The organism is Labrys sp. 22185, assembly GCF_052045555.1.
GTDB lineage: Bacteria > Pseudomonadota > Alphaproteobacteria > Rhizobiales > Labraceae > Labrys > Labrys neptuniae.
Genome location: NZ_JBQEPH010000006.1, coordinates 222,230 through 278,468, shown reverse-complemented (window position 1 = coordinate 278,468; position 56,239 = coordinate 222,230). Strand labels below are relative to the sequence as shown.

Below are 56,239 nucleotides of genomic sequence, written 5' to 3'. Positions count from 1 at the left end.
GTTCAAATGGCCCCTGACGCGCGAGCAGGGCTGGTTCCAGGCTTCGCCGCCGACTTTGGCTTCGGGCGGGACATTGGCCAAGGTCGACGGGGCCGCCGACCTGCAGCTCAGCCCGGTGGCGGATCTCAAATTTCCCGTCACGACCGGGCGCAAGCCGGCGACAGGCACCTTTGGGGCGCTGCTGGCCCTGCCGCCGATCGAAAAGGCCGGCCTCTATCAGGTCACGCTCTCGGATGAGGGCTGGATCGATGTCGTCCAGGCCGGTGCAACGGTGAAATATTCGGCGGCGACCGGCCAGAAGGCCTGCGCCGGTTTGCGCAAAAGCGTGCGCTTCAACCTGGCGCCGGGGCCGGTTTCGCTACAGATCAGCGGCGTGAAGGCGCAGTCCATCAAGCTCGCCGTGGCGCCGGCCGAATAGAAGCCGACGCCTGCTGCCCATCCCGTATGGTCGCCCGCTGGACCGGACAGGTCCGGTCGAATGCCGACCGTGCCTCGAGGATGGCGGCGCGGTTGGCGAAGGCCCATTGGCCGAGGGCGTTCACCGGCATGCGCAGCGAATGGCCAAGTTCGGTGAGCTCATAGTCGACGCGCGGCGGAATGCTGGGCGTCACGCTGCGGCTGATGAGGCCGTCGCGTTCCAGTCCTCGCAGCGTGAGCGTCAGCATGCGCTGCGAGATGCCGTCGATCCGGCGCTTGATCTCGCTGAAACGCAAAGGCCCCTGGCTCAGTGCCATCACGATCAGGATGCTCCATTTGTCACCGATACGGGACAGGATCTCGGTGACCGGCCGGCAGCTCTCGGTCAGGTTGTCCTTGTCCTCGTTCAGGCCGGTTACACCCATGTCACCTACGGCCATGAATGTGCCTCCTTGTGCCTCACATGTCTGTACCATATTTAGCCTCAGTTACGTTTTGTAACCAGAAAATTTCAACCTGGAAAACTCCGGGACGCTTCGTTCCCGGTGAGGCGCGACACCTATGGAACTCGGCCTGTACACCTTCGCGGAAACCACCGCGGATCCCGCCACCGGCACCGTCATCAGTGCTCAGGAGCGCATTGCCAATCTGATGGAGGAGGTCGAGCTTGCCGACCAGCTCGGCCTCGACGTCTTCGGCATCGGCGAACATCATCGTCCCGACTTCGCCGCTTCCACCCCCGCCGTACTGCTGGCGGCGGCGGCCATGCGCACCAAGCGCATCCGCCTTACCAGCGCCGTCACCGTGCTCAGCTCGGACGATCCGGTGCGCGTGTTCCAGGAATTCTCGACCGTGGACCTTCTGTCGGGCGGGCGGGCCGAGATCCTGGCGGGGCGGGGCTCCTTCATCGAGTCCTTCCCGCTGTTCGGCTACGACCTCAAGGATTACGACAGCCTGTTCGCCGAGAAGCTGGACCTGCTCTTGAAGATCCGCGAGCAGACCACGCTGAGCTGGCAGGGCGAGCATCGTGCGTCGCTCGACCGCCAGAGCATCTATCCGCGTCCGGTCCAGCAGCCTTTGCCAGTCTGGGTCGGCGTTGGCGGCAATCCCCAATCGGTGATCCGCGCCGGCACGCTCGGTCTGCCGATGGCGCTTGCCATCATCGGCGGGGAGCCGGCGCGATTCAAGCCGCTGGTCGATCTCTATCGCGAGGCGGCGCGCCGGGCCGGGCATGATCCGGCCAGGTTGCCGGTCAGCATCAATTCGCATGGCTATATCGGCGAGGACGGCGACAGGGCGGCGGACGAGATCTTCCCCTATTATGTCGATGTCATGGGCCGCATCGGCCGCGAACGCGGCTGGCCGCCGCTGAGCCGGGCGCAGTTCGAAGCCTCGCGCGCCCCGCAAGGGTCCGATTTCGTCGGCGATCCCAGTGCCGTGATCGACAAGATCCTGGCCGAGCATGAATTGTTCCGGCACCAGCGCTTCCTGATCAAGTTCTCCATGGGCAGTATTCCCCATGCCAAGATGATGAAATCGATCGAGCTCTTCGGCACCGTGGTTGCCCCGGCTGTCCGGAAGGCGCTGGCTCCCGTACCGGCATGAGGCGGTATAAAGCAACACTTTTGCCTGAAAATAGACAAAAGTGTTGCTTTGCTGGCAATGGCGCCTAAGCTGAGCCTGCACAAGTGGGAAAGGCGCAGCCATGACACGTCGCTATCTGATCGGCCTCGACTATGGCACGGAATCGGCGCGTGGCGTGCTCGTCGATGTCGAGAGCGGCAAGCAGGTCGCCAGCCACGCGGTGCCCTATCGCCATGGCGTGATGACCCGCCTGCCCGAGGGACCGGCCTTGCCGCCGCTCTGGGCGCTCCAGAACGCCGACGATTATATCGAGGCGGCTCAGGCCATCCTGTCGGCCCTCGGCCGGGACAGGCAAGTCGAAGGCATCGGCCTCGGCTTCACCGCCAGTTCGCCGCTGCCGGCCACGGCGGAGGGCGTGCCGCTCTCGCGCCTCCACCCGCAGGAGCCGCACGCCTATGTGAAATTGTGGAAGCATGGTGCCGCCCAGGCGCAGGCCGAGGCCATCAATGCGCGGGGCGGGGCCTTCCTCGATAATTTCGGCGGCAAGCTCTCGGCCGAGTGGCTGCTGGCCAAGGCGGCGCAACTGGCGCAGGAGGCACCGCGACTGTGGCAGGAGACGGGGCGTTTCATCGAGGCGGGTGACTGGCTCGTCTGGCAATTGACCGGGCGCGAGACACGCAGCCTCGGCTTTGCCGCCTACAAGGCGCAATATGCCGATGGGGCGGGCTATCCCGATGGCATCGTCGAGGGTCTGGCCGACCGCCTGAGGCCGCCCCGGCGGGCCGGCAGCTCGGCGGGGGGCCTGTCGGCCGCCTGGCGTGAGCGTACCGGCATTCGCGGGCAGGCGGCCGTTGCTGTGGCGGTGATCGATTCCCATGTCGTGCTGCCGGCCGTCGGCGGCGTCAGCGATGGCTGCCTCGTCGGGGCTCTTGGCACCTCCGCCGTCTATCTCATGCTCGGCCGCGAATTCCGGCCCTTGCCCCAGGGCATCGAGGGCGTGGCCTTCGATGGGTCGATGCGTGACCTATGGTGCTATGAATCGGGCCAGGCCGGCTTTGGCGATACGCTCGCCTGGTTCGTCAAGACCTTCCCGCGCGCTGGGGATGCGGCTGAAAATTTCAGGCTCTACAATGAAGAGGCGGCTGGTCTTGCACCGGGCGCCAACCATCTCCTGGCACTCGACTGGTGGAGCGGCAACCGCGTGCCTCTGGCCGATTCCGGCCTGAGCGGCCTGCTCCTCGGCTTGACCACGGGCACGACGGCGGCCGGCATCTACAGGGCTCTGCTGGAGTCGCTCGCCTATGGTGCGCGCAGCATCCAGGATCTCTTCATCGCCGGAGGCTTTCCCATCGACCGCCTGATCCTGTCGAGCGGCCTTGCCCGTAACAATCCCCTGCTGGTGCAGATCATGGCCGATGTCTTCGCGCGCGCGGTCGAGGTGCCCGAAATCGACAATCCCACCGCGGTGGGTGCCGCCATCCATGGCGCCATCGCGGCCGGGGTCGTCGCCGATTATCCCGATGGCGGCGCGAGGTTCGGCGCCCGGGCGTTCAGGACCTATCGGCCGGACGCCCGGGCCGCATCCGTCTATGCCGATCTCTATCGCAGCTACGCCGCCCTGGCAGGTGATGCTTCGCTGCGAACGGCCATGCATGCGCTCAACCGGATCGGTAATATCCAATAGCTCCCTTAGCGGCGGCGCCGTTATGCCTGAAAACAGGCAAAATATATTTGCAATCATTCAGCGATGATGCATTAATCCGCTTCCTGCGATGGAAAGGCCATCGTCGAGAAGAGAGCGCCAAGCTCCATTCAAAAATCTGGGAGGATTTCATGTCAGCGCTCCGCCTGAGCCGCATCTTCACGTCCACTGCCCTCGCCACCACGGCCGCCCTCGGCTTTGCCGTGTTTTCGTCCCTCGCCGTGGCCGACAAGGCCCAGGCGGCAGGCGAAGTGATCGTCGGTCTGGTTACCAAGACCGAGGTCAATCCCTATTTCGTCAAGCTGCGCCAGGCCGCCGAGGCCGAAGCCAAGAAGAAGGGCCTCAAGCTGATCGCCCGCTTCGGCAAGTTCGACGGCGACAATGAAGGCCAGGTCGCGGCGATCGAGGACCTGATCTCTGCCGGCGCCAAGGGCATCCTGGTGACGCCCAACAATTCGACCGGTATGCTCGGCATCATCAAGAAGGCACGCGACTCCGGCATCCTGGTGATCGCGCTCGACACGGCGACCGATCCGGCCGATGCGGTCGACGCTACCTACGCCACCGACAATTTCGAGGCCGGCGTCAAGCAGGGCACCTATGCCAAGAAGGCCATGGGCGACAAGAAGCCGGTGCTCGCCATGCTCGACGGCACGCCGGGTGGCACGGTCGATACCTTCCGCCACAACGGCTACCTGCAGGGCTTCGGCATCAAGGAGGGCGACCCGGTCATCGCCGGCTCCGCCATCACCAATGGCGCGCAGGACAAGGGCCAGACCGGCATGGAGAACCTCCTGTCGAAGAATGGCGACATCAATGTCGTCTACACCATCAACGAGCCGGCCGCGGCCGGCGGCTATGCGGCACTGAAATCCTTCGGCAAGGCCAAGGCGGTGATGCTGACCTCGATCGACGGCAGCTGCCAGGGCGTGAAGGACGTCAAGTCCGGCAAGGTCGCCGCCACCGTGATGCAGTTCCCCTACAAGATGGCGGTTGCCGGCGTCGATGCCGTTGCCGAATACGCCAAGACCGGCAAGAAGCCGAGCGGCTTCATCAACACCGGCTCGGAGCTGATCACCGACAAGCCGATGGCGGGTCTCGATTCCAAGGACACCGCCTGGGGCCTCAAGAATTGCTGGGGCGGCGAATAAGCCTGACCCTACCCAGAACGTGATCGGAAAATCGCAGGAAGCTCGACTTTTTGTCATCACCGGGCTTGTCCCGGTGATCCGGAGAGCCACAATCTCGCTGGGTTGCGGTATCTGGATGCCCGGGACTAGCCCGGGCATGACAAAGGCCGAGCTTTTCTCGATATCGTCGAGGATCGTATGAGCACGACCACGGTTCCCGCACCTGAAGAGAAGCGCAGCCTCCTGGCGCGCATCTTCGCGGTGCCTTCGGCTGGGCCCTTCCTGGTATTGGCGCTGTTCTGCGTCATCTTCGCCAGCATCAACGAGCGTTTCCTTGCCCTGCAGAACATCTCGCTGATCCTGCAGCAGACCGTGGTGGTCGGCACGCTGGCGATCGGCCAGACCCTGATCATCCTGACCGCGGGCATCGACCTCGCCGTCGGGGCGATCTGCGTGCTCGGCACCATCATCGCCGGCAAGATGGCGGCGCTCGGCTATGATCCCGTGCTGTCCATGGGCGTGGCGATCGTGCTCTGCACCCTGTCGGGCACCGTGGCCGGCGGCCTGATCAGCGGGCTGAAGCTGCCGCCCTTCATCGTCACGCTCGGCACGCTCGGCATCATCACGGCTGCCCTGCGCCTGATCTCCGCCGGCGGTGCCTTTCCGGTCGATGACGAATTCCTGAGCTGGACCGGCAATGGCGAACTCATCGGCGGCTTCGTGGTCACCTATGGCGTCCTCGCCATGCTGCTGCTCTATGCCTTGGTCTGGTATCTGCTGAACCAGACCAAATGGGGCCGTCACGTCTATGCCATCGGCAACAATCCCGAGGCGGCGCGGCTGGTCGGCATTCCCGTCAGGCGGCATCTGCTTTCGGTCTACGTGCTCGCCGGCCTGCTCTATGGCATCGCCGCCTGGCTGGCGCTCGGCCGCATTCCCAATGCCGATCCCAATTCGCTGCAGACGGCCAATCTCGACTCGATCACCGCCGTGGTGATCGGCGGTACCTCGCTGTTCGGCGGCCGCGGTGGCCTCGTCGGCACGCTGATCGGCGCGCTGATCGTGGGCGTGCTGCGCAACGGTCTGACGCTCGCCGGCATCGATCCGCTCTGGCAGGACTTGATCACGGGCATATTGGTGATCGTGGCGGTGGCCTTCGACCAGCTTTCGCGCGGGAGGCGCTGATGACGGCATCCGCTTCTTCCGAGGTCATCCTCGAGGCCCGCAACGTCATCAAGCGCTATGGCCATGTCACGGCGTTGGACGGGGTGGATTTCGAGCTGCGCAAAGGTGAGATTCTCGCTGTCGTCGGCGACAACGGCGCTGGCAAGAGCTCCCTGATCAAGGCACTGACCGGAGCCCTCAAGCCGGACAGCGGCGAAATCCTGCTCGATGGCCAGCCCGTGCATTTCAAGGGGCCGCTCGATGCCCGCCATCGCGGCATCGAGACCGTCTACCAGGATCTGGCGGTGGCACCCGCCCTCGACATTTCCTCGAACCTCTTCCTCGGGCGCGAATTGCGCATGCCCGGCGTGCTCGGCAGCGTGTTCCGTCGCCTGGACAAGGCGCGCATGCGCGAGGAAGCGCGCAAGGCCATGGCGGAACTGAAATTCCGGCTGCCGTCGATCCACAACGCGGTGGAGGCTCTCTCGGGCGGCCAGCGCCAGGGCGTGGCGGTGGCGAGAGCGGCCTTGTTCGCCAAGAAGCTGGCGATCATGGACGAGCCGACGGCGGCGCTCGGCGTGCGCGAGACCGGCCAGGTGCTGGAACTGATCCGCACCATCCGTGACCGTGGCCTGCCCGTCGTGCTGATCAGCCACAACATGCCCAATGTGTTCGAGCTCGCCGACCGTATCCACATCATGCGACTGGGCCGCCGGGCCGCCGTGGTAAGTCCCAAGACCCATTCGATGGCCGACGTGGTGGCCATCATGACCGGCGCGGCCAAGGTCGAGGATTTCGAAAAGCGCGGTCAGGGGTGATGCCATCAAAGAGGTGCTTCCGGATCGTACGTCGTGGTCGGAACTTGTCGCCTGTCTTGGCCTGAGACGGGGCGGAGCAAGGAACGATTTGTCTTCTCCACTGCGCGGTTATCCGCTGCACACATCTCAGTATTGCCAGTACAAGGCGCCGGCATCCGTCCCCGAAGTCGGGAACGGATGCCGGCGCCTTTTCTTACCAACGTGGCATGTGTGCCGGCGTGGATGAGACTATTGGATAAGCTGCCCGTCGAGCGTTGCCGCGCCGCCCAGTCAGCGCCGACGTCCCCATACCAAGGTATGGTCTTCACACACCAAGGCACGGTTGACCCCGCTTTGGGGCAATGACAGAAGGGCTCTGTATCCGCGGTGCCCGACACCTTGGATAACACCCGAACAATCAGCTGTGGAAGCACATGGACAACGATCGCAGTAGCCGTCCGGCTTCGGCTCCCAGCCGTCGCCGGAGGGGTGCGCCATCGATCTGGAACGCCGGCGGTCTCGCGCGCCGGGCTATGACCGGCCGGCCTTAAGTCCGCGCCGTCTTGCCTCGCGGGTCTGGCCAAAGGCGGCCCGACGAGGTGAAACATGAACAACGTCATTCCGTTCCGCGGCCGTGTCTCGGCCGTCACGCCGCCTGTTCGCGGCGCCGTCATCCTTGCCTTCCGGGTCAAGGCCCGTACAACTGCGCCCGGCGCATCGCTCACGCCATCGGATGCCTCTTTCCGGTCTGATCGGATGGAACGACAACCCGGCACGATCCGCGGTTGTCTCCGGGCAGCCTGGCACCTGAACCCGGACACGGGTCGGCTCGAATGCCGCTGGCGCCTGTCCGACGCCGGTGAAGAGACGGACGCTTTCTACCCCCCTTGTTCGAAATGCGCCGGAACGGCCGTCGGCTCGCGCTGAGTGTCTCTCGGTGCGGGCCCTGCAAGAGCTCGCCTTTTTCCCAGCATCCTGCCTTTTCCGACCTTGCCCTCCCACGAGGTTCGCCATGGTTTTCCTGCCCCATGACCGTTCCGGTCAGCGCTCCGTCGCGGCTTTCGCCCGCGGGCGCCTCCTGCCCAATCTCTACGATCTGATTGCCTGCGGGCTGGTGATCGCGCTCATTGCCCTGGTGCTGCATGGCGCTGCCGCGATGCGGACACCGCTCGACGCCCTCTCAGGGGCCCCGGTCTCGCTCGATCCGGCGCGCCTGCCGGAATATGCGCTGCGCACCACCTTGCGCATGTTTGCCGCCATCATAGCCTCGCTGGTCTTCACCTTCGTGGTGGCCACGCTCGCGGCCAAGAGCCGGCGGGCCGAGCTGATCATCATCCCGGCCCTCGACATCCTGCAGTCGGTTCCGGTGCTCGGCTTCCTGACCTTCACCGTCACCTTCTTCATGGGCCTGTTTCCCGGCAGCCAGCTCGGAGCGGAATGCGCCTCGATCTTCGCGATCTTCACCAGCCAGGCCTGGAACATGGCCTTTTCCTTCTACCAGTCCCTGCGCACGGTGCCTGGAGACCTGGACGAGGTCAGCCGCGGCTTCAGGCTGTCCGGCTGGCAGCGCTTCTGGCGCCTGGAGGCGCCGTTCGCGGCGCCGGGCCTGATCTGGAACACCATGATGTCCATGTCCGGCGGCTGGTTCTTCGTGGTCGCCTCCGAGGCGATCACGGTGGGCAATACCACCGTGCAGCTTCCCGGCATCGGCTCCTTCCTGGCGCTCGCCATCGACCAGAAGAACTTCGTCGCAGTCGGCTGGGCCGTGGCGGCGATGGGCATCCTGATCGTGCTCTACGATCAGCTCCTGTTCCGGCCGGTGGTCGCCTGGGCCGACAAGTTCCGCGTCGAGCAGACGGCCAGCCAGCAAAGGCCGCGCTCCTGGGTCTACGACCTCATCCGCCATACCAGGCTGATGAAGCGGCTGATCGCGCCGCTGGCCTGGATCTGGCAGCGCCTGATGCTGGTGCGCATCGGACGATCGGGCAAGGCATCCTTTCGGCCCGGACGGGCGACCTCGCCTTTGATCGATCGCCTCTGGCTTGGCCTGGTGCTCGCTGTCACGGCCTGGGGGATCTTCGTGGCGATCGCCTATATGCGCCAGAGCTTGTCCTGGAGCGACGCGTTCGAAGCGCTGGGCGGCGGCCTCGCGACGCTATTGCGCGTCATCGTCCTCATCGCGGTGGCAAGCCTGATCTGGGTGCCGATCGGCGTGCTGATCGGCCTGCGCCCGGCCCTGGCCGAGCGGGTTCAGCCTCTGGCCCAGTTTCTGGCCGCCTTCCCGGCGAACGTGCTGTTTCCCTTTGCCGTCATCGCCATCGTCGCGACGGGGGCAAGTCCCGACATCTGGCTGTCGCCCCTGATGGTGCTGGGGACGCAGTGGTACATCCTGTTCAACGTCATTGCCGGTGCCGGCGCCTTTCCCACCGATCTCAAGGAAGCGGCTTGGATCTACCAGATCCGGTCCTGGACCTGGTGGCGCCGGGTGATCCTGCCGGGGATCTTTCCCTATTACGTGACCGGTGCCCTCACGGCTTCGGGCGGCTCCTGGAACGCCAGCATCGTCGCCGAACTCGTGAGCTGGGGAAATACCAGGCTCGAGGCCTACGGCCTCGGCTCCTACATCGCCAGGGCGACGGAGGCGGGAAACTTTCCGCGTGTCGTGCTCGGCATCGCCGTGATGTCGCTCTTCGTCACCTTGTTCAACCGCCTGCTGTGGCGCCCGCTCTATGTGTTCGCGGAACGCCGCCTGCGCCTCGACTGATCGCCCGGAGATCTCGCCATGAACGCTCCCGTTACCATGAACGCTCCCGTCACCATCAAGGATGCCCCGCTGGTATCCGTCCTCGGCGTGCGCCAGACCTATGACAAGGGCGGGTCGAGCCCGCTCGTCGTGCTCGACAGGGTCGATCTCACGCTGCGGGCCGGCGAAATCGTCGGCCTGCTCGGCCGCTCCGGCTCCGGCAAGTCGACTCTGCTCCGCGCGATCGCCGGCCTGATCCGGCCCAGCGAAGGCAGTGTCTCCTTCCAGGGCGAGCCCGTCAGCGGCACCCGCAGCGGCATTTCGCTGGTGTTCCAGAGCTTTGCCCTGTTTCCTTGGCTTACCGTACAGCAGAATGTCGAGCTCGGGCTCGAGGCGCAGGGTGTCCTGCCGGCAGAACGCCGCAAGCGGGCCCTGGCCGCGATCGATCTCATCGGGCTCGACGGCTATGAGAACGCCTATCCCAAGGAACTGTCGGGCGGCATGCGCCAGCGCGTCGGCCTGGCCCGCGCTCTGGTGGTGCATCCCAAGCTCCTCTTGATGGATGAACCCTTCTCGGCCCTCGACGTGCTCACCGCCGAGACCCTGCGCACGGACCTGCTCGATCTGTGGTGCGAAGGCCGCATGCCGATCGAGGCGATCCTGATGGTCACCCACAATATCGAGGAGGCGGTGCTGATGTGCGACCGCATCCTGATCTTCGGCTCCAATCCGGGCCGGGTGATCGGAGAAGTCCGCGTCGACCTGCCACAGCCGCGCAACCGGCTCGATCCGGCTTTCCGGGCCCTGGTGGAGGACATCTACGCCCGCATGACCGCACGTCCTGGTTCGGTTCCGGCGCGGGACGGCCTCTTCCCCGGCACGGGCATCGCCATGGTGCTGCCCAAGGTTTCCTCCAACGAACTCGCCGGCCTGATCGAGGCGGTGGCGGCGGCTCCCTATCACGGCAAGGCCGACCTGCCGCCCTTGGCTGCCGGCCTGCATCTCGAGATCGACGAACTCTTCCCGGTAGCCGAGACCCTGCAGCTGCTGCGTTTTGCCGAGCTGGAGGGCGGCGACATCCGCCTTACCGCGGCGGGGAAGCGCTTCGCCGAAAGCGAGGTGGACGAGCGCAAACGCCAGTTTGCACAGCAATTGGCGACCTATGTGCCGCTGGCGGCCCATATTCGCCGCATCCTCGACGAAAGGCCGAGCCATCAGGCGCCGGCCCGCCGCTTTCGCGACGAGCTCGAGGACCACATGTCGGAGGACTATGCCGCCGGTACCGTACGGTCCGTGATCAGCCTCGCCCGCTACGCCGAATATTTCGCCTATGACGAAGTGGCGGATCTCTTCACGCTGGAGAACCCGAGCTGAACGCCTCGAGCGCTTGGTGATCGTCGATATCGTGGTCGTGCTCCCGCCACCGGCGCCGGCGGGAGCCTTGCCATCCTTCATGGCGAAGGCAGGTGAAACATGCTCCGGGATAATCAAGAACTCGCGCGGACCATCATCGCGCTGCAGAAGGCGGGCGGCCGGGTCGAAAACAGGGCATCGTTGCTCGCCATCGGCCTCGTCCTGTCGGGCGCCGACGGCCTGTCCTGGCTCACGCGCCGCCTTTTCCTTCGCAGGCAATTGCTGCCGCCGGAGACGCAAGGCTTGCTTCGCATGGCCGCAGGCCTCAACAAGGTGGGCGTGGTGCTGTTGCGCCGACATCTGCGGCGGTATTCCCGCCATCGCGCCTGAGGGACGCGCTCGCAGGCCTGGCGTGGATGGCGGCAAGGATGTGGGACAGCCCTTCCACGACGGGGAACGCAGTTGGTGAAACGCGAACGCCTGGGATCGACCATCGACATGCCGCTGCTGTGGCTCGCCATGGCCGGGCTGGCCTTGCTCATTTTCGTGGCGGACACCGTCACCGATCTGGAAATCGCCGTTGCCGTGCTGCATGTCGTCGTGGTGCTGATCTCGGTGTGGACGGGGCGGCCGCGGACCGTGCTGATCGTCGGATTGGCCTGCAGCCTCCTGACCGTGCTCAGCTTCTTCATGACGGTGAGGGGCGATACCGAGGCGGGTATCGCCAACAGCTCCCTCAGCTTGGTGGCTATCGGCGCGACCACCTATCTTGCCATCCGGATCGAGCTTGCCGATCTCGCCGTGCGCCGTGCCGAGGCCGACCTAGCCCGCATCTCGCGCATCACCATGCTGGGCGAGCTCACCGCCTCCATTGCTCATGAGGTCAGCCAGCCTCTGGCCGCCATCGGTGCCAGCAGCAATGCCGCGCTGCGCTGGCTTTCCGCCTCGCCGCCCAATCAGGACGAGGCTCGGCATGCCCTCAATCGGATCGTGGAAGCCGCCGAACGGGCTGGCGAAGTGGTGGAGCGGGTGCGCCGCCTGGTGCGCCGCGCTCCGCCCTCGCGCGAACCCGTAGACATGGTCGAAGTGATCGACGAGACACTGGCCCTGATGCGGGGCAAGCTGCGTGCGAATGCCATCCTGCTGCGGACCGAATTGCTGCATGGCCTGCTGCCGGTGATGGGCGATCGGGTTCAATTGCAGCAGGTCCTGCTCAACCTCGTCGCCAATGCCGTCGAGGCGGCGGTGGAAACGAAACAGGGAAACCGGGAGATAACGGTCAACACCTCAGCCGACGACAGGGAGGTCACCATTGCCGTCACCGATACCGGCCCTGGCCTGTCGCCACAGGCGATAGAGCATGTCTTCGATTCCTTTTTTACCACCAAGGAGGACGGTATGGGCATTGGATTGGCCATCAGCCGTTCCATCGTCGAGGCGCATGGCGGGAGTATAGAGGCCCGGGCCGCTATGCCGCATGGCAGCATTTTTCGCTTCACGCTGCCGCTGGCGCGAGAGCGCGGACGCAAGGATTAGACCCATGTCGGAAGAAAGCGCGACCGTCTATGTGGTGGATGACGATCCCATGGTCAGGGATGGGCTGGACAGCCTGCTGAGATCGGTCGGCTATCGCGTCCGCTGCTTCGCCTCGCCCCGAGAGTTCATGCAGTATCGGCGCTCGGAGGGAGCGTCCTGCCTGGTACTCGACGTGCGCATGCCCGGACAGAGCGGCCTCGACTTCCAGGCCGAACTGGTCGGGGCAGGGGATGCCATTCCGATCGTCTTCCTGACCGGCCATGGCGACGTGCCGATGTCGGTCCGGGCCATCAAGGCCGGAGCCATGGAATTCCTGCTCAAACCCTTCCGCGAGCAGGATCTTCTCGATGCCGTGGCGGCGTGCCTGGAAAAAAGCCGCGCGGAGAGTGTCGAGACGGCCCTGGGGGAGGATCTGCGCAACCGCTACGCCGCCCTGTCACCGCGCCAGCAGGAGGTGATGGCGCTGGTGGTGCAGGGGCTTCTCAACAAACAGACGGCCGCCGAACTGGAACTGAGCGAGATCACCGTGAAGATCCATCGCGGCCAGGTCATGCGCAAGATGCAGGCCAATACGCTGGCCGATCTCATCCGCATGGCGGACCGCCTCGGGCTGCCCGCCAAGCCGGCAGGGCGGGGATAGCGACGGCGATGTCGCCAAAGCGCTTGACGGGCCTTGCGGCTCAGCCCCATATCCGGGCCGAGATGATTGCTGAAAATCCCGCCCTCACCATTCTGCTCTGCTCGCCCCGCGGTTTCTGCGCCGGGGTCGTCAGGGCGATCGACGCCGTCGAGCAGGCCTTGAAGATCTATGGCCCGCCGGTCTATGTGCGCCATGAGATCGTGCACAACAAATATGTGGTCGAGAATCTCAAGTCGAAGGGCGCGATCTTCGTCGAGGAGCTCGACGAGGTGCCCGAGACGCGTGCGCCGGTGATCTTTTCGGCCCATGGTGTCGCCAAATCGGTGCCGTCAGCCGCCGCAAGCCGCAATCTGTTTGCCATCGACGCAACCTGCCCGCTGGTGACCAAGGTGCATCGCGAGGCCGAGATCCACCACAAGCGCGGGCGCGAGATCGTGCTGGTCGGGCATCGGGGTCATCCCGAGGTCATCGGCACGATGGGGCAGCTGCCGGACGGCGCCGTCAGCCTGATCGAGACGGTTGCCGATGTCGCCGCTTTCACGCCGTCCAATCCGGATGCGCTTGCCTATGTGACGCAAACCACGTTGTCGGTCGACGATACGCGCGACATCGTTGAGGCGCTGAAGGTCCGTTTCCCCTCGATCGTCGGGCCCCACAAGGAAGACATCTGCTACGCCACCACCAATCGCCAGGAAGCGGTCAAGGCGGTGGCGCCGCGGGTGGAGGCCTTCATCGTGGTCGGTGCGCCGAACTCCTCCAATTCGCAGCGCCTGCGCGAAGTGGCCGAGCGCTCGGGCTGCCTCATCTCGGAACTGGTGCAGCGCGCCTCCGATATCGACTGGAACCGGTTCGGTGCATTGAAGTCCCTGGGTGTCGCCGCCGGCGCCTCTGCACCGGAAATCCTGGTCGAGGAAATCCTCGACGCCTTTGCGGAGCGCTATGCCATCACCGTGGAGACGGTCTCGACCGCCGATGAAAGCGTGTTCTTCCCGCTGCCGAAGGATCTGAGGGAGAACGACATGCGCAAAATTGCAGAAGATGTTGCCCGCTGATGGCTGTTTACACCGAAGTCAATGACGAGGATCTCGCCTGTTTCGTCGCCGAATACGATATCGGTGGGGTACTGGCCTGCAAGGGCATCGCCGAGGGCGTCGAGAACACCAATTACATCCTGCGCACCGAAAAGGGCGCCTATATCCTCACCCTCTATGAAAAGCGGGTGAGGCGGGATGACCTGCCCTTCTTCATGGCCCTGATGGAGCATCTTTCCGCAAGCGGCGTGACCTGCCCGACCCCGATCCGGCGGCGGAACGGCAAGGTGCTGGGGGAACTCGCCGGACGGCCTGCCGCCCTGATCAGCTTCCTGGAAGGCGTCTGGATCAAGAAACCGAATGTCGAGCATTGCGGTGCCGTAGGCCGCGCGCTCGCCGCCATGCACAATGCCACGCTGGGCTTTCCGATGGAGCGGCCCAACGCCCTGTCTCTCGCCGGCTGGGAGATGCTCTACGGCCAGGCGGATGGCCGGGCCGACAGCGTGCAGGCCGGCCTCGATGCCGCCATCGCCGAGGAACTCGCCTTTCATCGCGCTCATTGGCCGCAGGGGTTGCCGACGGGCGTCATCCATGCCGACCTCTTCCCCGACAATGTCTTCTTCCTGAAGGGGCGGCTTTCGGGCCTGATCGACTTCTATTTCGCCTGCACCGACATTCTTGCTTATGACGTCGCGATCTGCCTGAACGCCTGGTGCTTCGAGCCCGACCATGCCTACAACGCCACAAAGGGCAGGGCACTCCTGGCAGGCTATCGCGCCGTCAGGCCGCTCTCGGACGCCGAGATGGCAGCCATGCCGGTGCTCGCCCGGGGCTCGGCGCTGCGCTTCATGCTGACGCGCCTGGTCGACTGGCTCAACGTGCCGCCCGGCGCCCTGGTGAAGCCGAAGGATCCGCTGGAATATTGGAAGAAGCTGCGCTTCCACCAGCGCGTCGCCAGCCCGGCCGAATACGGGTTCGACCTATGACGGTCCAAGGGACGGCAAAGCGGGTGACGCTCTATACCGATGGCGCCTGCTCGGGCAATCCTGGCCCCGGCGGCTGGGGTGCTATTCTGATGTTCGGCGAGCACCGCAAGACGATGTGCGGCGGTGCTCTGGAGACCACCAACAACCGCATGGAACTGCAGGCGGCGATCGAGGGGCTGGAAGCTTTGACGCGCGGCTGCGCGGTCGACCTTCATACGGACAGCCAATATGTCAAGAACGGCATCACCGGCTGGATTCATGGCTGGAAGCGCAATGGCTGGCGCACCGCCGACAAGAAGCCGGTGAAGAACGAGGACCTTTGGCGCCGCCTCGACGCGGCGCTGGAGCGCCACGAAGTCGAGTTCCACTGGGTAAAGGGCCATGCCGGCCACCCGCTCAACGAGGAGGCCGACCGGCTAGCACGCGAGGGGATGGCGCCTTATCAGCAGGAAAAGCGGGACAGGGCGGCGGCGCTGTCGTGAGATGCTGGGGACTACGTGCGCGCTCAAGACGCAAGGGTGTACCCGTTTTCCAAGCTCTATGGTCGCAGCCCTTGCCGATTTCCTAGGACATTAACAAGGCACTGACGAAAATCATTCAGTTGAGTTTCATTGGAAAATATTCTTTTTGGAATCACGGTTCTCATATTAGGTGACATGAAGAATACCGTCACTTTCTTGTTATCCATCCATCCGATGTAATCACTCCAGTATGTGATCCATGATCCACGATCGAAAGTTGTTTTAATACCGTCTTCGGACCATGACATCGAACAGGTAGATTTTAAATCCTTTCTATATTTGTATTCTTTATCTATAGCAATTGGTATAAATATTAGGTAGTTTAAAATTGGCCACAAAAAAGCGATTAACGCCAATGTAATGCATAGAACTTGACCGGATGTTAGTCCAAATGACCATTTGACATCGGGAAGTTGGGTGGCAAAAAGGGCGGTGAGCCAAATCGCTAATATTAAGTTAGACTTAAACCAAAATCTTCTAAGGTGATATCTATAAATCAACCTCGCGAAAGATTTAAACTCATCTTTGGTGACGTCTAATTCAACAGATCTCTGGATATCGCTCATTGATAACTCATGCCATGTGGAGCGAATCTAACACTCCTCAGAATGTATGGTAGCAGAGCGTTGATCTGATTCACCTCTCTGAAATTTGTTACCAAACTCCCGGGATAACCCGTTTGGACGCCGACCGTTCTTGCTCATGGCATGATCAAGCCAGGTCATATGAAAGTGGCTGGTCCGAAGACCAGCCCTCCTAATCAGATCGCCTTGAGCAGCGTGTCGGCACCGGAAATGTCGAGCTTGCCGCCATCGTCGAGGTTGAGGACCTTCACCACGCCGTCTTCGACCAGCATGGCGTAGCGCTGCGAGCGCACACCCAGGCCCGCGGCGACGCGATCGAGCTCCATGCCGATCGCCTTGGCGAAATCGCCGCTGCCATCGGCGAGGAATTCGATCTTGCCCAGGCCGCCCGTGGCCTTGGCCCAGGCCTGCATGACGAAGGCGTCGTTGACGGCCGTCACGGCCACCGTGTCCACGCCCTTGGCCTTGAAGGCATCGTAATGTTCCAGATAGCCCGGCAGATGGTTGCGGTGGCAGGTGGGGGTGAAGGCGCCGGGAACGGCGAACAGCACCACCTTCTTGCCGCCGAAGACGTCGGCCGTGCTCTTGGGTTCGGGCATGTCCTGCGTCACCGCGCGGAACGTCACATCGGGGAGTTTGTCGCCGGGCTTGATCGTCACTGATATCTCCATTGGTGACGCCATGGCGAACGTTGCCCTGTCACCCCTTGCGCCTGTGCGCGATCGGGATGGCCGGTCAGTAGCCATGACGAGAGTCTACGGCAACCGATATAGGCTTTCGACGCCGGCCTCGCCAGTCGAGAGCGTGAAGCGCAGTTCGTTTCCGGCGAGGGTCGCGCCTTTGGGCAGTCCCTCGAGCGGCAGCACGAAGCTCTGGGGATTGGCCTTGTCCGCCTTGTCGGCCGGCTCCGGCATCGGCAGGTACCACTTCATCGGTCCTTCGACGAACAGCGCGGAGGCGGAGGGGGCGCTGACATCGATGGTCAGGCGAACCGGATTGGTCGCGGTGTCCAGGCGGATCTGCTTGATGGCGAGGGGAGCCGTGGCGCCGATCTCTTGCGATACCGGTACTTTCTTCAGGGCCTGTGCGATCTCGGCGCTGCCTTCCCCTCCCGTCACCGCGCCCGGGGAGAGGACGACGTCGGCGCTGCCCTTGGCCGGGACGCAGATCGTCTTGCAGGCGGCATAGTCGAGGCCGAGTGCCAGCTTGACGGGCTTGGACGGATCGATCGCGCTGATCTTGAGGGGCAGCACGATCTGATCGTGATAGACGGCCGACGATGCGCCCTCCTGGTCGTAGCGGCTCGGCGCCGGCCAGAGCACCGTCACTTCGCGCAGATTCTCCGACTTGGACCAGTCGAAAGTCGGGGGAATGCCGGCATCGCCCGGATTGCGCCAATAGGTCTTCCAGCCCGGCGCGAGCTGGATCTCCAGGCCTGCCAGGCCTTCCGGATGTGCCTGGCCGGCAAGCAGCTGGATGACGGCGTGCGGGTCCGCCTGATTTGGATCGGATTGGCTGGGGGAGCCGGCCAAGGCCGGCAGGGCACACAAGGTGAGGCACCCGGCGAGTATGGCAAGGACAGGACGGCTGGACATTCGGATAGCTTGCGGCTCCAAACAAGGGTCTCGGCAGACGGATAACTGCGAATGGTCAATAGCGCCATGCACGAAGGCGTGACACTCTTGTGAAGCCTACCGCCGGCGCTTCGCCAAGGTTGGCCAAATTTATGCCTTAACAAAGCCGATACGATGCGGCACGATCATGTCCATGACAGGGTACATTCCATTTGGCAGCGATTCATCCGGCGGTTTCCTGGACGGCAAGATGCTCGTGGCTACGCCGTCCATGCAGGATGAGCGCTTCGCGCGCACGGTGATCTATATCTGTGCGCATTCGTCCGACGGTGCCATGGGCATCGTGGTCAACCAGCCGGCCAAGAATATCCGCTTTCCCGACCTCCTCAAGCAGCTCGGCGTCATTGACGGCGTCTCGGACATGCGTCAACCGAGGGGCGCGCCGATCCGCATCGTCAATGGCGGCCCGGTCGAATCCGGCAGGGGATTCGTGCTCCATACCAACGATGTCTTCATCGACAATTCGACCATGCCGATCGAAGACAATATCTGCCTGACCGCGACGCTCGACATTCTGCGCAGCATCGCCATCGGCGAGGGGCCGGAACAGGCCTTGTTGGCGCTGGGCTATGCCGGCTGGGGCGCCGGGCAGCTCGAGCGCGAGATCCAGGCCAATGGCTGGCTGCATTGCGATGCCGATCCGGGGCTGCTGTTCGACGACCAGGTCGACACCAAATATACGCGGGCGCTGCGCAAGCTCGGCATCGAGCCCGGCCTGTTCTCGCGGGATGCGGGGCATGCGTAGGCGAGGAGCGCGGACATCCTGTCCGCTCTTAAATCCTCAATCGGTTCCAATAAATCTGTGATTGCCGAACGTCTTTGGTCGTGCCTCACAACTCGACTTCATTACTTCCCCTTATGCACGCTGCACTCGAATGAGGCCAGTGCTCGGCCCGGGCACACAAACCGGCGCTTACCGCATTGGTCTCGATGTAGTAAAGCGCGCGTTGAAAGTGGCCCTCATCTCTGATCCGACGATCAAAATATTCAGGAAACCACAGCATTCCCTGCCGCCCTAAGGCGCGATTGATCTGAAGTGCCGTAAAAGATTTCCACGAGTGAATGATGGCCGATAGCGCATGCGGTACAAGCGGTGTGGCGAGTACATGAACGTGGTTGGGCATGATGCTCCAGGCGTGGAGACGATATCGTACCCCATCGAAATGAAGCAGAGCTGCTTGCACGATCGAGCCGGCATCGGGCTGCGCGAGCAAAGCTTCCCCATGGCCCTTGTCAAGCGCTTCCTCATAGCGCCGGCGCTGCTCGGTTGAAACGAGTTCGGGGTCGGACTCCTTCAGATCCCGTGCCCAACGGCTCAGCAGCTCGCTAGGCAGGGAATCCGCGAGACGGAAGGTGATGCTTTGTGGATGCTCGCCAGCTTCCCAATGCGGGAGATATCCTCGGGAATGCCACTCCACTTGTGGCCGCAGCGGGTGTTTCTTCTCCACCATGGCGGTTCCCTCGAAACGTCCTGCAAGGGGCAGGCTTCAAGAGCGGACAGGATGTCCGCGCTCCAGGTCACGCCCTCAGCCGCACCGGGCCGGCGATCAGCCTGCGGGCTTCTTCCGCCGTGACGGGATCGCCGAAGGCCTCGCCCTGGGCGAACTGGCAGCCGAGCTCACCGAGTTCGGCGGCATCGCTATCGGCCTCGGCACCGTCGGCGATGATCTCCATGCCGAGGTCGCCCGCCATGGCGATGATCGAGCGCAGGATCACCGGCCGGCCGCGCTCGCCTTCCTTGACGAAGCTCGGATCGATCTTGAGCATGTCGAAGGGGAAGCGTTGGAGGTAGGACAGGCTGGAATAGCCGGTGCCGAAGCCATCCATGGCCAGGCCCACCCCGAGATCGCTGAGCTGAGCCAGGATCTGCGCGGCATATTCGGGATTTTCCATCACCAGGCTCTCGGAGACCTCGAGCTTGAGCGAACCGCGCTCGATGCCGGCCCGCGCCATCACCGCCTTGATGTCCTGGACGAGGTCCTGGCGCAGCAATTGCCGGCTGGAGATGTTGACCATGCCGAACAAGGGCGGCTCGACCTCGACGAGGCGCTGCCAGATCGACAGCTGGCGGGCGGTGCGGTCGAGCACGAACAGGCCGACATCGACGATCAGCCCCGTCTCCTCGGCCATGGCGTTGAATTCGCCCGGCGGCAAGCGGCCGAGCTTGGGATGCTCCCAGCGCACGATCGCCTCGAAGCCGGCAATAGTGCGATCCTGCAGGCGTACCACCGGCTGGAACAGCACCTTGAGCTCGTCGCGTTCGATCGCCCTTCTGAGGTCGGCCTCCAGGGAGGAGCGGTCCGGCCGCTCGACCCGCATGGCCGACCGGAAGATCTCGATGCGATCGCCGCCAATCTTCTTGGCGTTGTACATGGCGATCTCGGCGTCCTTGATCAGTTCGTCCGCCTTGACCGGGGCCTGGGGATCGTACATCGCCACGCCGACCGAGGCGGTGAGGAAGATCTCGCGGTCGGCCACGGCGATGGGCGCGCGCAGCGAGCGACGGATCGACTCGGCGAAGGCCGAGATCCGCTCTGGATCAGGTTCCGACATGAGAAGCACGCCGAACTGATCACCGAAGATGCGACAGACGCTGTCGCGGGGCTTCATCAGGCGCGAGAGGCGGCGCGACACCGTCAGCAGGATCGAATCGCCGACGGAATGGCCGACGGCGTCGTTGACCTGCTTGTAGCGGTCGAGATCGAGGATCAGTACCGTCGGCTTGGTGGTGCCGTCCTGCTTGGCCTGGACCAACGCCGCTTCCAGCCGATCGGTGAACAGCTCCCGGTTGGGCAGGCCGGTCAGATTGTCCCTGACGGCATCGTGCAGCAGGCGCTCCTCGGCCGTCTTCTGTTCGGTGACATCGGAGACGGTGCCGACGCAGCGTACCACTTCGCCGTCCGAGCCCACCACCGGCCGGGCCTTGAGGTTGAGCCACATATAATGGCCGTCGGCGGCCCGGATGCGGAAATCCAGGCTGACGCGGCCGCGGCGCTGGTCGATCACCGCGTCGAGGGCAGTACGGAAGCGGTCGCGGTCGAAGATATGGACGAGCTCGAGCCATTCGGCGGCAGGCCCGTCGAGGGCGCCGGGGGCAACGCCGAGCAGCTGGTCGGCCTCGGGGCTGACATAGATGCGATCGGCCGGCACGTCCCAGTCCCAGACCACGTCGCCGGAGCCGGTGAGGGCGAGGGCCTTGCGTTCGGTATCGGTCATCAGGCCGGGTGCGAAGGCACTGCCGGCAAAGGCGTGTTGCATCACCGTGAAGCCGATCAGCATCACCACCAGCACCAGGCCGCCGGTGAGGGCCGGCTGCACCAGGTCGTTGGTGAGATGGCCCATGATGGTCAATCCCGCCGCCGCCACCCAGCCGAGCAGCAACGTCCAGGTGGGTATCAGCATCACGGCCCGGTCATAGCCGTAGAAGGCCAGCAACAGGATGATCAAGAGGCCGACGACGGCCAGCGTGGCGATGGAAATGCGGGCGACGCCGGCGGCGACGGGGGCGTTGATCACCGCAAGGCCGACGAGGGCGGCAAGGGCGGTGAGCCAGAGCGCCGAGACCACGGAGTAGCGCACATGCCAGCGGTTGAGATTGAGATAGGCGAACAGGAAGACCAGGAGCGTCGCCGAGAACACCGCTTCGGCGCCCGCACGCCACACCCTGTCTCCATCGGGGGGAATGGCGAGGAATTTGTGCAGGAAGCCGAAATCGATGGCGAGATAGGCCAGCACCGCCCAGGCCAGCGCGGCGGCGGCGGGAAACATCGCCGTGCCCTTCACCACGAAGGCGATGGTGAGAAACAAAGCGAGCAGGCCGGCAATGCCGAGCACGATGCCCTTGTAGAGGGTGAGCGAGTTGACCTTGTCCTTGTAGGCGTCGGGATCCCACAGGAAGAGCTGGGGCAGCTTGGAGGTGCGCAATTCGGCCACGAAGGTCACGCGCGAGCCCGGATCGAGCGTCACCCGGAAGACATCGGCGTCGTCATCCTCTTGCCGTTCGGGCTGGAAGCCCTGGCTGGGCGTGATTTCCGCGATGCGCGAGGCACCGAGATCCGGCCAGACCAGGCCGGAGCCGACCAGGCGGAAATGCGGTGCCACCACGATGCGGTCGATCTGCTCGTCGGTGGTGTTGGCGAGGGCGAACACGATCCAGTGCGGATTGGTTCCCGGCTGCTTCGAACGCACTTCGATGCGGCGCACGATGCCGTCGGCGCCCGGGGCGGTCTGGATCTGGATGCGGTCGCCCTGGCTGGAATAGCTTTCGACAGCGGGCAGGAGATCGATCGCATCGACCTCGCCGTTGACGTCCACCGGCTCCAGGGCATGCGCAACGCCGCCGACCATTGCCATGACGAGCATCATGACCATGGAGGCTGCGACGACGCGAATGAACTGCAACATACGATCTCCAGCCAGGCTTCCCGGCGCCCCCTTGCGACGGTCCTGGTTCATCTCACTTCGAAGGGCCTGCCCACCTGCCACTCAATTGTGTCGAGAAGCAGTAGCCAGCAATGCGAAATTGGGCAAGCTGCCCCGGTCGGATTCCTGTTGGCGGAATGGAGATTGAGTGCCCGCAGCTCCGTCCAGCGTCATCATCGTGCAAGCCGAGCCGGTGTAGGCAGGGTGTTACCGGCGATTTCGCCGTGACCTCATTTTTGACGTTCAAAGCTGGCAAGGCTGAGATTGCTGCAGGGCCAGACTCTGAGTAGGCTTGCATAAACCGTTCCTTCATCCGAGGGGGCAATAAGAACAACCAACCTTCCCCAAGGGCACCGATCAAAGGATTCCTATGACGCGCATTCGCAAAGCTGTATTTCCCGTCGCCGGCCTCGGCACGCGCTTTCTGCCTGCCACGAAGTCGGTGCCCAAGGAGATGCTCACCGTGGTGGACAAGCCCGTCATCCAGCACGTGGTGGATGAAGCCCGCGAAGCCGGCATCGAACACTTCATCTTCGTGACCGGCCGCAACAAGGGCGTGATCGAGGATCATTTCGATATCGCCTATGAACTCGACGCCACGCTCAAGGAGCGCGGCAAGATGGAAGCCTATGAGGAATTGCAGCGTTCGCTGCCGGCGGCGGGACAGACCAGTTTCACGCGCCAGCAGGCTCCGCTCGGCCTCGGCCATGCCGTGTGGTGCGCGCGGGAGATCGTCGGACGCGAGCCTTTCGCCCTGCTGCTGCCCGACATGCTGCATCACGGCAAGGGCAAGGGGTGCCTTGCGGAGATGGTCGATGCCTATGACAAGGTCGGCGGCAACCACATCGCCGTGTTCGAGGCGCCGGAAGACCAGACCCATCAATATGGCATCGTCGGCAAGGGTGAAAGCGTGGGCGGCAATGCCTTCGAGATCACCCAGATGGTCGAAAAGCCCAAGAAGGGCACGGCGCCCTCCAATCTGGCGGTCTCCGGTCGCTATATCCTGCAGCCGGAGATCTTCGATCTCCTGGAAAAGCAGGAACGCGGCGCGGGCGGCGAGATCCAGCTCACCGATTCCATGCTCAAGCTCGCCCAGGGGCAGAAATTCTACGGCTCGGTGTTCAAGGGCCGCATCTACGACACCGGCATGAAGATCGGCTTCCTGACCGCCAATGTCGCCTATGCGCTGGAACGCGAGGGCCTCGGTGACGAACTGAGGGCCGAGTTGAAGGCCCTGCTGGGCTGACAAGGTTCTGGATGAAATGGCCCGGGAAACCGGGCCATTTTTCTGGGCGCGGACATGGCAATGCGCCTTCGGGCTGCGACGTTCGGGCTCAACCGGGAAACTCGTAGACCACGTCGGAAAAGCGTCCGGTCGGCAAGACATAGAAGAGCCGGAGCTCGGCGTCGCCTTCGTTGCGCAGCGCGTGCCAGGCATTGCCGGGAATGAAGATAGCCGCTCCCTTGCCGACGGGGCTTTCCGCGCCATCGACCGTGAGCACGCCGCTGCCTTCCAGGATGAGATAGAGCTCCGCTTCGGCATGGCGGTGCGGCGGATTGGTGCCGCCGGGCGGCAGGACGGCGATTCCAGCACTGAGGCTGTCGGTCGGCGTGATCTCAGCGCTGATCAAGGTGTGCCAGGCCACGCTCCCCTTGGTGGGATCCTCCCAGGCTTCCCGTGGCCGCTCCTCTGCCCGGGTGATGACAAGTTGAGTTTCCCCAATCATGGTGCCCTCCGCGCGGTGATGCTGTGAATTTACGTTCCTGCCCTCCGGGAGCGCCTGGTGAAGCCAACGCTTCTCACCCTGGAAAGCCTCAACGGATCTCGTCGCTGGAGAGAATGGCGTAGAGCAGATGGTCGCGCCAGGCGCCGGCGATGCACAGATAGGAGCGGGCATAGCCCTCTCGGATGAAGCCGACACGCTCCAGGAGCCGGATCGAAGGGCCGTTCTCCGGCAGGCAGGCGGCTTCCACCCGGCGCAGGCGCAGCGTGCCGAAGGCATAGGGCAGTAAAGCCCGCACGGCGTCGCTCATCAGGCCCTGGCCGGCATGCGCCTGACCCATCCAATAGCCGAGCGAACCGGTCTGCGCCACGCCGCGGCGGATCTGGCCGAGCGTGAGGCCGCCGACCAGCGCGCCGTTATCGGAGCGGAAGACGAAGAAGGGATAGGCGGCGTCGGCCCTCGCATCCTGGCCATAGCGCTTGATCCGGGCCCGAAAGGCCGGGCGTGTCAGATCATTGGGTGGCCAGGTCGGCTCCCAGGGGCGCAGGAATTCCCGGCTTGCGCCGCGCAGGGCGGCCCAGGCCTCGAAATCGCGCATTTCCGGGGCACGCAGCTCGACCTTCTCGCCACGGACCGGCGGTACGACGTCGGCGAAGGAGAAGGGCCGCAGGAAGGACATTCACCGCCTCATGCCGCCAGATGGGTGCGGATCTTGTCGAGACGGGGCAGTTTTTTGACCGGCCCGAGCGCGGCCAGGGTCGGCGGCGACGCCAGCACGGCCTCGCCGGCCTGGCGCACGTCCTCGGCGGTGACTGCGTCAATCTTGGCAATCAATTCCGCCGGGGGCAGGGGTCGGCCCCAGATCAGCATGTGGCGCGCCATCTGCTCGGCGCGCATGGCCGAGGATTCGAGCGCCATCAGAAGGCCGGCCTTCATCTGCGCCTTGGCGCGGGCGATTTCGGCCTCGGTGGGGGACGAGGCGGCGGCAGCCACGGTATCCAGGATCACCGGGACGAGATCGTGCAGCTCGTCGGCGCCGGCGCCGGCGGATATGCCGAAAATGCCGGTATCGGCATAGCCCCACTGAAAGGCATAGACCGAGTAGCACAGGCCGCGTTTTTCGCGCACCTCCTGGAACAGGCGCGAGGACATGCCGCCGCCGACCAGATTGGTGAAGATGCCGAGAGCCGGGCTGAGGGCATCCTTGTAGGAGCGGCCGGCAAAGCCGATCAGCACATTGGCCTGCTCGTGATCGGTCTCCATCACGTCTTCGCCGCCACGATAGACGGCCGAAGCCGGTTCGGGGCCGCTGCCTTCGGGCAGATGGGCGAACAGGCGGCCTGCCTCTTCGACGACGCGATCATGCTCGACGGCCCCGGCAGCGGCGACCACCATGCGGCCGGCCCGGTAATGGGTGTCGAGATAGGTCTGGATCGCCTTGCGGTCGAACGACATCACCGTCTCGGGCGTGCCGAGAATGGGGCGGCCGAGGGGCTGATGCGGAAAGGCGGCCTGGTTGAACATGTCGAAGACCAGATCGTCCGGCGTGTCCTCTACGGCGCTGATCTCCTGCAGGATGACATTCTTCTCCCGCGTCAGTTCATCGGTATCGAAGACAGACTGGGTGAGGATGTCGGCCAGGATGTCGAAGCCCAGGCCGACATCTTCCTTCAGCACGCGGGCATAATAGGCCGTCTGCTCGCCCGATGTCGCGGCATTGAGTTCACCGCCGGCGCTTTCGATCTCCTCGGCGATGCGCTTGGCGTCACGGGTCCGCGTGCCCTTGAACGCCATATGCTCGAGCAGATGGGCAAGGCCGTGCTCCTTCTCGCCCTCCGAACGGGCGCCGGCACCCGCGAAGACACCGAGCGAAGCGGTCTCGAGATGGCTCATCGCATCGGTGACGACGGTCAGCCCGGAGGGGAGGCGGGTAACCTCGACGCTCATGCCGCAGCACCCTGGGCCGCGCGGGAATGCTTGCGGACAAAGGCCTCCAGGACCCCGAGGTCATTGGGCAGGACGGTAAAACGCTCGGGCCGCTCATAGAGATCGGCGAGGGCATCCGGCAGCTTGGGTTCGATGCCGGAGGCATCCTTGACCGCAGCGGGGAACTTGGCGGGATGAGCCGTGCCGAGCACGACCATCGGCACGCGGCGATCGGGTTCGGCCTTCCACGCCGCCATCACGCCGACGGCCGTGTGGGGGTCCAGGAGATAGCCGGCATTGCGCCAGATCATGCCGATCGTCTTGGCGACTTCCTTCTCGTCGGCGCGCTCGGCGTCGAACTCCGACCGAATGGCCTCATAGGCGCCCTCGTCGATCTCGAAGGCACCGGATTGGGCGAGATTGCCCATCAGGCGGCGGATCTGGCCGGCATCGCGGCGATAGGCGTCGAAGAGCAGGCGTTCGAAATTGGAGGAGACCTGGATGTCCATCGAGGGAGAAGACGTCTCCTTCACGCCGCGCGCCTCATAGACGCCGGTCGCGATGGTGCGCGCCAGGATGTCGTTGACATTGGTGGCGATCAGGAGCCGCTCGATCGGCAGGCCCATGCGCTTGGCGACATAGCCGGCGAAAATGTCGCCGAAATTGCCCGTGGGCACCGAGAACGAGACTTTGCGATGCGGCGCACCCAAGGCCACCGCCGCGGTGAAGTAATAGACGATCTGGGCGACGATGCGAGCCCAGTTGATGGAATTGACGCCCGACAGGCCGATCTCGTCGCGGAATTCGAGATGGTTGAACATCGCCTTCAACTGCGCCTGGCAATCGTCGAAATTGCCCTCCAGCGCCACGGCATGCACGTTGGGCGCGTCAACCGTGGTCATTTGCCGGCGCTGTACCTCGGAGACGCGGCCATGGGGATAGAGGATGACGATGTCGACCTGCTCCAGGCCGCGAAAAGCCTCGATGGCGGCACTGCCGGTATCACCTGAGGTGGCGCCGACGATGGTGGCGCGCTTGTTGCGCGCCTTGAGGGCATGATCCATCAGCCGGGCGAGCAACTGCATCGCCACGTCCTTGAAGGCGAGGGTGGGGCCGTGGAACAGTTCCTGCACGAACAGATTGTCGCCGATCTGCACCAGCGGAACGACAGCCGGATGATTGAAGGCGCCATAGGCCTCCTGGATCATGTGGCGCAGGGCCGCCGGCTCGATCTCGTCGCCGACGAAGGGCGCGATCACCGTCTCGGCCACCTGCCAATAGGATTTACCCGCAAAGGAGGCGATCTGGGCGTGGGACAGAACCGGCCAATGCTGCGGCACATAGAGGCCGCCATCGCGGGCAAGACCGGCGAGGAGGGCATCGCAAAAGCCGAGGACGGGAGCTTCGCCCCGCGTGGAGACATAGTGCACGGTTCTATCCTTTCGGTGCCGGAAGCGCCGCCAATGCCGGCCGCGCCGTCCCGGACACAAGTCTTCATCCTGTAATCCGCCCGGGGCCGACGGGCAAGGTGCGTATCGCCGCCTCCGATGCAGTTTCCCGTTGATCGGACCACAGGCCCGATCAACGGGAAACTGCAAGATATCAAATATTTGCAGAATTTCCCGGCGAGACCCGTTCGCGGCCCTCGCCGGGAAATTCTGCTTGCCCAGCGGCGCCGTCCTTATCCCGCCGGTTTGCGCCTCAGGCGCAGGACGAAGGCGATGTAGACCCCAACCAGACCGAGGGCGAGACCGAACCAGGTCAGCGCATATTGCAGGTGGTTGTTGGGGAAGGTGAGAATGGTTTCTCCGCCCTCGGGCAGGCCGCCGGGGGCGCTGGCATCGGCATCGATGAAGAACGGTGCGACCCGCGTCAGCCCCTCGGCCTTGGCAATGCCGGCGATGTCGCGCGTGAACCAGTTGCCGGTGGCAGGATCGTCTGCCGGCGTGAAGAGATTGCGGTCTTCCGTCCAGCGGGCGAGGCCAGTGATGGTGACGGGACCGGCGATCTGCCCGGCCTGGCGGCTGGCGGGATCCTTGGCGTTCTCGGGCACGAAGCCGCGATTGACCAGGATGGTGGAACCGTCGGGACGGATGAGCGGTGTCAGCACCCAGTAGCCCACGCCGCGAAACTGCCCTTTGGCATCGGGCAGGTTGGTGAAGGAGCGGATCTCCTTGGCGTGGTCGAAGGTCCCCGAGACCTGCCAATGCCGGTATTCGAGGCCGTCCCGCGTCAGGCGCGGCCAATCGGCTTCGGGGGGCGGAGCAACGGGAGCCGCGGTGGTGCGGTCGGCAATCTCCTTGAGCAGGCCGAGCTTCCATTGCAGACGTTCGAGCTGCCAGATGCCGAGACCGACCAGGAAGGCGCCCATCACCAGCATCGAGATCGTCAGCACCACCAGCGAGCGCGGACGCGAGGAGACCACGGACGTCGTCATTCTTCCAACCGGCCCTCGGCCGCCTTGTTGGTATATTGCAGGGCGACGAGTACGCCCTTCATCCAGCGCAGCAATCCGAGACAAACGGCGAGGGAAAGCGGCAGCCAGAGGATGATGTGCACCCAGACCGGGGGCGAGAAGGTGAATTCGACATAGACGGCTGCGCCCAGCAGGATGAAGCCGGCGACCAGGATGACCAGCACGGCCGGCCCGTCGCCCGAATCGGCAAAGCTGTAGTCGAGGCCGCAGGCGCTGCATTTCGGCTTGAGACGGATGAAGCCGTCGAAGAGCTTGCCCTGGCCGCAACGCGGGCATCTGCCGCGCGAGCCGGTCTGGAAGGGCGAAAGCGGAGCGTAGTGCTGATCCTGCGACATGATTGGGGAGCCCTAAAAGGAAACGGCCGGGGAATCCCGGCCGCCTCGTTGATCGTATGAAGGCGGCTCAGCCGTGCACGCCGCCGGGACCGTAACCCCAGATGTAGATGCAGGCGAAAAGGAACAGCCAGACCACGTCGACGAAGTGCCAGTACCAGGCGGCGAACTCGAAGCCGAGGTGATGGCGCTGGGTGAACTGGCCCAGATTGGCGCGCAGCAGGCAGACCGCCAGGAAGATGGTGCCGACGATCACGTGGAAGCCGTGGAAGCCCGTCGCCATGAAGAAGGTCGAGCCGTAGATGTGGCCCGAGAAGGAGAACGGCGCGTGGGCATACTCGTAGGCCTGGCACAGCGTGAAGATCAGGCCGAGGACGACCGTGAGGATCAGGCCGTTCTTCAGGCCCTTCTGGTCGCCCTCGAGCAGGGCGTGATGGGCCCAGGTCACCGTGGTGCCGGAGGTGAGCAGGATCAGCGTGTTCAGGAGCGGCAAATGCCAGGGATCGAGGGTCTCGATGCCCTTGGGCGGCCAGACGCCTCCCGTCAGGGTGGTACGAGCGACCTCGGCGGCATCGCCCGGGAAGAGGGCGACGTCGAAATAGGCCCAGAACCAGGCGACGAAGAACATCACTTCCGACGCGATGAACAGCATCATGCCGTAGCGGTGATGCAGCTGCACCACCGGGGTGTGATCGCCCTCGGAAGCTTCCTTGATGACGTCCCACCACCACATCAGCATGGTGTAGAGCACGCCGATCAGGCCCACGCCGAACACCAGCGGGCCGTAGGAATATTTGTGCATCCAGGTGATCAGGCCGATGGCCAGGATGAAAGCCGCCATCGAGCCGACGAACGGCCACGGGCTCGGATTGACGAGGTGGTAATCATGGTTCTTGGTCTGAGCCATGGCTTTCTCCAGATGCCGGTCGCCCGGGAACTTATAACTGCGGTTTGCTCGACGTGTCGGTTTTCGGTTCGGCCGCCGCGAGCGGAGTCACGGGAGGCTTGGCCGGATAGTAGGTATAGGAAAGCGTGATCGTGTGCACGCCGGCAAGATAGTCGACCTTGTCGATCGCGGGATCGACGAAGAAGACCACCGGCAATTCCTGGCTCTCGCCCGGCCCCAGCTTCTGGTTGGTGAAGCAGAAGCACTGGATTTTCGAGAAATACGCACCGGTTTCCTGCGGCGTCACATTGTAGGCGGCCGCGGCATAGGTGGTTTCCTGCGAGAGGTTGGTGATCTTGTAATAGACCGTCTTCACCTCGCCGGCCTTGACCGTCACCGAGCGCTGCTCGGGCTCGAACTTCCAGGGCAGGGCCGGGTTGATGTTCGAATCGAAGCGCACCTCGAAGCTGCGGTCGAGGACCTGGCCCGGGGCGGCCTCGGCAACGCGCGTGGTTCCCGCGAAACCGGTGACCTGGCAGAACAGCGTATAGAGCGGCACGGCAGCATAGGCCGCACCGACCATCGATGCCACGAACGCGATGCAGGACACCGCGATCACGCCATTGCCGACTTTGGGGCGCGAAGAGGAGGGCTTGTCGGGCGTTCCAGCCATTCTAGAACCCCTTGTCGAGCACGCCGGGGCCCTTGACGAAGCTCACGGCATAGACGAGCAGCACGAAGGCGATGAGGGCGGCGGCGATCGCGATGGAACGCCAGTGCAGCTTACGCGCCTGGTCGGCTGGCAGCCTGGCGACCCAGCTGTCCTTGGGCGGGCGCTGATAGGCGAGGGGACGGAACAGGATGATCAGCAGCAGGATGATCAGGGCCGGTCCGATGAACCAAAGATGATGCGCCATCATGCCAGGACCCTCATCACCAGCGCCTCGCCGAGCAGGCAGGCGAACAACACGAACAGATAGAGGATCGAGTAGCCGAACATGCGCTTGGCTGGGCCCATGTCGCCGGGCTTGCGCCAGATGTCGATGGCAAGCCAGAGCATGCCGAGCCCACCCAGGCCCGCAACCACGCCATAGCTCCAATGCGCATAGCCGAGCAGCCAGGGCAGCATGCCGATCGGAGCCAGCAGCACGGTGTAGATTAGGATCTGGCGGCGGGTCTCGTGGTCTCCCGCCACCACGGGCAGCATCGGCACGCCGGCCTTTTCGTAGTCGCCCGACTTGAACAGCGCCAGAGCCCAGAAATGGGGCGGCGTCCACATGAAGATCAGGGCGAAGAGCACGAGGCTTTCCACGGTTACCGTGCCGGTCACCGCCGCATAGGCGACGACCGGGGGCAGGGCGCCCGCCGCACCGCCGATCACGATGTTCTGCACCGTCCAGCGCTTCAGCCACATCGTGTAAACAACGACATAGAAGAAGATGGTGAAGGCGAGCAGGCCCGCGGCGAGGAAGTTGGTGAAGACGCCCAGCGCCAGCACCGACAGGCCGGACAGGATGATGCCGAAGACGAGCGCCTCGCCCGGGCTGACCCGGCCGGCTGGAACCGGACGGTTGCGTGTACGCGACATCACGGCATCGATGTCGGCGTCGTACCACATGTTGAGGGCGCCCGAGGCGCCGGCGCCGACCGCGATGGCGATCAGGGCGGCGAGGCCGATGACCGGATGGATCGGGCCGGGCGCCACGACCATGCCGGTGAGGGCGGTGAACACCACGAGCGACATCACGCGCGGCTTGAGCAAAGCCAGGAAATCGCCAACCGACGCGATGCTGATCACGGGAACAGCATCGTCAGCCTCGCCTTGGATGGGCATGCCGATATCGGTCAAAGAACGTTCCTTTTCGTCGAGCCGGCCAGACAGGAGATGCTTGGTCTGAGAGCATTTGGCCGGAGGCCCTTGCGGGCCGGTTTTCTTCTCGAGCCTTCGGGGAAACGCTCGAGAAGAAAACCTGTTTGCTGGAGGCGGGAGGGCGGCCGTCGAAACGGCCGCCCTCCCGAAAGCTCATGCGTTCGAGGGGCTCAGCGGATGCGGGGCAGTGTCTCGAACTGGTGGAAGGGCGGCGGCGAGGACAGCGTCCATTCCAGGGTGGTGGCGCCTTCGCCCCAGGGATTGGCGGCCGCCTGCTCCTTGCGGACGAAGACCGCATAGAAGTTGATGGCCAGGAACCAGATCACGCCGCCGAAGAAGATGAAGGCACCGAGCGAGGAGACCAGGTTCCAGCCTGCGAAGGCCGGGTTGTAGTCGACGAGGTGGCGGGGCATGCCGGCGAGGCCGAGGAAGTGCTGCGGCATGAACAGCATGTTGGCGCCGACGAAGGCGATCCAGAAATGCACCTGGCCCATCCAGTCAGGGATAACGTAGCCGAACATTTTCGGGAACCAGTAGTACCAGCCCGCGAAGATGGAGAAAACCGCGCCCAGCGACAGCACGTAGTGGAAATGCGCCACCACGTAGTAGGTGTTGTGCAGCGAGCGGTCGACACCGGCATTGGCCAGCATCACGCCGGTGACGCCGCCGACGGTGAACAGGAAGATGAAGCCCGTCGCCCACACCATGGGCGCCTTGAAGTCGATGGAGCCGCCCCACATCGTGGCGATCCAGGAGAAGATCTTCACGCCGGTCGGCACCGCGATCACCATGGTGGCGAACACGAAATAGGCCTGGGTGTCGACGTCGAGGCCGACGGTGTACATGTGGTGGGCCCACACGACGAAGCCGACGACGCCGATGGCGACCATGGCATAGGCCATGCCGAGATAGCCGAAGATGGGCTTGCGCGAGAAGGTCGAGATGATGTGGCTGACGATGCCGAAGCCCGGCAGGATCATGATGTAGACTTCGGGGTGACCGAAGAACCAGAACAGATGCATCCACAGGATCGGGTCGCCGCCATTGGCCGGATCGAAGAAGGCGGTGCCGAAGTTACGATCCGTCAGCAGCATGGTGATGGCGCCGGCGAGAACGGGCAGCGACAGCAGCAGCAGGAAGGCGGTAACCAGCACGCCCCAGGCGAACAGCGGCATCTTGTGCAGCGTCATGCCGGGTGCGCGCATGTTGAAGATGGTGGTGATGAAGTTGATGGCGCCCAGGATCGAGGAAGCGCCGGCCAGATGCAGCGACAGGATGGCGAAATCCATCGCCGGTCCGGGCGTGCCCTTGATCGAGGACATCGGCGGATAGGCCGTCCAGCCCGTGCCGACACCGAGGTCGTCGGCGCCGGGGCCGCCGGGCACGAACATCGAGATGATCAGAAGGCCGAAGGCCGGGATCAGCAGCCAGAACGAGATGTTGTTCATGCGCGGGAAGGCCATGTCCGGCGCGCCGATCATCAGCGGCACGAACCAGTTGCCGAAGCCGCCGATCATCGCGGGCATGACCATGAAGAAGATCATGATCAGGCCGTGCGCGGTCACGAACGCATTGAACGTGTAGGGGTTGGTGAAGAATTGCTGGCCCGGGAACATCAGTTCCGCGCGCATCGCCACCGACAGCAGGCCGCCGATGATACCCGCGACGAGCGCGAAGATCAGGTAGAGCGTGCCGATGTCCTTGTGGTTGGTCGAATAGACATAACGGCGCCAGCCGGTCGGATGATCATGCGCGTCATGGGCATGCGGATCTTGGGCATGATCCCCATGCGCCGATGCGTTGTGGGCAGTGGCCATCACATTCAATCCTTTAGTCGAGCCGTCAGGCCATTACTTTACTACGACGGAGGTCGCGGCTGCGACCTTGTCCGGGGCGGCGCCGTTCATTGCAGTCTTCTTGCTGGCCACCCACTTCTGGAACTCTTCCTCGCTCACCACGCGGAAGGCGATCGGCATGAAGGCATGGTCGCGGCCGCACAGGCGCGAGCACTGGCCATAATACATGCCTTCGCGGGTGGCCTTGAACCAGGTCTGGTTCAGGCGACCGGGAATGGCATCGATCTTGATGCCGAAGGAGTTCACCGAGAAGGAGTGAATCACGTCGTTGGAGGTGACCTGCACCACCACCGTCTTGTTCACGGGCACGACGACCTCGTTGTCGACCTTGAGCAGGCGCAGCGGATCGCTCATGGGCAGGTCGCGCACCATGGTGGAGGAGAAGGAAATGTCGCCATTGTCGGGATATTCGTAATCCCAGTACCACTGGCTGCCGGTCGCCTTGATGGTCAGGTCGGCCTTCGGAATCACTTCCTCCATGTAGAGGAGCTTGAACGAGGGCAGGGCGATGCACACCAGCACCAGAATCGGCAGCACCGTCCATGCCACTTCCAGGATGGTGTTGTGCGTGACCTTGGAGGGGACCGGATTGGCCTTCTTGTTGAAGCGGACGATCACGTAGAGCAGCAGGACCATCACGAAGAGGGTGATGGGTACGATGAACCACATCACATAGGTATGGAACCAGTTGATATATTCCATGACCGGCGTGGCGGGTTCCTGCAGGCCCATCTGCCAGGGCTGCGGCTCGCCGAGGCCGCCCTTGGCGGCCTCTTCGGCACCGGCCGTGCCGATCATGAGGCCCCACAGCAGCGATGACAGTGCCACCCCGCCCATTTTCTTCCTAGCCTGGAAAGCCATCCGCCTTCTCTCCAATTCCCCGCCGACACGACGCAGCCGATACGGCACGTGGTACGCCTCTTGGCTCGTTACCGGTCGGGAGCGCCAATCGCGCAAAACTCTCTGGCGCGCAGATTTCACGGATTGGAACTCATGTAAAGCACACGGTCACTCAAAAACCACAATCCACAGCGCATCGCAATGGTTCGACGTCCACGGTTTGTGCGGCAATTGGGCGCGAAAGCGCCATGATGTGCCGTCAACCTGGGTGGAACACCGTTGCGGCGCCGTGCTTGACAGTCAGGGCCTGTCTGCTACCCGTCGCGACTGAAATCCAAACCGGGCCTGCGGGCCCTGATTCGGCGAGGATGTAACTTGTTGGCACACATGCTGAAACATGCTCTTGCGACCACGCTGCGGCGGGTAGCCGGCCTTTCCTTCGCGGGCCTGCTGGCCGGTGCCGTGCTTGGCGGTCCTGCCGCGGCGCAGCAGACCGATCAGCTCGGCGTGCTGCGCTCGACCCACGACAATTGGCAGGTGCGCTGCGATACCCCGCCGGGGGCCCAGCAGGAACAATGCGCGCTGGTGCAGGCCGTCACCGCATCCGATCGCCCCAATGTGGCCCTCTCGGTGCTGGTGCTGCGCACCGCGGACCAGAAGAGCCGCCTGCTGCGGGTGATCGCGCCGCTCGGCGTGCTCCTGCCGTCCGGCCTTGGCCTCAAGATCGACGGCAAGGATGTCGGCCGCGCCGCCTTCGTGCGCTGCCTGCCGACGGGGTGCCTGGCCGACGTGGTGCTCGACGATTCCCAGATCGGCATGCTGCGTACCGGTAAGGAAGCCACCTTCATCATCTTCCAGACACCGGAAGAGGGCATCGGCATTCCGCTGACCCTGAAGGGCTTTGGCGAAGGTTTCGACAAGCTGAAATGAGGCATTGGAGGGTCGATCTCCGAATCGACCTTTCGTGGATCTCGACGGTGCCGGGTCGATCCGGAGATTGACCCTCCAAGGGTGCCTTATACTGTCGCCCGATCCAGAATCGGCCGCAGGTTCAGGCCGGCAGGGAGGGCGCCGTAGCAGCCACGCATGCCGCCAGCGAGGCGGCCGGCGATGAAGGCCTCGGCCATCGGTGCAGGGCCGTGGCGGAGCAGAAGCGAGGCTTCCAGCGCCAAAGCGAGATCTTCCACCAGACGGCGGGCCAGGCCTTCCTGCAAGCCGTCGGCACGCATGGATTTATGGATGGCTGCGACGAACGCATCGTAGCGCGGATCCAAACCCCGTGCCGCCTCCAATTCGCTGCGCAATGCCTCGACGGTCGCGGGCTCCTTGGCGAGCGCCCGCAGCACGTCGAGCGCGTTGACATTGCCGGAGCCCTCCCAGATCGCGTTGACGGGCGCCTCGCGATAGAAACGGGCGAGCGGTCCCTCCTCGACGAAGCCGTTGCCGCCGAGACATTCCAGTGCCTCGTAGCTGAGATTGGGCAGGCGCTTGGTCACCCAGAATTTGGCGATGGCCGCCCCGATCCGCGCAAAGGCAGCTTCCTCAGGCGTATCGGCATCGAAGGCCCGGGCGACTCGCATGACCAGCATGGTGGCCGCTTCCGCCTCGACCACCAGGTCGGCGAGGACGGGCTGCATCAGGGGCTGCTCGATCAGGAGCTTGCCGAAAGCCCGGCGATGGGCGGCGTGGTGTACGGCCTGTACCGCGCATTGGCGCATCATGCCGGCACAGACCAGGGCCGCGTCGAGCCGGGTCTGGTTGACCATGGCCATGATGGTGGCGACGCCGCGTCCTTCCTCGCCGACGCGCCAGGCCAGGGCACCGGCATAGTCGATCTCGGCCGAAGCGTTGGAGCGATTGCCGAGCTTGTCCTTGAGGCGCTGGATGAAGATGGGATTGCGGGTGCCGTCCGGCCGCCAGCGCGGCACGAAAAAGCAACTGAGCCCACCGAGGGCCTGCGCCAGGGTGAGGAAGCCATCCGACATCGGGGCCGAACAGAACCATTTGTGCCCGGTGAGTTCGTAAAAGTCTTCACCGAGGGGGGCTGCGCGGGTGGTGTTGGCCCGGACATCGGAGCCTCCCTGCTTTTCCGTCATCGCCATGCCGATGGTCGCCGCTCCCTTGTCGGCTACCGGCCGGGCCGAGCCGTCATAGGCATTGGCTCGGATGAGTGGGCCCCATTGTGCAAAGAGAGTCGGCGCCTGGCGCAATACGGCCAGGCTGGCGCCGGTCATGGTGATCGGGCAGCACACGCCGGGTTCGATCTGGGTCAGCATATATTCCAGGACGGCATGGGCGACGAAGCCGCCGGAACGCCCCGAGGCCGGCAGGGAATGGATGCCGGCCTCCAGGCCGCATGCCATCAGGGCATGATAGGCGGGGTGGAACTCGACATGATCGATGCGCTGGCCGAAGCGGTCGAAACTATGCAGTTCGGGCGTGTGGCGGCCGGCGGCCTCGCCGAGCGCGATCGCTTCGGCGCTGCCGATCGAGGCCCCGAAGGCGCTCGCGGCGTCCCGTGCCCAGCTGGCGCCTTCGCGCTCCAGGGCAGCCTGCAGCCCGGGGTCGCTGTCGAACAGGTTGTAGTCCAGCAAAGGCGGGACCTGGTTGGTCACCTGATGGGTCGGCAGGTCGGCGATCGGCTCTTGCGCAATCATGGCGTGGCTTCCTGACTGCGGGTCAAACTATCGCGTGGGAGCACCGCTGGCGAGGGGGGAAGGGAGGGCAGGGGTTTTCCGCCGCAGGATATCGGCCTATATCGATGCCCTTCGCCCACCATGGGCAACGGGGCGTGCGGATCGTCCGGCCTTCTTCCGAATGCCGCAACGAGGTCCGCATTCCCAGGAATTGGACTGAAAATGCGCCATCCCCAAGCCGACGACGATGCCGCGCCCGCCGAGGTGTCGGTGCAGCCGGCCGCCCTGTCGCCGACGGCGAAATTCGTGACCGGCTCGATCATGCGCCATGTCGTGGTGATGACCACGACGGGTTCGATCGGGCTGATGTCCGTCTTCGCCGTCGACCTCATCAACCTGTGGTACATCGCCCATCTCGGCGACACCGCGGCGACGGCCGCGGTTGGCTACGGCGCGGCGGTGCTCTTCCTGGCGACCTCGATCTGCATCGGCGTGATGATCTCGGCGGGTGCTCTGTGCTCACGCGCATTGGGGGCCCGCAATCGCGAGCTGGCGCGACGCTACGGGGCTTCCATCCTGGTGTGGATGATCCTGATCAACGCGCTGGTGGCGGCAGTTGCCTTTCCGCTGATTCCCTGGCTGCTCACGCAGCTGGGCGCGACCGGCCGCACGCTGGAGCTGGCGACCATCTTCCTGCAGATCAGTGTGCCGAGCGGCGTGCTCATGGGCAGCGGCATGGCGCTTTCCGGCGTGCTTCGTGCCGTCGGGGATGCCAGGCGCTCGATGTATGTCACGCTGTCGGGGGCGATCGCCGCTGCGATCCTCGATCCGATCTTCATCCTGTGGTTCGGCCTCGGTGTCGAGGGGGCGGCGATCGTCATCGTGATCTCGCGGCTGGTTACCGTTGGAGTTGGCTGGTATGGCGCTTCCCGCGTGCATGATCTGGTGGGCCGGCTGTCGCTGCGCGAGGCGCTCGCCGATACCGGGCCGATCATGGCGATCGCGGGGCCGGCCATGCTCGCCAATCTCGCGACCCCCGTGGCCAATGGCTACATGACGGCGGTGCTGGCCCCCTTCGGCGACGGCGCCGTGGCGGGCAATGCCGTGATGGGGCGCCTGATCGCCTTCTGCTTCGGGGGCATCTTCTCGCTCTCAGGCGTCGTAGGACCGATTCTCGGGCAGAACTACGGTGCCGGTCGACTCGACCGCGTGCGCCGTGCCCTGACCGATGCCTTCACCTTCACCACGATCTATGCGCTGGTCGTGTGGGCGGTGCTGGCGGCCGCGCACCAGCTGGTGATCCGCCTGTTCAACATCGTCGATCCGCAGGCTGCCCAGCTCATCACCTTTTTCTGCCTGTTCGCGGCGGGATCGTGGGTCTTCCACGGGCTGCTCTTCGTTGCCAACGCTTCCTTCAACAATCTCGGCTTTCCGATTGCCGCGACCCTGTCAAATTGGGGCAAGGCCACGCTCGGTACCATTCCCTTTGCCATGGTTGGCGCAAAATATTGGGGAGCGGAGGGGGCATTGGCCGGACAGGGGCTTGGCGCCGTGATCTTCGGCGTGTTTGGTGTATGGTGGGCTTACCGCTCGCTGCGGTGGCTTAAGGTCCCCGGACAGGCCTAGAGCAAAGCGCGTTTGGACCGAAACGCTCATTTGCTCTAACTCTTTGGTTCGACGCGTCTTTGCGATTCTTGGCGATTCCGCCAGATCGCAAGACGCTTTAGGGCCGCGGCGGCGGTGGCATGGGAAGCGGCATGAACACACTTTTCGATCTATTGAACACCGCGCAGAACGGGCAGGCGATCGACAATCTGGCCCGCCATTTCGAGCTCAGCCAGAAGCAGGCTTTGGCGGCGGCCGAGGCGCTGATGCCGGCCTTTTCGCTCGGCCTGAAGCGAGAGGTGGAGAAGGCGAAGACGGCTTCCGAACCGCCGGATTTCTTCGGCTTGTCGGGAGTGCCGCAGGTCGACAGCTTCCAGGATGCGGCCCTGACCTTCACACAGCAGGCGACCCAGCAGGGCCAGCGCGTGATGGCAGCTCTGTTCGGCACGTCCGAGATGACGAAGGCTCTGTCCCAGCTCGCCGCATTGCAGAGCGGCGTCGCCGCCCCGGTGATCGCCGCGATGCTGCCGTCGGTGGCGTCCATCCTGGTCAGCGGCCTGGCGCGGGCAGGGGCGCCGGCGCCCAGCAATCCGTGGGGCGACATGGTCGAAGCCATGATGCGGGCTTTCCAGCCGTCTCAGCCCAAGCCGGCTCCCTGGTTCGACAACAGCGCATTGGCAGCGTTATGGGCGCCGTTCCTGATGCCGAGCCCGGCCCCGGTTCCCAGAAATGACGCGGCGGCGGTAATGGATCAGATGCTCGAAGCGGGAAGCCAGATCCAGAAGGCGCAGGCTGATGCGATGCAGTCGCTCCTGGAGAGCTGGTTCGGCAAGAAGTAGCCCACGAAAAAGCCCGCTTCAGGCGAAGCGGGCTGAGGTGCGGAAGTCACGCTTCCGGGGCGTTCTGCCGCAGGGGAAGCGGCCAGAAGTCGTGCCGGTCGGGCATCAGGCGTGCAGACCGACAAAATTGTCATGCTTGGCGGCCTTGGCCGAGCAGCGCCAGTCCATTTGCGCCGCGACGAGCTGGGCCGACGGATCGCGCCAGAGCGGCTGCGACAGGGCGCCTTCGACGTCGGTCGGCGTCAGGCCGAGATCGCGCAGCATCGCTGCATCCGCAGCGGCCAACTGGTTGATTTCCCGGCGGTTGTGAAGCGCGACGGCGAGACTGGCGATCTTGCCGAATACAGCGCGCACCATCTCGGTGAGGGTCGAGACGAGAGAGGAAGACTGGCTGTTGACGACGACGCTGTTCATCGGATTCTCCATCGGGCGGCCGGTGATGCAGCGCTCCCGGATGGAACGCTCCACTCATCACCAATACTGAACAGTAACACTATGAAACATCGGCATTGATCAATCCAACGAATGTTTCTAATGTTCAGCATAAGCGATTGTTATCGTGCTCCTTGATGGCGCGTGGAGGCACGCACCTCAGGCAATAGCGAGGCGAGGGTGGCCATGGCAGTGCTGTTGGATATCGATCAGCTCAGGACCTTCATTGCCATCGCCGAAACGGGCAGCTTCACCCGCGCCGCGGACATCGTTTTCAAGACCCAATCCGCCGTCTCCATGCAGATGAAGAGGCTGGAGGAGCGCATCGGCAAACCGATCTTCGAGCGGGACGGTCGCGCCTCCAGGCTGACGGAAGACGGCGACAAGCTGCTCGACTATGCCAGGCGCATCGTCAAGCTCAACATGGACGCGGTCTGCGCCTTTTCCCAGAACGAGTTGACCGGGCGCGTGCGCATCGGCATTCCCGACGACTACGCCGACCGCTACCTGCCCGAGATCATGGCGCGCTTCTCGCAGGCCAACCCCAGGGTCGAGGTGACCATCGTCTGCGAACCGACGCCGATGCTGATCGAACGTATCAACACCAATGATCTCGACCTCGCCATCATCACCCATGTCGAGCACAAGGGAGCAGCCGAATTCGTGCGGCATGAGCGCCTGCTCTGGGTGACCTCGAGCCGGCATCAGGTCCATACCGAGACGCCGCTGCCGCTTGCGCTCGGCCGTCCGAGCTGCGGCTGGCGGCAGGCGGCGCAGGAGAAGCTCGAAACCATCAATCGCAGCTATCGCGTACTTTATTCGAGCTGGAATTCGACCGCGGTCGGCGCCATGGTCCTTGCCGGCCTGGCGGTCTCGGTGCTGCCCGAGAGCGCGTTGAAGCCGGGCATGCGTGTCCTCGGTCCCACCGACGGCTTCCCGCCGCTGCCCTCCTGCAAGATCGGGCTGGTGCGCAATTGGCGCGAGCAGACTTCGCTGACCGATGCGCTCGCCAGCCTGATCATCCAGAGCCTCGACAATCTGGCGCAGAACGAAGCGGCGGAATAAAGCTGCCGGTTTGGATGAGGCGAGGAGCCGTCGATCCGACAGCCTCTTTCCCGGATCGGCGGTGTGCTCAAGCCGCGCTTTTCAGCGGGCTCGGCGAGCCCTGGTTCGCCAGGACCAGGGCCGAGGCGGGATTGAGGCTGTCCACCATCGTGGTCGGGATCAGGATGGTGGCGCCCCGCTCCTTGGTCGTTTCGTAGATGATGTTCATGGCTCTGAGCTGCAAGGCGGCCGGATGGCTGGCATAGGTCTCGGCCGCCTCCACGAATTTGCTGGCGACTTCGGCTTCCGCCGAGCCGAGGATGACGCGTGCCTCTCTTTCCCGCTCGGCCTGGGCCTGGCGTGACATCGCATCCTGCAGGGCCACAGGGATGGCGACGTCGCGGATCTCCACCGACATCACGGTGATTCCCCATTCGGCGGTCTTGCCGCCGATGACGTCGCGCAAGCGCTCGTCGGCCGCCTTGCGATCGGACAACAGGGAGGACAGCATCGAGGCGCCGATCATTTCGCGCAGCGAGGTCTGGGCGACGCGGTCGATCGCCTCTCGGTAATGGGTGATCGCCAGCGCCGCTTTCTCGGCATCATGCACATGCCAGAAGATGATGGCATCGACATTGACGGGCACGGTGTCGCGGGTCAGGGCCTGCTCGGCGTTGAAGGCGGTGGTCTGGATGCGTTCGTCGATCACGGCGACGACATTGTCGATGACCGGAATGATCGCGAACAGGCCGGGTCCGTAGACGCCCTGCAGATTGCCGGCGCGCAGCACCACGAATTTCTGCCAGGTATTGGCCATCTTGAGCGAAGCCGCAACGATGAGGGCGAGCAGGAACAGGACACCGGCAAGCCAGTACTGACCGAGATAGGCCGAGCCTGCGCCGGCGAGGGCGAGAATGCTCGTGGCGAACAGGGTGATGGGGTTCATGGCGATACTCCCGGAGCGGGCGTGGAGGCGTCATCGCCTCCTGGCGCCAGTTCCTGGTTCCGCCGCATCCTGCGGGTCCTGGTGACCCTGTCGGGAGCAAAGCACTACGGCGGAGCAATCCCGAGCATGGCGGGCCGGGGCCGCAGTCCCAACCTGCATATGGCCATCGCTGCCGCGCAGTTAAAGAGGAGTGCCGGCAGCGCCCGGAACCCGGCTGGGCTCAGGGATGCGTCATCAGCTGGTTGGTGAGCAGGCGCCGGTAGAGCAAAGCGAGCACCACGGCGAAAAAGCCGTCGAACAGGGCGAACCACAGGAAGCCGCCGCCGCAGAAGAGCCAGATCAAGGCCATCCACAGGCGGCCGCCGATGCCGATCACATTGGGCATCCGAGCAATCAAGGGTTGGTACCAGCCGGGGATATAGAGCACGGTGACGAGCAGGAGCGTAGCGCCCCAGCCACGCTCCCAACCCACCGGAATGGCGTCCGGCAGGCCGGCCATCTGCGAAACCCAGCCGGGGCAGAAAATGCAGGCGAGCCCGATCAGCACATGCACGGCCATGTTGAAGCCGAGCACGAGCCGGTAGCTGCGCAGGGCCCTGGCGGCCTGCGCCATGGTCCATCCGAGGGTGAGGGTCTGATCGGTCATGGCGGGGTTCTCCCGGTCAGAAGGTGAGCAGATAGGAAAGTAGATCCGATTTGGCGGATGTCGGCAGATCCGTGCCGTAGAGATGGCCATCCTTGCCGTTGCCGGTCTGGGTGGTGTCGAAGCAAAAGCCGGTTGCCGGCGGCGGGCCCTTGGGATCGCAGGGCGGCGAGAGGAAGCCGCCATTGACGCCATCGATCACGTCGCTGCCGCGCAGATAGGCTGCTGGCCGCTGGGCAGGCGGGGCGAGCAGATCCTTCAGCGTGGGAACGGCACCATTGTGCAGATAGGGCCCGCGCAGCCACAGGCCGTCGAGCGGGAGATTGGCGTAGCCGTCGGTCTTTTCGAAGGATCTGAAGGCATAGGGTGTACCGGCGAACAGTTCCGTGAGCTGCCTTTGCCGGAAGGCCGGCGTGTAGCTGTCGAGGCGCGCTCTGTCGGTGCCGAGCCGCGCGATGGGATCGACCTTGCCGATCGCGTCGCCCTGGAACTGATAGCCCGCCGGATCCTGCTCGCCATGGCAGGAGCTGCAGGCGCTCCTGTAGACGGTGCGGCCCCGCGCGACGGCACCGGCATCGGGCCGGTTGGGAGAGGCCGGCGGCTTGAGCGTGAGCAGCCAGTCGGCAACGCGCTTGATGGCGGCATGATCGACCGTCTCGGGGGTGACGCCGGCACCGAGCGCAGCCGAAAGATTGCGTTCGGCCAGCGAGGTGTTGTTGCCGTCCCAATGCAGATGCATGCCCTCGCGCGGTCCCTGCTCGAAAACGGCGGGGAAGTCGGCGGCGCCGATGACCTCGGCCGGCGTCAGTGTCGAGGCGGGAATCTTCATCTGCACCGCCTTGTAGGGATTGAAGGTGTCGACCCGGCCCGGACCCCAGTCGGGCTGGCGCGCGAGCAGCGATTCGAGCCGGGCATGCCGCGCGATCAGGCCTTCGCGCAGGCGGGGCAGCACGAGGTAGCGCCAGGCGACCTTCTCGACCACGCCGAAGCGATGGCCGGCGGCTTCGGCCGCGGGAATCAGCGTGTCCGGCGCCATACGCTCGTCGGCGGCCGTCGACAAGACGAAGCGTACGAAACGTTCGAACTGCAGATTGTTGGAGGGCATTGCCGGTACGGTGGTGCGGGGCCCGTTCGCGCTCAGGCGATAGGTGCCGGTGTGGCAGACGGCACAGTTGAGCCAGACCATGTCGACGCCGCGCACCGTCCGGCGCGAGACCCCGATGGGCAGGTCGCGCTGTCGCCCCAGGCTGTCCTTTTCATAGAGGAAGCCGAAGGCGCTGTAGTCGTCGCGTTGTTCGAAGGCATCCGGGAACAGCCTGGGCAGGGCCTGCCAGACCCGGTAGGGAATGCCGCTTTCCGTCTCCGAGCCGATCGAGCCATATTTGAAATGCTCGATCACGTCGCCATAGCGCGGTGTGTCGTTGCGCGTGAAGAGGATGGCCGCCGTCAGGGCGAGATAGACAGCCGCCACCAGGGCGGCGATGAGCACGAGCCGCACCGGCCGCCATCTATGGCGGCGTTGCGCCAGTTGGCGCTCGACTTCGGTGACGAAATAGGGTTCCGACATCGTGCTTTTCCTTGAATGTGGTCGAGCGGCAGCCTCCGATCGGCTCATGAAACGGGGTGAGGGGGTGTGCGTTTTCGTGTGGCTCTGGGGGGATTGGCCACCGCGGGAGCAGGGCTCGAACCGGATGGATCCGTGCCGGGAATGACCAGGTCGGGCTTCGTCGCATAGATCGAGTAGAGGGCGGCCAGCATGGCGTCGCGGTCGGGAAAGCGCTGCTCCTCGTAGCAACCCAACGGGTTCTTGGCCGCGTTGACCAGGCATTTGTTGCAATAGGTGCAGGGATTGGCCGGGCGATCGTGCCCAGCCTGCCATTGCCGGGGCAGATCGTTGTTGGCGATGAGGGAGCGGGCAATCGCCACGCCGTCGCACTGGCCCGAGGCCAGGGCCTGACGGACCACCGATGCTGTCTGGAAACCGCCGGTGACCAGCACCGGGATGGTGAGGGCCTGCTTGAACTGGCGGGCTTCCTCCAGGCTGATGCCCTCGATGCCATGGCCCTTCTTCATGCGGAACCAGAGCCAGCGGAAGATCGGCCGCAGGGCCGGGTAGCGGAACAGCAGAAAATTGCGCAGGCCGTAGAGACCGGAGGCGATCATGGCGTCGTAGACCACGGCCAGGGTCTCCAGCGAAAGGTCGCCCGGCGGATTGAGGGGATGGGGGAAGAGCGAGCCGGTGGAGACGTGAATGGCGTCGACCCCTGCTGCCTGGCAGTAGCGCGCCACCTCGATGGTCTCATCGATGGTGTTGCCCTTCTTTTCCCAGGGAATGACGTTGTTGCGATCGACCGCGGAGAGCTTGACCTGCAGATGGAAGTCCCGGCCGACATGGCAGCGGATCGAGCGGATGACCTCCAGGAGGAAGCGCGCCCGGTTGGGCAGGGAGCCGCCATAATGGTCGGTGCGGTCATTGATGCCGGAGGAGAGGAACTGGGTGAAGAGATAGCCGTTGGCTGCGTGCAGCTCGACGCCGTCGCAGCCCGCCTCGCGGGCTCGCCAAGCCGCCCGTCCGAATTTCTCGACCAGGATGCCGATCTCGCCCGGCGTCATCGCCTGGGTCGGAAAGCCGTGCAGGGTCTCGCGTGCATTGGTGGGGCTGGCCACCGGGCGATGCTGGTTGGTGACACCGGGCACGTCCATCTGCCGGCCCGAATGGCTGAGCTGCATGATGAAGCGGCAATCATGGGCGTGGACCGCCTCGGCAATCCGGGCCCACAGCGGAATGAAGGCATCGCGATGGTTGGTGGCGTAGTTGGCCGCGATCCGCCCCTCGATCGCCACCGGCACGAAGGAGGTGATGATGGCACCGACACCGCCCCGAGCGAACTTGCTCTCCCAGTTGAGGCGGGTCTGGGTGGGCGAGCCGTCTTCATTGTCCCAGCGTCCGGAAATACTGGAGCGTAAGATGCGGTTCTTGACCGTGAGATTGCGGAAATGGAGCGGCGTGAAGATTGGATCCTCACCGATTGACTCGGATGGTCTCATGGCTCGTCGTCCTGCATGCGGGCTGCCGTCCAGATCCCGGCGAGCAGCCGGAACACGAAGCCCGAGGCCGGGCAGGCGCTCCAGGAGGCGGATTGGAAGGCGGTGGCGGGATCGAGCGTGCGCCCGGCGGCATGGGCGAGCTTGAACCTCACCAGGGCGCCGGGTTCCAGCGAGCCACCGGGGATATCGGCCACGCCCTTGGCCTGGCGCAACACCGAGTCGGGTGCGGCGAGCGAGGCGATCGCCGCCGCCCTGCCGTCGAGGGCGAAGCGGCGGCCGGGATCGTCGTGATGGCCGCGCAGCCGGTCGAGGCTCGCGACCAGATTGTGCACGGCGATGCCGACGGCATGGATGGCAACCGGATCGCGCCCGACCGCGCCGGCCAGGATGTTCCTGTCGGCCTGCAGGGTGCCGAACAGCGCCTGCTGCAGCCAGAGCAAGGGATTGGCGGTGCGGGCGGCGGCATCGAAGCGCACGGCCGCGTCCCACAGGCGTTGGGCTTCCGCTTCCTGCGGCGTGAAGGCCGGGTCGAATTGGCGGGCGATCACGGCCTGCAGCGCCGGCCCGACCTGTTCGCGCGGGCCGGTGCCCCTGACATAGGCGACCAGCGGGTGCTTGCCGGACAGTTCGGGCAGGGCCGCGTCGTGCAATCGGGCAGCGAGGGCGGCCTGGGCCGCGCGGCGCTCTCCGTCATGGCGCGCCCGCATGGTCGGAAACGGGATGCCGTCGATGACAAATATCCGTGCCAGCCGGCCGGCCAGCATCCGGTTGAACAAGGGGCCGGCCTTGCCGAAAGCGCGGTCGAGACGGGGATCGCGGTCGATCGCAGCGATGGTGGCGGCGTCCTCGACTTCGAGGAGATCGATCAGCAAGGGGATGCGGATGCGCCGGGCCATCTCACCTGCTCGCCTTGGTCCAGGGGAAGAAGACATTGCGGGTGACGGCGAAAGCCGGCGCGAGTTCGGGGAGATGGCGCTCCAGCACGCTACGCAGCGAATTGTCCTGGACCCAGCGGAAACCGGCCGGCGTATAGATCTCCGGGCGAAAATCCTCGGTGAAGAAGCGATCGCTCTTGAAGCGACGCGAGGCCATCAGGATGAAGATGCGAAAAACGGTGTCGGAAAAGCCGAATCCCGGTGGGGAGCCGTTCGAAGCGTTGCTTTCCGCCAAGGTACCGACCAGGAGATCGACCTGCTCGACCGAGCCGTAGACATCGCTGAGTTCCTGGCGCCAGCGGGGATCGTTGGTGAGTTCCTCGAAGCTGCGCGGTGCCGGCGCGCCGATCAGGCGGCGGAATTCGCAATAGCGCGGCACGCCTCGTTCACGGTCGCGCAAGATGTCGACGGCCGCCAGGTCGATGAACAGATGATCGTCCACACGCTTGTCGAGCCGGCGGAGCGCATTGGGGTAGTTATGGAGCACCAGCGCGCCGGGATGGGCGGTGGCGAGGGAATAGAACACATTGAGGAAGCCGGCCTTTTGGTAGACGGCGCGGGTCTTGTCGGCGAAGACATCGGTGAGCCCGCATTCGAACAGGGCGTCGTCGTCTTCGTGCCGGCGAAAGGAAAAATCGTCCGGCAGCAGCGAATGCAGCCGGTAGGAGGCGGCGAACTCCTCGGTCATGGCATAGGGCACGCCGCCATGGTCCTTGGGCGAACCCGGAATGCCCGAGAGGATCTCACCGTCACCGATGCGGCCATGGCTGTTCTTGAAGGTCTCGCCGAGCAGCCCGAAATAATTGCCGCGCATGGCGAAACGGCCCGCTGGCGAATTCATCAGCGCCGGCGTCCATTCGACGGTATGGATCTTGGCGAGCAAAGCCGCGTTGACCAGCCGTGCTTTCTGGAACAGCCATTCGCCGGTCTCTCCGGGATGGTCGATGCGCAGACGGTCGACGATGGCGTTGTGCTCGCGTGCGAACAGGGTGTGCAGGGCGGAAAGGCCGACCCACCAATTGCCGTTGACCCCTGCAAGCTCCAATCCCTGCTGTTTGGCCTTCGTATCGACGGGCAGGTGACCCTCTTGGTCGAGATGGATCCTGCCGTCGGGGCGAACGGCATTCGTTGCGGGGTCGGTGCGGATCTGGAGCTGGCGCTCGAGGCTGGAGCCATAGATCTGCGAGGCATCCCACCAATGGCTTTCGACATTGGTGTAGGCGGTCGGCCGTCCCGGCTGGTCGGCCGATGAGGCATCCGACCTGGTGCGCCGTACTTTCATCGAAGAAGTTGGCCAGTCATCGCCCTCCGGTACGGGAAAATGATGGGGATTTTCCTGGAGATTGGGCCCGTGACTCAACCAGTCATGTACCATGAACTGGATCCAGGCCGCCGCCAGCACGTTCAGATGCGGGACCGGTGCGAAAGCCTCCCGCGCAAGCAATCTGGAGCTGACCTGGCGTGGATTGGGCTCATACAGGGTTGGTGCCACCTCGCCATAGGTCTTGTCCAGCGGGACGTTGCGGCCAAAACGCGTACCGGCCCGCCCCATCCAGGGCTGGGCGAGATCGTTGTAGCTGCCGTCGGGCGTGCGGAAATGCTGGATGTCGAAACCGTCGGCGAGGGCGGGTTGCGCCGGTGCGGTTTCCGTATCGAACAGGTTGTTCCGCCGCAGGATGCCACGAAGCCCAAGAAGGATGGCATCGCTCAAAGGGAAGGGCCAGAGATACCATATCTTCAGGCGGCTGGTCACACGTGCCAGCAATATCAGCGTGTTATCGACGATTGCGCTCATCGCTGCCTCCCCTGCGGTCGCAATGATGAGTAGGAAGCGTTGGCTTGTCGACTTCGAAATCCCGATCGACAGAACCGGAATCACGGTATTGTCACGGTATTTGATGCAATGAATTCTTCAGAATCGAGAGTATGGTGGGTTATTATACCTCGAAGGCGAAGGCCTTCGGGAAAGCGCATTTGTTTTGTCTGATTTTTTGTGAATTTACATTGACGTTGAGGTAGGGGGCTATCGCTTGCGCTGTTCGAGAGGCCGTCGCGGTTTCAGGCGGCGCGCGGGCGCTGATGCCGAAGGATTGTGCGCTCGATCGTTTCGGGGCGCGTCTGCATTTCGATGACGAGCAGGGCCGCCCCGAGCAGCAGTCCGGTGCGCAGATCGGACTGGGCCGACGCGATGGAGAGGTTGCGCGTGGCCAGTGGCAGCGAGCGCTGATAGACCAGCTCGCGGATGCCCGACATCAAATCCTCACCGGCCAGGGCGAGCGTACCGCCGATCACGATCACGCTGGGATTGAGCACGCTGACGACGTCCGAGGTCACCTCGCCGAGCACGCGGCCGGCTTCGCGTACCAGCCGCACGGCTTCCGGCTCGCCTGCCTGGGTCAGCGCGATGATGTCGCGGGCGGCCGAGGCCTCGATGCCATGGCCCCTCAGATCGCGCGCGATGGCCCAGCCGGCGGCCCGTGCCTCGACACAGCCGAGCTTGCCGCAGCGGCAGAGCGGGGCGGGAGCGTGGGTGAGCTGAATATGGCCGATATCGCCGGCCGCACCCTGGGCGCCGCGATAGAGCCGGCCGTCGGTGATGATGCCGCTGCCAATGCCGGTTCCTGCCTTGATGTAGAGGAACTGGCCGACATCGGGCCAGAAACGGCGATATTCGGCCAGGGTCATCAGGTTGACGTCGTTCTCCACCACGACCGGCGCATCGAAATGCCGGTGCATCCAGCCCCGGATGTCGAAATCGTCCCAGCCCGTCATGACGGAAGGACCCACGACGCGGCCGCCCTCATGGTCCACCGGCGCCGGCAGGCCGAGACCGATCCCGAGAACCTCGTCGCTGTCGCGTCCGATCTGCGCCAGCAGTACCTGGAATTGCTCGACGATCCAGCCCAGGACCGGTACCGGGCCGCGGCGAATGTCGACGCTTCCCACCGCTTCGGCCAGGATGCGCGGTTCGAGATCGGTGACGGCCAGGCGCACATGGCTCTCGCCGATATCGGCGCACAGCGTCACACCGAAGGCGGTGTTCAGCCGGATGAGGCGCGCCGGCCGCCCGCCGCTCGGCATTGCATCCGGTGCCTCCTCGATCAGCCCGGCGGCGAACAGGGCGGCGAGGCGTTCGGTCACGGTGGAGCGCGACAGGCCCGAGGCCTCGATCAGGGCGGACCGCGAACGCGCTTTTCCGGCGGCGATCAGCCAGAGGATTGCGCCGGCTCCGGCCGCCGAGCCCGCTTCCTGCCCCGACCTGATACTGTCTTTCACCGCCACTCCTCGCTGCCGGCCCTGTTTCCTGCGGCCGGCAAGCTTATGACCAGAATCAGTCATAAGCCAGAGCTGGAGCGCCAAGCTGAAAAGGAAGGCGTGGGATTTGGAGTGTCAGCCTCCTGCTGACATATCTGTCGACGGACACGGTGGTTTCTGGATGTCAGCCCCGCTCCATCAAGCAATGGAGCTGTGGAGCTGGCGCTCCAATCTCCGTTCAAGTCAAAGCGCCTGGTCAGCGGCGACCGGTCAGCATCAGGAGATTGCCGGCCAGCACGACCGCCAGGCCTGCTATGGCGAGCGCGCTCCAGACATAGCCCTCGAAGATCGTCGAAATGGCCAGGGCGACCACCGGGAACAGCACGGTGGAATAGCCGGCCCGGCTGGCGCCGATGCGCGACAGCAGGGTGAGGTAGGCCGCAAAGGCCAGGACCGAAGAGAGCAGGGCCGACCAGAGCAGCGCGCCGAGATAGGGCAGGTTGGGCTCGATGATGAAGGCCTGCCCGCGCGCGAGGCTGAATGCGAACAGGAAAAGCGAGCCGTAGACCATGCCCCAGGTGGTGGCGGAGGTAAGGGAAATGGCGCGGTTCTTCAGGCTGAGGGTCAGCATGTTGCCGAAGCAGAAGCTGAGGGTGCCGACCACGCACAGGATGAGGCCGGTAAGGGCGGCGCCCGAAAGATGGTCGCCGGCAAGCTGCGGCGCGAACATCAGGCCGACTCCGGCAAAACCCATCAAGGCGGCGGCAACCGAGCGCAGGCTGGGTTTCTGGCCGAAAATCAGGGCGCTCAGCACGATGTTGAACACCGAAGCCAGTGAAAAGACCACGGCGAGCAGGCCGGAGGGCGTCGACAATCCACCATAGTAGAAGCACAGGAAATTGGTGGAAAAGAGCAGCAGGCCGAGCCCGGCGAAGCTGAGATGGTCCTTCCAGGCAAAGAATAGCGGAGCACCCGACAGTACGACCCAGCCCAGCATCATTACTGTGGCGAGCAGGAAGCGCCACAGCAGCGACACTTCCGGCGCGACCACGCCGAGCTGCATGTGCAGCGCGATCCAGGACGTGCCCCAAACGAAAACGACCCCGGCATAGAGGCCGAGATCGGTAACTCCGAGAGGCGCTGCCTCGCTCGGTCCTGCCTTCAAAGTCGTGCTGGTCATGCCTTGGATTATCGGGGGATTTGCTGGGCCGGTCCAATCAAGCTCGCGAATGGAAATCATCGCGCCGATTGATGCTTGCGCGGGATGGATGCTTCAATCCGTCCGTGACCATCGCGCTCCGAACAAGCCCCCTCCCTGGCGATGGGAGCTGCGCGGCATGGATTCTTCGTTTCGCTCGATTGACAAAACTCAGTAAGAATTTTTTACTTATATGAATATTTTTTTCTAATAGGTGAAGTATCGAATAGGATTTCCGTTAACTGATAGGAGAAATGTGTATGTCGAGGCGTGATACGTATCCAATCCGCATATTTCTGACTGTCGTGGCCGTTACTTTCCTGTTTTCTTCGGCGCCACCAGCGACAGCGTTTGAAGACACCGGCAAATACCAGCCGATCAGCGAAACCGAGGCCGAAAGGACGATCACGCTGACGGGGCGCGACCTCACCTACCAGCAGGTTGTCGAGATCGCCCGCAACGGCGCCAGGGTCGAGCTCAGCCCCGAAGCGCGACGGCGCTCGGCCGATGCCTATGGCCTTCTGCTGCAGGGCGCCGCCGAGAACGTCACGATCTATTGGTTCAATCGCGGCGCCGGGGATCAGCGGGAGACGGTGATCTTCTCCGGTGATCCGACCACCCCGGAGAACACCAAGCTTTTGAAGGACCAGCAGCTCGCGCGGTTCAAGGACGGTGTCAGGGACGGTTATGGGCCGGAGATCCGGGAAGAGGCCCTGGTGCGTGCCATCATGGCCATTCGCGCCAATACGATGTCATACGAGGCCGCCAGTCCGCCCCTGACGCAGATCCTCGTCGACATGCTGAACAAGCGCGTCACGCCCGTCGTGCAGTCGCGCGGCACGCTCGGCGAGGGCGATCTGAACACCCTGGGCAATATCGGCGCCGCGATGGTCGGGGAGGGGGATGCCTATTACCGCGGCGTCCGGATGCCCGCCTCCCAGGCTCTCGCCCAGGCCGGCATCAAGCCCCTCGAACCTTTTGCCGCGGATGAAGCAGCATTGATCAGCACGAATGCCTATGCGCAGGCACAGGCGGTTCTGCTGCTCGAGGACTCCCGCAGGCTGCTGGAATGGACCGATCTCGTCTATGCGATGGACCTGCTTGGCATGAATTCCAGCGTCACGCCGATTTCCGCTCCGGTCCAGTCGATGCGCCCTTATGGCTGGCTCACCTGGAACGCCGCCCGCATCATGGACATGATCAGGGGCAGCTATCTGTTCGACGAGGACGCCGCCCGTATCATCCAGGATCCGGAGAGCATGCGGGCCTCGAGCCAGCGGCAGGGCTCGGCCTGGCAGGCCTGGGCGGATCTCAGGGATTCCGTCAGCCTTTCCATCAATTCATCGGATCACAACCCGGCGACCATACCGGGGCTCACCCCGGAAAGTTCCTGGGAACTGAGCACGCCGCAATTCATGAAGTACCACGTCAAGGGCGGCAAACTCAGCGGCGGCAAGTCGGGCTACATCTTCTCCAACGCGAACTGGGATCCCTACCCGCTCGCCAATCAGGTCGAAGCGTTCACCCTCGCCCTGACGAATATGGGCGTGGTGATCGCCCAGCGGATCGAACGGTTCAAGAACCCGTTCTTCACCGTGGTCAAGCCGGCCGATGTCCTGAACGCCGAAACGCGGAAGAATGCGCCGACATTCGGTGGTTACCTGCCGACCGACCTGTGGCAGGAGCTTGCCGAGATGGGCACGCCCGTCACGCCGGCCGGCCAGGCCATCGTCTCGACGGTCGAAGACCTCCAGGCGCAGACCAGGATCAAGACCGAACGTGCCCGCAAGGCCGTCGACCTCTCCTTCGAACTGCTCGCGCATGACCTGCTGACCGCGAGCTACTGGATGGAGATCCGCAAGATCCAGAATCCATCCCGCAATTTCGGCAAGGCACCTTCCGAAGCGCTCGCGGCGCTGCGTCAGGTCGTGCCGTGGCAGCAATCCGCACAGGATCGTCCGAAACGCCCGATCGGCATGGTGGTCTATGATTTCATGCAGGCCAACCCGGCATCGAAATTCTATGCCGGCGGACCGAAGCCACCGGAAGGCCGGCCATTGCCGAAGGCGGGGCCGCAATAACCGACAGGCGATGGGTGCCGCTCCGCGGCGGCACTTGCTGTATCAGATCGCGAACAGCCTGACCTGTCATTCCCTTCCCACCGCCTTTGGCGGTGCCGGGAATGACGGCACTTTCGTTTGCATAGAGGTCAAATTGCGTGACCCGGTGGCAATTCGCGGCGCTGCGAATCACGGTCCTGGCGAAGGGCGGTGTTTTGCCCGGCTGGTTCAGTAAGCCTTCTCGTCGAAGATCGGATCGATCTTGCCGCCCCATTCGCCGTGATAGCGGGCCAGCATCTCGTCGGCGGCGGTCACCCCGCTTTCGACGACGTCGTCAAGGCCGTCGAGGAAGTGCTCCTCGTTACGGCCTTCCCAATCCTCGATATTGCGGGCCTTGAGGCCCTGGCGCGCAATGGCGAGGGCGCGCAGGGCGATGTCGCGCACGCTTTCATTGCGGAACGGCGTTTTCAGGGCCTGCCGGCTGACGCTGTCGCGCAGGGCCTGGCGCTCGGCCTCGCTCCAGTCCTTGACCAGGTCCCAGGCCGCGTCGAGCGTGTCGTCGTTGTAGAGCAGGCCGACCCAGAAGGCCGAGAGTGCGGCGAGCTTGCCGGTTGGCCCGGCATCGGCGCCGCGCATTTCCAGATAGCGCTTCAGCCGCACTTCCGGGAACAGCGTGCCGAGATGGTTGGCCCAGTCCGACATGGTGGCGCGGACGCCCGGCAGTTGTGGCAGGGTGCCGGCCAGGAGGTCGCGGAACGAGGCGCCGGCCACGTCATGATAGACGTCGCCGCGCTTGACGAAATAGAGCGGCACGTCGAGGGCATAGTCGACATAGCGCTCGAAGCCCATGCCGTCCTCGAAGGCGAAGGGCAGCATGCCGGTGCGGTCGAGATCGGTGTGGCGCCACACTTCCGAGCGCAGTGACAGGAAGCCGTTGGGCCTGCCCTGCAGGAAGGGTGAATTGGCAAAGATGGCGGTGGCGATCGGCTGCAAGGCGAGCGAGACGCGCAGCTTCTTGACCATGTCGGCTTCGGAGGAGAAGTCGAGATTCACCTGCACCGTCGAGGTCCGGTACATCATGTCGAGACCCATCACGCCGACCTTGGGCATGTAGTTCGTCATGATCTCGTAGCGGCGCTTGGGCATGCGCGGTGTCTCTTCCCGCGTCCATACCGGCGACATGCCGAGGCCCAGGAAGCGGATGCCGAGCGGGCCGCCGATCTCGCGCACCTGGGCGAGATGGGCGTGGATTTCCGAACAGGTCTGGTGGATCGAGTTCAGGGGCGCGCCGGAGAGTTCGAACTGGCCGCCGGGTTCCAGTGAAATGGCACCGCCGCCGGTGATGTCGAGCATGCCGATGATATGCTCGCCTTCCATGATCGGTTCCCAGCCGAGCATGGCCTGCAGGCCCTCGAGCAGCGCACGGATACCGTTGGGGCCTTCATAGGGAACCGGCTGGTGCGTGCCGGCCCGGAAGGGAAACTTCTCGTGTTCCGTACCGATGCGGAACTGGGACGGAGGTTTAACGCCCTTTTCGATCCAGGCGACGAGTTCGTCGCGCGAGCCAATGGGAGTTGAATCGATTACGTCGCGGGCCATGCGGGCAGAACCTTACAAAACGGCCCGGACCATAGACAGTGCCATCCGGGAAAACAATCAGGCGCCGACACAAGATCGCGTCAAAAGTGTGAGGGGAAAAGGAGAAGGCAAGTCCCGCCCCTTCCTGCCGCGGCCGGTGCCATGTCTCAGCGCCAGTCTCCACGAGCGGCCTGCACCAGAGCAAGGGCCGCCACCGCCGCCGTGTCGGCGCGCAGGATGCGGGGGCCGAGCGAGAGGCGGGTATGGGACGATATCCGGCCGATCGCACTGCGCTCGACATCGTCGAAGCCGCCTTCCGGGCCGATCAGCACGGCCAGCGGCCCCCTGGGAACGCTGGCGAGCGCCTCGAGCGGGCTGGCGATCGCGGCGCTCTCGTCGCAGAAGATCAGGTGCACGCCGGGATCCCAGCCCCCGGCAAGGCGCATGAGGTTCTGTTCAGGCCTGATCTCGGGCACGGAAATCACGCCGCATTGCTCGGCCGCCTCGATGGCATTCGCCCGCATGCGCTCGAGATTGACCCGGGAGACCTGGGTGCGACGCGTGATCACCGGCTCGATGGTGCCGACGCCCATCTCCACCGCCTTCTGCACCATGTAGTCGAGCCTTGCATGCTTGAGCGGCGCGAACAGCCAGCGCAGCGTCGGCATCGGGGTCTGGGGCCGGGTCTGTTCCTCGACTTCCAGGCCGATGCGCTTGCCTTCATGGGTGACCGCGGCAGCGAATTCGCCGTCCGTGCCGTTGAAGACCAGGATGCGGGCGCCCGATTTCAGGCGCAGGACATTGCCCAGATAGTTCTGCTGCGTCTTGTCGAGCGCGACGGGCTGTCCTTCGCCGAGCGGCGCATCGACGAAAAGCCGGACGGAAAGAAAATCGTAGGCGGCCATGTACCGGGTCTTTTTTCTCTAGAGCAAAGCGCGTCCGCGCATGAACGCTCGTTTGCTGCAATTCTTTGTTTCGAAGCGTCTTTGCGGTTACTGCCATCACGTTCGAATTACAAAACACACCACAAAAACAGGGGGCGGACGTGCCATCAAGCTGCCCCGAACTTGCGAGATCAATAGTTCCTCTGTATCGAGAGTGTCACCACCAATCTTGCGGATGTCCTCATGTTGCGTCTCGTTTCGATTTCCCTCGTCGCCGGCACCTTGCTGGCTGCAGCGCCCGTCGCAGCGCAGGAGTCGGCGCCGATCGGCAATCAGTTCTGCAACAAGGACCTGCAGCCGATGATCGATCGCCGGACGAAGATCGCGACCGCTTTGCAGGCGATCAACAAGCGCGGGCGGCCCAAGACCTTCGAGCAGGCCAAGAAGACATTCAACGAGTTCTGCGGCAGCCTCTCCTCCTATATCGAGAATGACAAGAAGATGTTGGACTACATGCAGTCCAACAAGGAATTCTGCTCGATCACGGACGAGAACATCAAGCAGATCACGGCCGACCTGACTCAGACTCAGAAGACCAAGGCCAAGATCTGCTCCCATCCGCCGCGCCAGCAGGCCGCTCCGCAGCCCGGTCGTGGCGGCGGGGGCGGGCCCGCTGCGCCCAAGCCGCCCGTCAATCTGCGCCTGCAGTAAGGGGAGAGCGCCGGCATGGGGCCGCTTCCCGCCGAGGCTGGTCCAACCGGGCTGGCGAACAAGGTGGCCGACGCCCCTACCGGCAACTGGGTCGACCGCTATGCGCCGGCTGCCTGGCGGCCTTTTCTGCGCCTGTCGCGCGCCGATCGTCCGATTGGCGGCTGGCTCCTGATGTGGCCCTGCTGGTGGTCGGCGGCACTTGCAGCCCTCCACCACGGCACCGTTGGCCAGACGCTCTGGCATCTTGCCCTGTTCCTGATCGGCGCCTTCA

At 64.2% G+C, this 56,239-nt stretch carries 54 protein-coding genes (2 of these 54 cut by a window edge); 24 read left to right on the top strand and 30 right to left on the bottom strand.

Annotated features, from left to right (window positions below; genetic code table 11):
* Nucleotides 1-418 carry the 3' portion of a hypothetical protein gene (locus ACTJKX_RS14995; RefSeq protein ID WP_311944676.1) on the top strand. 92 nt of this gene lie to the left of the window's left edge, so only the last 418 of its 510 coding nucleotides appear in the window; its start codon lies off the left edge, out of view; its stop codon occupies nt 416-418.
* Here the strand turns inward: ACTJKX_RS14995 and ACTJKX_RS14990 are convergent.
* Nucleotides 390-857: a winged helix-turn-helix transcriptional regulator gene (locus tag ACTJKX_RS14990; RefSeq protein ID WP_311944677.1), complete on the bottom strand. Its 468-nt coding sequence runs from the start codon at nt 855-857 to the stop codon at nt 390-392. The two genes, ACTJKX_RS14995 and ACTJKX_RS14990, sit on opposite strands and share 29 nt — an antisense overlap.
* Nucleotides 858-978: 121 nt before the next feature.
* On the opposite strand from ACTJKX_RS14990, the gene ACTJKX_RS14985 reads away from it, so the two are divergent.
* The 14 genes from ACTJKX_RS14985 to rnhA all read left to right on the top strand — a co-directional run bounded on the left by ACTJKX_RS14985 (nt 979) and on the right by rnhA (nt 15,565).
* Nucleotides 979-2,022, top strand: a complete 1,044-nt coding sequence (locus tag ACTJKX_RS14985) for an LLM class flavin-dependent oxidoreductase (protein ID WP_440725731.1) — start codon at nt 979-981, stop codon at nt 2,020-2,022.
* Between the two features lie 100 nt (nt 2,023-2,122).
* Nucleotides 2,123-3,685, top strand: a complete 1,563-nt coding sequence (locus ACTJKX_RS14980; RefSeq protein WP_440725730.1) for an FGGY-family carbohydrate kinase — start codon at nt 2,123-2,125, stop codon at nt 3,683-3,685.
* Between the two features lie 149 nt (nt 3,686-3,834).
* Complete coding sequence (locus ACTJKX_RS14975; RefSeq protein WP_440725729.1) at nt 3,835-4,854, top strand: substrate-binding domain-containing protein; 1,020 nt, start codon at nt 3,835-3,837, stop codon at nt 4,852-4,854.
* A 177-nt stretch (nt 4,855-5,031) separates the two neighbouring features.
* On the top strand, nt 5,032-6,018 hold the full coding sequence (locus ACTJKX_RS14970) for an ABC transporter permease (RefSeq protein WP_068291578.1): 987 nt from the start codon (nt 5,032-5,034) through the stop codon (nt 6,016-6,018).
* The gene (locus tag ACTJKX_RS14965; RefSeq protein ID WP_367626299.1) at nt 6,018-6,815 is read left to right on the top strand and encodes an ATP-binding cassette domain-containing protein; all 798 of its coding nucleotides are present in this window, start codon (nt 6,018-6,020) and stop codon (nt 6,813-6,815) included. The genes ACTJKX_RS14970 and ACTJKX_RS14965 overlap by 1 nt, the downstream gene beginning before the upstream one ends.
* Before the next feature lie 585 nt (nt 6,816-7,400).
* On the top strand, nt 7,401-7,721 hold the full coding sequence (locus ACTJKX_RS14960) for a hypothetical protein (protein ID WP_440725728.1): 321 nt from the start codon (nt 7,401-7,403) through the stop codon (nt 7,719-7,721).
* A gap of 85 nt (nt 7,722-7,806) precedes the next feature.
* Entirely contained in the window at nt 7,807-9,558 is a 1,752-nt protein-coding gene (locus ACTJKX_RS14955; RefSeq protein WP_440725727.1) for an ABC transporter permease, read from the top strand.
* Between the two features lie 18 nt (nt 9,559-9,576).
* Nucleotides 9,577-10,911 carry an ABC transporter ATP-binding protein gene (locus ACTJKX_RS14950; RefSeq protein WP_440725726.1) on the top strand — a complete coding sequence of 445 codons (1,335 nt, stop codon included), beginning with the start codon at nt 9,577-9,579 and terminating at the stop codon, nt 10,909-10,911.
* 99 nt (nt 10,912-11,010) lie between these two features.
* Nucleotides 11,011-11,280: a hypothetical protein gene (locus tag ACTJKX_RS14945; RefSeq protein ID WP_311941430.1), complete on the top strand. Its 270-nt coding sequence runs from the start codon at nt 11,011-11,013 to the stop codon at nt 11,278-11,280.
* Between the two features lie 75 nt (nt 11,281-11,355).
* On the top strand, nt 11,356-12,426 hold the full coding sequence (locus ACTJKX_RS14940) for a sensor histidine kinase (RefSeq protein WP_394311712.1): 1,071 nt from the start codon (nt 11,356-11,358) through the stop codon (nt 12,424-12,426).
* 4 nt (nt 12,427-12,430) lie between these two features.
* Entirely contained in the window at nt 12,431-13,066 is a 636-nt protein-coding gene (locus tag ACTJKX_RS14935; RefSeq protein ID WP_394311713.1) for a response regulator transcription factor, read from the top strand.
* Between the two features lie 62 nt (nt 13,067-13,128).
* Nucleotides 13,129-14,118 (top strand): 4-hydroxy-3-methylbut-2-enyl diphosphate reductase, encoded by a 990-nt coding sequence (ispH, locus tag ACTJKX_RS14930; RefSeq protein WP_440725780.1) that lies wholly within the window; start codon nt 13,129-13,131, stop codon nt 14,116-14,118.
* Nucleotides 14,118-15,083 carry a homoserine kinase gene (locus tag ACTJKX_RS14925; protein WP_440725725.1) on the top strand — a complete coding sequence of 322 codons (966 nt, stop codon included), beginning with the start codon at nt 14,118-14,120 and terminating at the stop codon, nt 15,081-15,083. The genes ispH and ACTJKX_RS14925 overlap by 1 nt, the downstream gene beginning before the upstream one ends.
* A complete protein-coding gene (gene rnhA, locus ACTJKX_RS14920; RefSeq protein WP_440725724.1) occupies nt 15,080-15,565 on the top strand; it encodes a ribonuclease HI in 486 nt (161 codons plus the stop codon). The genes ACTJKX_RS14925 and rnhA overlap by 4 nt, the downstream gene beginning before the upstream one ends.
* Nucleotides 15,566-15,621: 56 nt before the next feature.
* Here rnhA and ACTJKX_RS14915 read toward each other — a convergent pair whose 3' ends face one another.
* From ACTJKX_RS14915 to ACTJKX_RS14905, 3 genes are all read right to left on the bottom strand, one after another.
* Nucleotides 15,622-16,170: a YcxB family protein gene (locus ACTJKX_RS14915; protein WP_440725723.1), complete on the bottom strand. Its 549-nt coding sequence runs from the start codon at nt 16,168-16,170 to the stop codon at nt 15,622-15,624.
* A 194-nt stretch (nt 16,171-16,364) separates the two neighbouring features.
* Entirely contained in the window at nt 16,365-16,847 is a 483-nt protein-coding gene (locus ACTJKX_RS14910) for a peroxiredoxin (RefSeq protein ID WP_440725722.1), read from the bottom strand.
* A 96-nt stretch (nt 16,848-16,943) separates the two neighbouring features.
* Nucleotides 16,944-17,783, bottom strand: coding sequence for a protein-disulfide reductase DsbD domain-containing protein (locus ACTJKX_RS14905; protein WP_440725721.1), 840 nt, complete (start codon nt 17,781-17,783; stop codon nt 16,944-16,946).
* Nucleotides 17,784-17,955: 172 nt separating this feature from the next.
* Between ACTJKX_RS14905 and ACTJKX_RS14900 the strand changes: the two genes are divergently transcribed.
* Nucleotides 17,956-18,567 carry a YqgE/AlgH family protein gene (locus ACTJKX_RS14900; RefSeq protein ID WP_105862609.1) on the top strand — a complete coding sequence of 204 codons (612 nt, stop codon included), beginning with the start codon at nt 17,956-17,958 and terminating at the stop codon, nt 18,565-18,567.
* 85 nt (nt 18,568-18,652) lie between these two features.
* On the opposite strand, the gene ACTJKX_RS14895 is transcribed toward ACTJKX_RS14900, so the two are convergent.
* Nucleotides 18,653-19,273: a transposase gene (locus tag ACTJKX_RS14895; protein ID WP_440725720.1), complete on the bottom strand. Its 621-nt coding sequence runs from the start codon at nt 19,271-19,273 to the stop codon at nt 18,653-18,655.
* 67 nt (nt 19,274-19,340) lie between these two features.
* On the bottom strand, nt 19,341-22,223 hold the full coding sequence (locus ACTJKX_RS14890) for an EAL domain-containing protein (protein WP_376717743.1): 2,883 nt from the start codon (nt 22,221-22,223) through the stop codon (nt 19,341-19,343).
* 391 nt (nt 22,224-22,614) lie between these two features.
* Between ACTJKX_RS14890 and galU the strand changes: the two genes are divergently transcribed.
* Nucleotides 22,615-23,490, top strand: coding sequence for a UTP--glucose-1-phosphate uridylyltransferase GalU (gene galU / locus ACTJKX_RS14885; protein WP_367626289.1), 876 nt, complete (start codon nt 22,615-22,617; stop codon nt 23,488-23,490).
* An 88-nt stretch (nt 23,491-23,578) separates the two neighbouring features.
* Here the strand turns inward: galU and ACTJKX_RS14880 are convergent, their stop codons facing one another.
* The 12 genes from ACTJKX_RS14880 to coxB form a co-directional block, all read right to left on the bottom strand.
* Entirely contained in the window at nt 23,579-23,971 is a 393-nt protein-coding gene (locus ACTJKX_RS14880; RefSeq protein WP_440725719.1) for a cupin domain-containing protein, read from the bottom strand.
* 88 nt (nt 23,972-24,059) lie between these two features.
* Entirely contained in the window at nt 24,060-24,647 is a 588-nt protein-coding gene (locus ACTJKX_RS14875; protein WP_311941391.1) for a GNAT family N-acetyltransferase, read from the bottom strand.
* Nucleotides 24,648-24,655: 8 nt separating this feature from the next.
* On the bottom strand, nt 24,656-25,915 hold the full coding sequence (locus ACTJKX_RS14870) for a M16 family metallopeptidase (RefSeq protein ID WP_440725718.1): 1,260 nt from the start codon (nt 25,913-25,915) through the stop codon (nt 24,656-24,658).
* Nucleotides 25,912-27,324, bottom strand: a complete 1,413-nt coding sequence (gene thrC / locus ACTJKX_RS14865) for a threonine synthase (RefSeq protein WP_440725717.1) — start codon at nt 27,322-27,324, stop codon at nt 25,912-25,914. The genes ACTJKX_RS14870 and thrC overlap by 4 nt, the downstream gene beginning before the upstream one ends.
* Before the next feature lie 251 nt (nt 27,325-27,575).
* Nucleotides 27,576-28,331, bottom strand: coding sequence for an SURF1 family protein (locus tag ACTJKX_RS14860; RefSeq protein ID WP_068291620.1), 756 nt, complete (start codon nt 28,329-28,331; stop codon nt 27,576-27,578).
* A complete protein-coding gene (locus ACTJKX_RS14855; RefSeq protein WP_440725716.1) occupies nt 28,328-28,705 on the bottom strand; it encodes a DUF983 domain-containing protein in 378 nt (125 codons plus the stop codon). The genes ACTJKX_RS14860 and ACTJKX_RS14855 overlap by 4 nt, the downstream gene beginning before the upstream one ends.
* 67 nt (nt 28,706-28,772) lie before the next feature.
* Nucleotides 28,773-29,609, bottom strand: a complete 837-nt coding sequence (locus tag ACTJKX_RS14850; protein WP_311945272.1) for a cytochrome c oxidase subunit 3 — start codon at nt 29,607-29,609, stop codon at nt 28,773-28,775.
* 31 nt (nt 29,610-29,640) lie between these two features.
* Nucleotides 29,641-30,261 carry a cytochrome c oxidase assembly protein gene (locus ACTJKX_RS14845; protein WP_311945270.1) on the bottom strand — a complete coding sequence of 207 codons (621 nt, stop codon included), beginning with the start codon at nt 30,259-30,261 and terminating at the stop codon, nt 29,641-29,643.
* Nucleotide 30,262: 1 nt separating this feature from the next.
* Nucleotides 30,263-30,508, bottom strand: coding sequence for a hypothetical protein (locus tag ACTJKX_RS14840; RefSeq protein ID WP_068291626.1), 246 nt, complete (start codon nt 30,506-30,508; stop codon nt 30,263-30,265).
* Nucleotides 30,505-31,428, bottom strand: a complete 924-nt coding sequence (cyoE, locus tag ACTJKX_RS14835; RefSeq protein WP_440725779.1) for a heme o synthase — start codon at nt 31,426-31,428, stop codon at nt 30,505-30,507. Before cyoE ends, ACTJKX_RS14840 begins: the two co-directional genes overlap by 4 nt.
* 200 nt (nt 31,429-31,628) lie before the next feature.
* Nucleotides 31,629-33,275, bottom strand: coding sequence for a cytochrome c oxidase subunit I (gene ctaD / locus ACTJKX_RS14830; protein WP_311943313.1), 1,647 nt, complete (start codon nt 33,273-33,275; stop codon nt 31,629-31,631).
* Between the two features lie 33 nt (nt 33,276-33,308).
* A complete protein-coding gene (gene coxB, locus ACTJKX_RS14825; protein ID WP_376717756.1) occupies nt 33,309-34,175 on the bottom strand; it encodes a cytochrome c oxidase subunit II in 867 nt (288 codons plus the stop codon).
* 366 nt (nt 34,176-34,541) lie between these two features.
* Between coxB and ACTJKX_RS14820 the strand changes: the two genes are divergently transcribed.
* Nucleotides 34,542-35,084 (top strand): invasion associated locus B family protein, encoded by a 543-nt coding sequence (locus ACTJKX_RS14820; protein WP_311943311.1) that lies wholly within the window; start codon nt 34,542-34,544, stop codon nt 35,082-35,084.
* 86 nt (nt 35,085-35,170) lie between these two features.
* On the opposite strand, the gene ACTJKX_RS14815 is transcribed toward ACTJKX_RS14820, so the two are convergent.
* On the bottom strand, nt 35,171-36,811 hold the full coding sequence (locus ACTJKX_RS14815) for an acyl-CoA dehydrogenase family protein (RefSeq protein WP_440725715.1): 1,641 nt from the start codon (nt 36,809-36,811) through the stop codon (nt 35,171-35,173).
* Nucleotides 36,812-37,012: 201 nt separating this feature from the next.
* On the opposite strand from ACTJKX_RS14815, the gene ACTJKX_RS14810 reads away from it, so the two are divergent.
* Both ACTJKX_RS14810 and ACTJKX_RS14805 read left to right on the top strand, forming a co-directional pair.
* Nucleotides 37,013-38,416 (top strand): MATE family efflux transporter, encoded by a 1,404-nt coding sequence (locus tag ACTJKX_RS14810; RefSeq protein ID WP_440725714.1) that lies wholly within the window; start codon nt 37,013-37,015, stop codon nt 38,414-38,416.
* 131 nt (nt 38,417-38,547) lie between these two features.
* Complete coding sequence (locus ACTJKX_RS14805) at nt 38,548-39,234, top strand: DUF937 domain-containing protein (protein ID WP_440725713.1); 687 nt, start codon at nt 38,548-38,550, stop codon at nt 39,232-39,234.
* A gap of 105 nt (nt 39,235-39,339) precedes the next feature.
* Here the strand turns inward: ACTJKX_RS14805 and ACTJKX_RS14800 are convergent, their stop codons facing one another.
* Nucleotides 39,340-39,648: a DUF1127 domain-containing protein gene (locus tag ACTJKX_RS14800; protein WP_311943303.1), complete on the bottom strand. Its 309-nt coding sequence runs from the start codon at nt 39,646-39,648 to the stop codon at nt 39,340-39,342.
* A 204-nt stretch (nt 39,649-39,852) separates the two neighbouring features.
* On the opposite strand from ACTJKX_RS14800, the gene ACTJKX_RS14795 reads away from it, so the two are divergent.
* Nucleotides 39,853-40,731, top strand: coding sequence for a LysR substrate-binding domain-containing protein (locus ACTJKX_RS14795; RefSeq protein ID WP_311943301.1), 879 nt, complete (start codon nt 39,853-39,855; stop codon nt 40,729-40,731).
* 67 nt (nt 40,732-40,798) lie between these two features.
* Here the strand turns inward: ACTJKX_RS14795 and ACTJKX_RS14790 are convergent, their stop codons facing one another.
* The 8 genes from ACTJKX_RS14790 to ACTJKX_RS14755 form a co-directional block, all read right to left on the bottom strand.
* Nucleotides 40,799-41,656, bottom strand: coding sequence for a slipin family protein (locus ACTJKX_RS14790; RefSeq protein WP_311943299.1), 858 nt, complete (start codon nt 41,654-41,656; stop codon nt 40,799-40,801).
* Between the two features lie 220 nt (nt 41,657-41,876).
* Nucleotides 41,877-42,302, bottom strand: coding sequence for a hypothetical protein (locus ACTJKX_RS14785; RefSeq protein WP_367626281.1), 426 nt, complete (start codon nt 42,300-42,302; stop codon nt 41,877-41,879).
* A gap of 16 nt (nt 42,303-42,318) precedes the next feature.
* On the bottom strand, nt 42,319-43,866 hold the full coding sequence (locus ACTJKX_RS14780) for a cytochrome c (RefSeq protein WP_440725712.1): 1,548 nt from the start codon (nt 43,864-43,866) through the stop codon (nt 42,319-42,321).
* Nucleotides 43,867-43,910: 44 nt separating this feature from the next.
* A complete protein-coding gene (locus ACTJKX_RS14775) occupies nt 43,911-45,347 on the bottom strand; it encodes an NADH:flavin oxidoreductase (protein WP_440725711.1) in 1,437 nt (478 codons plus the stop codon).
* On the bottom strand, nt 45,344-46,243 hold the full coding sequence (locus tag ACTJKX_RS14770) for a hypothetical protein (RefSeq protein WP_440725710.1): 900 nt from the start codon (nt 46,241-46,243) through the stop codon (nt 45,344-45,346). The genes ACTJKX_RS14775 and ACTJKX_RS14770 overlap by 4 nt, the downstream gene beginning before the upstream one ends.
* Before the next feature lies 1 nt (nt 46,244).
* On the bottom strand, nt 46,245-48,077 hold the full coding sequence (locus ACTJKX_RS14765) for a peroxidase family protein (RefSeq protein ID WP_440725709.1): 1,833 nt from the start codon (nt 48,075-48,077) through the stop codon (nt 46,245-46,247).
* A gap of 263 nt (nt 48,078-48,340) precedes the next feature.
* A complete protein-coding gene (locus ACTJKX_RS14760; RefSeq protein ID WP_367626276.1) occupies nt 48,341-49,558 on the bottom strand; it encodes an ROK family transcriptional regulator in 1,218 nt (405 codons plus the stop codon).
* 235 nt (nt 49,559-49,793) lie between these two features.
* Complete coding sequence (locus ACTJKX_RS14755) at nt 49,794-50,717, bottom strand: DMT family transporter (protein WP_440725708.1); 924 nt, start codon at nt 50,715-50,717, stop codon at nt 49,794-49,796.
* Between the two features lie 278 nt (nt 50,718-50,995).
* Here ACTJKX_RS14755 and ACTJKX_RS14750 point away from each other — a divergent pair, with 278 nt between their 5' ends.
* Nucleotides 50,996-52,816 (top strand): aromatic amino acid ammonia-lyase, encoded by a 1,821-nt coding sequence (locus ACTJKX_RS14750; RefSeq protein ID WP_440725707.1) that lies wholly within the window; start codon nt 50,996-50,998, stop codon nt 52,814-52,816.
* Nucleotides 52,817-53,023: 207 nt separating this feature from the next.
* Here ACTJKX_RS14750 and ACTJKX_RS14745 read toward each other — a convergent pair whose 3' ends face one another.
* Both ACTJKX_RS14745 and ACTJKX_RS14740 read right to left on the bottom strand, forming a co-directional pair.
* Nucleotides 53,024-54,394, bottom strand: a complete 1,371-nt coding sequence (locus ACTJKX_RS14745; RefSeq protein ID WP_394311744.1) for a glutamate--cysteine ligase — start codon at nt 54,392-54,394, stop codon at nt 53,024-53,026.
* A gap of 146 nt (nt 54,395-54,540) precedes the next feature.
* Nucleotides 54,541-55,278 (bottom strand): 16S rRNA (uracil(1498)-N(3))-methyltransferase, encoded by a 738-nt coding sequence (locus ACTJKX_RS14740; protein WP_440725706.1) that lies wholly within the window; start codon nt 55,276-55,278, stop codon nt 54,541-54,543.
* A gap of 222 nt (nt 55,279-55,500) precedes the next feature.
* Between ACTJKX_RS14740 and ACTJKX_RS14735 the strand changes: the two genes are divergently transcribed.
* Both ACTJKX_RS14735 and ubiA read left to right on the top strand, forming a co-directional pair.
* Nucleotides 55,501-55,968 (top strand): hypothetical protein, encoded by a 468-nt coding sequence (locus tag ACTJKX_RS14735; protein ID WP_311943275.1) that lies wholly within the window; start codon nt 55,501-55,503, stop codon nt 55,966-55,968.
* A gap of 15 nt (nt 55,969-55,983) precedes the next feature.
* A protein-coding gene (ubiA, locus tag ACTJKX_RS14730) for a 4-hydroxybenzoate octaprenyltransferase (protein WP_440725705.1) crosses the window boundary here: on the top strand, nt 55,984-56,239 show its 5' portion. It continues 707 nt past the right edge of the window; only the first 256 of its 963 coding nucleotides appear in the window; it begins with the start codon at nt 55,984-55,986; the stop codon falls past the right edge of the window.

Coding starts and splice junctions, on each gene's coding strand:
- ACTJKX_RS14990 (WP_311944677.1), bottom strand. CDS start 857: ATGGCCGTAGGTGACATGGGTGTAACCGGCCTGAACGAGGACAAGGAC.
- ACTJKX_RS14985 (WP_440725731.1), top strand. CDS start 979: ATGGAACTCGGCCTGTACACCTTCGCGGAAACCACCGCGGATCCCGCC.
- ACTJKX_RS14980 (WP_440725730.1), top strand. CDS start 2,123: ATGACACGTCGCTATCTGATCGGCCTCGACTATGGCACGGAATCGGCG.
- ACTJKX_RS14975 (WP_440725729.1), top strand. CDS start 3,835: ATGTCAGCGCTCCGCCTGAGCCGCATCTTCACGTCCACTGCCCTCGCC.
- ACTJKX_RS14970 (WP_068291578.1), top strand. CDS start 5,032: ATGAGCACGACCACGGTTCCCGCACCTGAAGAGAAGCGCAGCCTCCTG.
- ACTJKX_RS14965 (WP_367626299.1), top strand. CDS start 6,018: ATGACGGCATCCGCTTCTTCCGAGGTCATCCTCGAGGCCCGCAACGTC.
- ACTJKX_RS14960 (WP_440725728.1), top strand. CDS start 7,401: ATGAACAACGTCATTCCGTTCCGCGGCCGTGTCTCGGCCGTCACGCCG.
- ACTJKX_RS14955 (WP_440725727.1), top strand. CDS start 7,807: ATGGTTTTCCTGCCCCATGACCGTTCCGGTCAGCGCTCCGTCGCGGCT.
- ACTJKX_RS14950 (WP_440725726.1), top strand. CDS start 9,577: ATGAACGCTCCCGTTACCATGAACGCTCCCGTCACCATCAAGGATGCC.
- ACTJKX_RS14945 (WP_311941430.1), top strand. CDS start 11,011: ATGCTCCGGGATAATCAAGAACTCGCGCGGACCATCATCGCGCTGCAG.
- ACTJKX_RS14935 (WP_394311713.1), top strand. CDS start 12,431: ATGTCGGAAGAAAGCGCGACCGTCTATGTGGTGGATGACGATCCCATG.
- ispH (WP_440725780.1), top strand. CDS start 13,129: ATGATTGCTGAAAATCCCGCCCTCACCATTCTGCTCTGCTCGCCCCGC.
- ACTJKX_RS14925 (WP_440725725.1), top strand. CDS start 14,118: ATGGCTGTTTACACCGAAGTCAATGACGAGGATCTCGCCTGTTTCGTC.
- rnhA (WP_440725724.1), top strand. CDS start 15,080: ATGACGGTCCAAGGGACGGCAAAGCGGGTGACGCTCTATACCGATGGC.
- ACTJKX_RS14915 (WP_440725723.1), bottom strand. CDS start 16,170: ATGAGCGATATCCAGAGATCTGTTGAATTAGACGTCACCAAAGATGAG.
- ACTJKX_RS14905 (WP_440725721.1), bottom strand. CDS start 17,783: ATGTCCAGCCGTCCTGTCCTTGCCATACTCGCCGGGTGCCTCACCTTG.
- ACTJKX_RS14900 (WP_105862609.1), top strand. CDS start 17,956: ATGACAGGGTACATTCCATTTGGCAGCGATTCATCCGGCGGTTTCCTG.
- ACTJKX_RS14895 (WP_440725720.1), bottom strand. CDS start 19,273: ATGGTGGAGAAGAAACACCCGCTGCGGCCACAAGTGGAGTGGCATTCC.
- galU (WP_367626289.1), top strand. CDS start 22,615: ATGACGCGCATTCGCAAAGCTGTATTTCCCGTCGCCGGCCTCGGCACG.
- ACTJKX_RS14880 (WP_440725719.1), bottom strand. CDS start 23,971: ATGATTGGGGAAACTCAACTTGTCATCACCCGGGCAGAGGAGCGGCCA.
- ACTJKX_RS14875 (WP_311941391.1), bottom strand. CDS start 24,647: ATGTCCTTCCTGCGGCCCTTCTCCTTCGCCGACGTCGTACCGCCGGTC.
- ACTJKX_RS14870 (WP_440725718.1), bottom strand. CDS start 25,915: ATGAGCGTCGAGGTTACCCGCCTCCCCTCCGGGCTGACCGTCGTCACC.
- ACTJKX_RS14860 (WP_068291620.1), bottom strand. CDS start 28,331: ATGACGACGTCCGTGGTCTCCTCGCGTCCGCGCTCGCTGGTGGTGCTG.
- ACTJKX_RS14855 (WP_440725716.1), bottom strand. CDS start 28,705: ATGTCGCAGGATCAGCACTACGCTCCGCTTTCGCCCTTCCAGACCGGC.
- ACTJKX_RS14850 (WP_311945272.1), bottom strand. CDS start 29,609: ATGGCTCAGACCAAGAACCATGATTACCACCTCGTCAATCCGAGCCCG.
- ACTJKX_RS14845 (WP_311945270.1), bottom strand. CDS start 30,261: ATGGCTGGAACGCCCGACAAGCCCTCCTCTTCGCGCCCCAAAGTCGGC.
- ACTJKX_RS14840 (WP_068291626.1), bottom strand. CDS start 30,508: ATGATGGCGCATCATCTTTGGTTCATCGGACCGGCCCTGATCATCCTG.
- ctaD (WP_311943313.1), bottom strand. CDS start 33,275: ATGGCCACTGCCCACAACGCATCGGCGCATGGGGATCATGCCCAAGAT.
- coxB (WP_376717756.1), bottom strand. CDS start 34,175: ATGGCTTTCCAGGCTAGGAAGAAAATGGGCGGGGTGGCACTGTCATCG.
- ACTJKX_RS14820 (WP_311943311.1), top strand. CDS start 34,542: ATGCTGAAACATGCTCTTGCGACCACGCTGCGGCGGGTAGCCGGCCTT.
- ACTJKX_RS14815 (WP_440725715.1), bottom strand. CDS start 36,811: ATGATTGCGCAAGAGCCGATCGCCGACCTGCCGACCCATCAGGTGACC.
- ACTJKX_RS14810 (WP_440725714.1), top strand. CDS start 37,013: ATGCGCCATCCCCAAGCCGACGACGATGCCGCGCCCGCCGAGGTGTCG.
- ACTJKX_RS14805 (WP_440725713.1), top strand. CDS start 38,548: ATGAACACACTTTTCGATCTATTGAACACCGCGCAGAACGGGCAGGCG.
- ACTJKX_RS14800 (WP_311943303.1), bottom strand. CDS start 39,648: ATGAACAGCGTCGTCGTCAACAGCCAGTCTTCCTCTCTCGTCTCGACC.
- ACTJKX_RS14795 (WP_311943301.1), top strand. CDS start 39,853: ATGGCAGTGCTGTTGGATATCGATCAGCTCAGGACCTTCATTGCCATC.
- ACTJKX_RS14790 (WP_311943299.1), bottom strand. CDS start 41,656: ATGAACCCCATCACCCTGTTCGCCACGAGCATTCTCGCCCTCGCCGGC.
- ACTJKX_RS14785 (WP_367626281.1), bottom strand. CDS start 42,302: ATGACCGATCAGACCCTCACCCTCGGATGGACCATGGCGCAGGCCGCC.
- ACTJKX_RS14780 (WP_440725712.1), bottom strand. CDS start 43,866: ATGTCGGAACCCTATTTCGTCACCGAAGTCGAGCGCCAACTGGCGCAA.
- ACTJKX_RS14775 (WP_440725711.1), bottom strand. CDS start 45,347: ATGAGACCATCCGAGTCAATCGGTGAGGATCCAATCTTCACGCCGCTC.
- ACTJKX_RS14770 (WP_440725710.1), bottom strand. CDS start 46,243: ATGGCCCGGCGCATCCGCATCCCCTTGCTGATCGATCTCCTCGAAGTC.
- ACTJKX_RS14765 (WP_440725709.1), bottom strand. CDS start 48,077: ATGAGCGCAATCGTCGATAACACGCTGATATTGCTGGCACGTGTGACC.
- ACTJKX_RS14755 (WP_440725708.1), bottom strand. CDS start 50,717: ATGACCAGCACGACTTTGAAGGCAGGACCGAGCGAGGCAGCGCCTCTC.
- ACTJKX_RS14750 (WP_440725707.1), top strand. CDS start 50,996: ATGTCGAGGCGTGATACGTATCCAATCCGCATATTTCTGACTGTCGTG.
- ACTJKX_RS14745 (WP_394311744.1), bottom strand. CDS start 54,394: ATGGCCCGCGACGTAATCGATTCAACTCCCATTGGCTCGCGCGACGAA.
- ACTJKX_RS14740 (WP_440725706.1), bottom strand. CDS start 55,278: ATGGCCGCCTACGATTTTCTTTCCGTCCGGCTTTTCGTCGATGCGCCG.
- ACTJKX_RS14735 (WP_311943275.1), top strand. CDS start 55,501: ATGTTGCGTCTCGTTTCGATTTCCCTCGTCGCCGGCACCTTGCTGGCT.